The following is a 57,671-nucleotide window of genomic DNA, read 5'->3' on the forward strand; positions in this document are numbered from 1 at the left end:
GCCTCCAGGCAGTCATAGCCGGCCATTTCCAACGCAACGGCGATCATTTCGCGAATGGGCGCTTCGTCGTCGACGATCAGAATGCTCCTGCCAACCATGCCTTAATCCTCTTGTCATTTAACTGTCTTGCGCCGCATTAGATAACGGAATTATTGCAGTCGTGTGACAGTATTTTAGCTGTCCTGCGATTGGCGTGATCCTGAACTAAGCTCTAAGTCCGAATCCTGACAACCACAAAAGGAAGGTTTCCATGACATCGCACACTTTTTCCTTCAAAACCCTGATGCTGACCACTGCCTTGATTTTTCCGACGATGGCTTTCGCCGCCGAACCGGCGATGATGAAAGGCGACATGATGGTCGACCACAAGGGTATGACCGTTTACACGTTCGACAAGGACACCGGCGGCAAGTCGATGTGTAACGATGATTGTGCCAAGAACTGGCCACCGATGATGGCCCCGGCAGGCGCCAAGGCCGAAGGCAAATTTACGCCAATCAAACGGGATGACGGCACGATGCAATGGGCTTATGACGGTAAGCCGCTATATACGTTTATGAAGGACGAAAAACCTGGAGAAATGAAGGGTGACGGCATGAAAGATGTCTGGCACGCCATCACCAACTCCGGACCTAAGAAGTAAGCGAGTTCAGGAACCACAGCCTCGTTCCCTTAGGAGCGAGGCTTGCCCGCGAAGGCGTCAGTCGCTTCAGCGCTGCGCGTAATCCAGCACAATCCCGACAAAAATCGCCAACCCCGCCCAATGGTTATGCAAAAACGCCTGGAAGCAGCGCATCCGGTCCTTGCTGCGGGTGTACCAGAACTCCCACGCAAAACAACCCGCCGCCGCCAGTAGCCCGAGGTGGAACCAGCCGCCAAGCTGGAATTTCGAACCCGCCAGCAGCAGGCACCCCAATGCCAATCCTTGCAGGGTCAGAATGATCACCCTGTCCGCGTCGCCAAACAGAATCGCTGTGGATTTCACCCCGATCTTCAGGTCATCGTCGCGATCGGTCATGGCGTAATAGGTGTCGTAGCCCACGGTCCACAACAGGTTGGCGATCCACAACAACCAGGCCGCCGCCGGCAGTTCACCGGTTTCGGCGGTGAACGCCATCGGCATGCCCCAGGAGAACGCCGCGCCCAGCACCACTTGCGGGTAATAGGTGTAACGCTTCATGAATGGATAGGTGAATGCCAGGGCCAGGCCGCCCAGCGACAGCCACACAGTCGTCGCGTTAGTACACAGCACCAGCAGGAAACTCACGCCCATCAGCACCGCGAAGAACACCAAGGCTTCTTTCGAGCTGATCTTGCCGCTCACCAGTGGCCGCTGTTCGGTGCGTTTCACGTGGCCATCGACCTTACGGTCTGCCCAATCGTTGATCACACAACCGCCGGCACGGGTCAGTACCACGCCGAGCACGAAAATCACGATATTGGCCAATGAAGGCGAACCTTCACCGGCAATCCAGAGTGCCCACAGCGTCGGCCACAGCAGCAAATAAATGCCGATCGGCTTGTCCATGCGAGTCAGCTGAATAAAATCCCAGGCCCGAGGGTTCAAGCGGTTCAGGGACTTGAGCAGGCTCTGGTACATCAGCAATTCTCCGGATGGGCGCGGGTGGCGTTCCACAAGGTCGGCAGGAAGATCTCGGCCACCAGCACGCTCAAGGCGCCGCGATCGAAACGCGAGCGTCGACCCCACAGTTCAGGCGCCTGGGCATCGATCGGCAACCATGCTTGAGGATAGTGACAAACCTCAATGGCCCGGCGCTGGAATGCCTGATCACAAAACAGCAATTCGCCCAGAGAGCGGCTGCCCAATTCATCCATATGCAATCCGTCGCCCTGCAACGCACTACGCGCCGCCACGCTGCGAGCAAACACCCAGGCTTCACCATGGCCGCGCAGATACACCTCGCGCACCCAGCCTTCACTGCCTTCGGCCAGTTCCAGTGCAGCGCATTCGTCGGCGCGCAGCGATTGCCAGCCTTCGAACAGCGGCGTGACGCTGAAGCCATCATTCGACAGGCGGATCAAGCGCCGGGTCAGCGACCCTTCATCGAACAGCCAATCGAGCGTAGACGTGTCGGGGAGGGGCGTCAGTTGGCTTCGAGAGAGCCAAATCGGTGTCGCGGAGGGGGATTTTGAGTGCGGCACAGTGAGTCATTATTGGCAGCAAATGAGGCGGCGAGCTTACCATGTCAGGCACCGATATTGATTGATCCCGCCTGCCGTTACGCCGAACAGGCTTGCATCTGCCGGGCCCGATCAGTACAAAACGCCCCTGAGCCGGACGGCAACACTTTACCGATCGACCGTTCGCGCCGGCAAAAGCCTGAATCCTGAGGAAGTACCTGAATGAAAAAGTGGCAATGTGTGGTCTGCGGCCTGATTTATAACGAGGCCGAGGGCTGGCCGGACGACGGCATTGCGCCGGGCACGCTGTGGCAGGACGTGCCGGAAGACTGGCTGTGCCCGGACTGCGGCGTGGGCAAGATGGATTTCGAAATGATCGAAATCAACTAAGAATCCAAGGAGTAAGGGAATGAACGCACCTGTCGTGATCGTCGGCACTGGGCTGGCTGGCTACAACCTGGCCCGGGAGTTTCGCAAACTCGATGGCGAAACCCCGCTGCTGTTGATTACTGCAGATGACGGACGCTCCTACTCCAAGCCGATGCTCTCCACCGGCTTCGGCAAGAATAAAGACGCCGATGGCCTGAGCATGGCCGAACCGGGCGCCATGGCCGAGCAATTGAAAGCCGAAGTGCGCACCCACACGCGCATCAGCGGTATCGATCCGGGCCATAAACGCCTGTGGATCGGCGAAGAAGCGGTGATCTACCGCGACCTGATCCTGGCGTGGGGCGCGGAAACGGTGCGGGTGACGATCGAAGGCGACGCGGCGGATGCCGTTTTCCCGATCAATGATCTTGAAGACTACGCACGCTTTCGCGCGGCTGCGGCCGGCAAGCGTCGGGTATTGCTGCTGGGCGCCGGTTTGATCGGCTGCGAATTCGCCAACGATCTCATCCTCGGTGGTTACGAGGTGCAACTGGTTGCACCGTGCGAACAGGTCATGCCGACCTTGCTGCACCCAGCGGCGGCCGCTGCGGTCCAGGCCGGCCTGGAAAGCCTGGGCGCGCGCTTCCACCTCGGGCCGGTGCTCAATCGCCTGCAACGAGTGGCTGATGGCCTGGAAGCGCATCTGTCCGATGGCCAGGTCATCCCGTGCGATGTGGTGGTGTCGGCCATTGGTCTGCGTCCGCGCATCGACCTGGCGGCCGCTGCCGGGCTGCAGGTCAACCGTGGCGTGGTGGTCGACCGTCAGCTGAAAACCTCTCACGCCAACATTTATGCCTTGGGCGACTGCGCCGAGGTCGATGGGCTGAATCTGTTGTACGTCATGCCCCTCATGAGCTGTGCGAGAGCGCTGGCCCAAACCCTCGCCGGCAACCCTACAGCAGTGAGTTATGGCCCGATGCCAATCACCGTGAAAACCCCGGTCTGCCCATTGGTGGTTTCGCCGCCGCCACGGGGCGCGGAGGGCGTCTGGACGGTCGAAGGGCAGGGCGCGGACATCAAGGTGTTGTGCCGCGACAGCGCCGGCAAATTGCTGGGCTATGCCCTGACAGGCGCGGCGGTGATGGAAAAACTCGCTCTGAACAAAGAGCTTCCGGCCTTGCTGGCGTAAATAGCGGTCGTTCTGTCGGAATCACCCCGCTTTTGCTCCCACAAAGGTCGCGGGGAGACTGGCGCCGCTCTAAAGCGCGTGCCATTCTCACTCCCGTCTGCCGCAGAGTAGAGCACCTGCGGCGCCTTAGGCGCTGTTCCAACGAGAACAGCACGGACATAACAACAAAAAACCGTCAAAGGGGCTTCACTAATGCGTAAACCAGAACTCGCCGCTGCAATCGCGGAAAAAGCAGACCTCACCAAAGAACAGGCCAACCGCGTTCTCAACGCCGTTCTCGAAGAAATCACCGGCGCTCTGCACCGCAAAGACAGCGTCACGCTGGTGGGCTTCGGGACCTTCCTGCAACGCCATCGCGGTGCACGTACGGGCAAAAACCCGCAGACCGGTGAGCCAGTCAAAATCAAGGCCAGCAACACTGTTGCGTTCAAGCCAGGCAAGTCGTTGAAAGACAGCGTTAATCCGTAACACGCACCGACTTCCCGCATAGCGGGTTAGCGGGATAAAAAATGGGCACGCCAACGAGGTTGGGTGCCCATTTTTTTTGGTTCTTCACGGCCTTGTGCTGGGCTTTGCGCAGGATGCGCCGACTCAGTTGACTGATCCACCCAGGCCTGCTTTCGCCCGTTGCATCAGTGACGCGCCCCTCGACCGACCAGCGGTCAAAGCACCTCTTTTGCAAGCAACGTCGCCGAACTGGTCGAAAACAAACTTCTAGAAACCTCGCAAGCTGAAACGTATCAGCTTCAGAAAAATATCAAGTTATGCACAAATGCATTTTTTTCTTGACCCGGAAGATTGAGTCTCTTAAAGTTAATTCGCTGTATGCATATACAGTATTTTTTTGATCGAATATTTATTCGAATCCATTCATGGACGAGGTAATCCCTATGAAAAGCAACACTGAAAAATTCGGCAAAACGCCCGATCAATCCAGCCTCTGGACCCGCGCTGATGCGTTGAAAGTCCGTGCGGACGATCCCACCACCACTCAGCCGCTGGTCAGCGCGGAGTTCCCGGTATTGAGCAACGAAGTGTTCATCTGGGACACCATGCCGCTGCGCGACTTGGACGGTAACGTGACGTCCGTCGATGGCTGGTCGGTGATCTTCACCCTGACTGCCGATCGTCATCCAAACGACCCGGAGTACATCGACGAGAACGGCAACTACGACATCACCCGCGACTGGAACGACCGCCACGGTCGGGCAAAGATGTACTACTGGTTTTCTCGTACCGGCAAGGACTGGAAACTCGGCGGCCGTGTGATGGCTGAAGGGGTTTCGCCGACCGCTCGCGAATGGGCCGGTACGCCGATCCTGTTGAACGACCAGGGTGAGGTGGACCTGTATTACACCGCTGTCACCCCGGGCGCGACCATCGTCAAGGTGCGGGGCCGGGTGGTGACCACCGAACATGGCGTCAGCATGGTTGGCTTCGAGAAGGTCAAGCCGCTGTTCGAGGCCGACGGCAAGATGTACCAGACCGAAGCACAGAACTCCTTTTGGGGCTTCCGTGATCCATGGCCATTCCGCGACCCGAAGGACGGCAAGCTGTATATGCTGTTCGAGGGCAACGTGGCCGGCGAGCGCGGCTCGCACAAGGTGGGCGAAGCGGAAATTGGCGATGTGCCGCCGGGTTATGAGAACGTCGGCAACTCGCGCTTTCAGACTGCCTGTGTCGGCATCGCCGTGGCCCGTGACTCGGACGGCGACGACTGGGAAATGCTACCGCCGCTGCTGACCGCTGTGGGGGTCAACGACCAGACAGAACGTCCGCACTTCGTGTTCCAGGACGGCAAGTACTACCTGTTCACCATCAGCCATACGTTCACCTATGCCGACGGTGTGACCGGGCCGGACGGGGTGTACGGTTTTGTCGCGGATTCGCTGTTCGGCCCTTACGTGCCGTTGAACGGTTCCGGCCTGGTGCTGGGCAACCCGTCCTCTCAGCCGTTCCAGACCTACTCGCACTATGTGATGCCCAACGGCCTGGTGACCTCCTTTATCGACAGCGTACCGACCGATGCAACCGGCACGCAGATTCGTATCGGCGGCACTGAGGCACCGACGGTGGGCATGAAGATAAAAGGGCAGCAGACGTTCGTGGTGGCCGAGTACGACTACGGCTATATCCCGCCGATGCTAGACGTCACGCTCAAATAATAGCGATACATGGCTTTCAGGCAGCGGGTTTGAGGTCGATGAAAAAACCGTTGTGGATATGATCGAGATATCCCGCCTGATTCACTGCGACGTTGATCGCAAGCCCCATTGAATAATGTGTAGTAACAGCCCTTCGTTACTGGCTGCAAGGATGCAGCCAGTAACTGGTATCTTCCCTCCGCTACCGTCTCCTGTTCGTCAGGCCAGCATTTTGTCTTGCGTTTCCTTCAGATTCGCAGTCTCCCGCGACACCCTTGCCTCTGGCTAACACCCCCTCCTGCGGGGTGTGTAAAGGGCTTCTACCTCCAAGTCATCCAACTCACCACCACAGTGAGCCAAACAGCGCCAGTCACGGCGCTATTCGCCATGCCTGGTGCGCCAATAAAAAGGTTCTTCACGGTTTTCCGGGAAGAACCATTTTTTATGGGGGCGGAGTACTTTCTTTCCTGGTGGATCAACTGACTCGGCTTTGTTTCCTGGCGAGAATCGCCGCCATCTCCGGCTCATCCAGATGATCCAGCGCTCGTTCTACCAACAAATGCGCGCCATCGGCCATGCGGCTGAGCGCTAGGGCTACAGAACGGTGTGGGCCGTTGCCTTTGTTAGCAATCAGCTTGTGCGCCACATAATAGTAGTCTGAAGTCATGTGAGGCTCCAGATCTCTAAGTGAGTTGAGTGCTTGAATGAAATCGCCTGAAAGTGTTGGCTGTAACATCAGTGAATAGATAGTTTCTCTGCTTTCATTCGGACCTAATTCAATTTTTTTAAGTTTTTCCAGTTGATAGTTGTTTTTCATGCTGGCTCGGTTAGCTCGAGTCTGATCTCATCAATCATTCCTCAGGATAAATTTTCAGTTTGCTATTGTCCGTAAGTATTTCAAAAATGGTTAGGGAGTCATCGGTGTGATTGACCTCATAAAATCTTTCCGTGAAGGTGTTTCGCCATATCTTTTCAGTGATCGAAGTGATTTTATCGGCATTGTATTTGTAAGTGGTTTCGAAGTATTCTCCCGTGTTGTTCAAACAGTAATACCCTATAGCTTTGTTATTCAGAAACTTAATAAGGGAAACCGAGTCAAGGTTGGCCTCTAGGTTGCCGTTGAGCTCACTGCCGAATGTAAGCTCAAGGATTTGATCGGCCTCATGCAAAAAAAACTTTCTATAAACAATCCATTGCTTTTTAATTGTTACGTATTTCGCAAATTTTAACTCACCTATTATTTTGTTGTCTTCATTTAAGAAATAACATTGCCTATTTTTGGCTGGCTCGGAATCTTTTTTTAGAAAACGTCCAGGCTTACATCCCTGGAGTTCCGACATATAGGGGGCCGGCGAATAGGAAGGCATGATCCCCATGCCCCAGATTGTCGTTTTGTAGTTTTTCTCCATAGACGATATAAGCTCTGAATATTTATCCTTATATTCATTGAGTCGTGCATATAAAAAGTCCTTCATGGAGTATCTCCTACTTTGCTAATGGGAAAACCTTTCCACTGTTGAGCTCCAAGTTGAGTTTATTTAAACCCGACTCGAATCCAGATTTTGTGTTCGCCCCTTTCAGGGTTTCCCATACGTGTTGTTTATACGCATTGCCATGTACTCCTTCCCCGGCATGAGCGGTTGCTGTTGTATTTGGTAAACGGGACTGTGGGTTCACAGGCAGCCATACACCATTTTCTTTCTGATTTATGTCAATGCCAAGTCTGTCCATACGTCTTCTCAACCAGCGCATACGCACATCCTTCGAATTGGACATTACTATATGGTGGGCTCGATAGTTTGAGTTTGGCGCTTTACCCAAACGGCTTCCAAGAACTTTAGCATCGCTCGAGCAACTTAGGCCCAGAGCGTCTATCCAAGTGAATGGGTTAGGTGAGTATTGATAAAGATTGATTCCCCCCGCCAACCCAATCGGATCCGGCGTCGTAAACCGCCCCACATCCGGATCATAAAACCTGAACGTATTGAAATGCAGCCCCGTCTCCCGGTCCAGGTATTGCCCCTGAAACCGCAGGTTCTGCTCCTCAATGTAGTACGGCTCGCGCACCTCTTCTAACGTGTTACCCCATACCCGATAAGTCGCCTGCCAGACGTTATGGCCGTCCGCCTCGGTGAGCTGTTCCGGCAGGCCGTTGAGGTCGTTGTGGTAATAGCGGATTTTTTGCAGCGGGCCGGTGCCGTCGACGCGGGCCAGGGGTTCGTAACCTTCGTCTTCGTAGAGGTAAAGGCTGGTCTGTTGATGGCGATGCTCCTGCAACAGACGCAGGCCGTCCCAGGTGAAGCGGGTTTCGCCGAGTGGGTAGCCGTTGGTGTCGTGCTCGGTTTTTTCGATGCGCCGACCCAGTGGGTCGTAGGTCATCCTGAGCACGCTGCCGTTTTCATTGCGCACTTCAATCAATCGGCTTTCGGCGTCGTAACGGAAGCGTTGCAGGCCCCGTTTAGCGCTGCGTTTTTCGATCATCCGGCCAAACGCGTCGTAGCGGTAACGCTTGTCCTGATAGGTCAGCAGTTTGTTGTGCACCACCAGTCCGGCGCCGGGTTGCGGGCCGTCCAGCAGGTTGGCGGCGTCGTCGTAGGCGAAGGTTTCGCGCTGGCCGTGCAGGCTGTCCTGGCTGGCGATGATGCGGCCGGTGGCGTCGTAGTGCAGCAGTTGGCGATGTTGCGCGGCGGGTTGTTGGTCGAGTTTGCCGATCAGGTTGTCGGCGGGGTCGTACTCGAAATGTTTCTGCACGGCGGCCGGCATCAGCGATGGCTGGCTGGTGTGTCGGCGTTGGCGTGAGCGCAAGCGCCCGCTGCGGTCGTATTCGCTGCGGGTGCTGATCTGGCCTTGGGTGCGCAGCACTTCGCGGTGCAGGCGATCGCGTTCGAAGTCGCTGATGACCTGGCCGTCGAGGTTGATCTGATGCAGGTGGCCGCTGCCGTAGTACAGACGATTGATCCAGCGGCCGTCGGGCAGTTGGGTCTGGATCAGGTTGCCGAGTTCGTCGTAGTGATAGTGCAGGCTGCCGGTCGTGCTTTGTTCTTCGAGCAATTGACCGAGGGCATCGTAGGCGAAGCTCAGGGTTTGTGCGTTGCCGTGAAGGTCGGTGAAGGTGACGGCAGTGAGCTGGTCCAATGGGTCGTAGGTGTAGTCGGTGTGGCCATCGTCGGTGAGTTTGGCGATCAGCCGGCCGACAGCGTCGCGTTTCAGTCGATGAACGATGGGGGCCAGGGGCGTCTCGGGGACGATGGCCAAGCCGTTGCCGTAAGGCGCCGGCACAGCCGTTATCGTCGCGACGTTATCCAGCAGGTCATAGGTGTAGCGCTTGGCGCTGCCATCCAGATCCTGTTGTTCGGTCAGCCGATCGCCGGCATCCCAGGCAAACCGATAACTTTCGCCGTTTTCATTGGTCAGCGCTTGCAGCCGCCCGTAGCTGTCATACCCGAACTGCACCTGTCGGCCATGGGCGTCGGTACGCTGGCGCACCTGGCCGCGACGGTTGTGTTGATAGAGCGTGGTGTGCCCGGCCGGGTCGGTATAACCGGTCAACTGGCCGCTGACGTCGCGCTGATACTGCTCGGTGCGCCCGTCCGGCAATTGGCTGCTGAGCAACCGCCCCTGGGCGTCGTAGCTGAATTGGGTGCGTTCGCCGAGGGCATCGGTGATGGTTTGCAGATAGCCCCGGTTGTCGTAGCTGAACCGCGTCGGATAACCCGAGCAATCAATGTGTTCGATCAATTGGCCGAACGGGTTCCAGCGCAGCTTTTTGCTTTTGCCGGTGGCGTCGATGATCTCGATGACCTGACCGTGGGTGTCGTAGCGGTATCGCGTGATGTGGCCCAGCGGATCGGTTTCGGCGATGCAGTTGCCGCGCTGATCGTAGCGATACTGCCAGCTGTTGCCGGCGGCGTCGGTGTCCACCAGCGGCAAGGCCCAGAGCTCCAGCCACAAGGTCGAGTCACTGCGGCCCAGCGGGTCGGTTTCGCCGATCAGGTTGCCGGCATCGTCGTAGCTGTATTCGTAGCGACCGCCCTGTGGGTCGGTGGCGCTGAGCAATTGGCGTTCGTCGTTCCACTCGAACTGCCAGGTCTGGTCGAGGTTGTCGGTGTACTCGGTGATCTGGTGCTGAGTGTTCCACCGCCGCGTACTGACGCGCTGCAAGCCATCGGTGATGCGCGTGACACCGGCGCCGAGGTCATAGTCGAACTGGTAGGCGTCACCTTCGTCGGTCCAGTGCCGGACCACGCGCCATTCCTTTTCCTCGATGCAAGCCCACTGATAAAAACAGCGAAGGCCTGTGGGCAACTGATGCTCAGTCATCCGCCGCTCACTGTCGTAAATGAAACGGCGCTGTACCTGACCTGCGGTATCGCGAACTTCTGTCAGGTTGCCTGATGGATCGTAGCCATAACTCACCAACACTTCGCGGTGCTGGTCCGGGTAGACCCGCTCCACCTGACTGACTCGTATCTGAAGGTAGGTCAATTCCACCTGAACCAAGTCAAAGGTGTCGCGCAGTTTTACAAGGCGTCCGGCGGCGTCATAGTCGAGGTAAACCCGGTTGTCGTTGCGATCGCCCAATTGATCAAGGCGCAGCAGCGCTGTATTGCCCGGCGTTGGATTGAACAAGCGGTACACACCGTCATCGCTTTCAATCAGCAACTGCCCATTAACGTGGCGTCGAACACTCAGCCCTTCACCCGCGCTGAACACCGCGCCGCCCAAGGGGATCGAACCCATGTCGATGCGCCGACCCTGTTCATCGGTGTAGACCAGCGTTTCACCGCCCTCGGGGTGAGGCAGGATTTCAACCCGCACCTCGTAGGACACACTCCAACCCGCCCCGAACAACCCATCGCGACGCTCGTCGCGGCTGTTGTAGAAGCGCTGCCAATCCATCGGCAAGATGCCAGGCAACACGAAATCCAGCTCTTCATCGCCACCCAGCACCTTGGCTCCGGTGGCGGCATGCACCGGGTTCGACGAGCCCATGGCGGCGTTGGCCATCGCCCCCATCGCGCTGCTGACGGCCATCGACGTCGCGCCACCGATCAGCATGCACGGCAGGTTACTCAGGAATTTTCCCTTGCCGCCCTTGAGCATCAGCAACGCGGTGACCGCCAGCCCCACGCCCGGGGTTTTGCCGCTGCGGATCTCGCGTACCACCACCGAACCGCCGCCAATGGTCACGTTGGGGGAGATCAGCCCGGAGCCCACCACCTTGGCGTCGCAGGTGCTGCGGTCGCCGCTGCGCACGGCGGGCTGGCCGTTGATGGTGACCTTGTCCGAGCCCTCGGCCAGAAACTGCGGCGGCATCGGCGGATGCTTCATGCAGACGAGCAGGTCCAGCGGCTTGGGCACCGCGCCGGGCGCCGGGGTGGCGACGGTGGGGCGCCACATCTGGGAGAAGAAGCTTTCGGCCATGTCGAGGTAACTGGCTTCTGCTTCGGGCTCGGGTATTTCCAGCTCGGTACCGGCCGGCGCGACATGGGACGGGATCGCCCCGGCGGCCCGGGCGGCAGGAATGTTATTGGTGAGGGTGTTGGTGGAGCCGGTGAGAATGTTCGCCTGCACCGTGGGCGGGAAGAGGGCGTTGCTGAAACTCTCGCATAAATTGCTCAGGCCTTTGTCGGCTCCGGTCTTGCTCATGGCGAGGCCGACGATCGTGCCCACCACCAAGCCGAGCACGACGCAACCCAACCCCCCGGTGACGACCGTGATGCCCGTGGCCGCGACCACGGCAGCCGTCGCCACCGCGGTGATCGCAATATTCGCCGCCACCTCCAGCACGCCGCCAAGAATGTCAGCCATCATCGAGGTGTGGTTGAGTGCATCGCCCAGCCGGGCGGCCCAGAGCGCGTCAGACATGCGGGATTTTCATCCAGCATAAGCGTCTGACGACTGCGTAATCGTTGCGCTTGTGGCGCAATTCGATGCCTTCCATTGCACGTTTTTCCCTTGTCGGTTACGGCATGCGCATCAGCGCAGTCCTCAGTCGTATGATCAGCTTCGGATCCTTGAGGCAATCGGCTGGCCGTATGTTATCCAAGGCTGGCACCTGCTGTTCGACCCACCACAACCCTTCCTTGAGCCCTCTTTTACCGTTGAGGACGACCGCCATATCCAGGTTGCCATCCAACGCTTTCGCCAGCGTGCGGGCGTCGTCGTCGAGATAGACTTTGTTATACAAATCCACGAATTACTGCCAGTCGGAATCACCGGGATATTCGTCTTCCAATTGTTCCATCTTCTGCGCTCATTGGCCGGGTCAGATCCATGACCTGAAGATTAACCCCTGAATCACTCCTCGACGAAGTCGGGCGGGCTGATAAACGTAGAGAGGATCAGGTCAAAGAACGACGTGAAATCAGGCGCCAGGAAAAACAGATTTCCACAGCCGTCGCGTTCAGCGATATCAAAATCATTTTTGTCGTCACTTTCGTGCAAGTGAGTCCTGTCCCAGTAGTACAGGCCTTCCTTGCCAGCTTCTGCGATCCATACAAATGGATTTCCGCCACCGTCTTCACCGATAGCGATGCTGTTGTCCAGGAAGGAAAGCTCGTCGATAAACTCTTCGTTGAACGCCAGCAGATCATTGCTTTCTTCGTCGGGTATCAGGCCGAAAAGGCGGTCGAAGGCGATGCTGCCTTCATCGACCTTATCGAGTGGCAGACTTACATAATCGGGAGCCGTCGCATAAAAGCCGTTTCTTTTTTTCAGGAAATCCTTGTAATCCGAAGGCAGTTTTTTTTGCAAACGCTGCTCAAGTCCCTGTATGTCCGCATCTGACAGGCCGGGTTTATATAAAAAAGGCATGGTTGCGCTCCTTGTTAAAGGCAGGATTTGAGGTTTTTGACGCCGCCAGAATGAGTAAACCGGTTGTGAATTTTTTTCGGTACCTCTTGCATGGTCACCATATTTTGGTGGTGGTGCCAGGTGTTGTTCTTGTAGTCAGCCATGCCGTTGGGCGCCCGTGCATCAGCTTTACCAAAATCGCCGCCCGGAGTTTTTCCGTGATTGCCTTTAAGGTCGGGGACGTCGGTTCTCTGTATCTCATACGGGGTGAAGTCCGGATGTCCGCCGGGGTACCTGACGGTGTTTCCTTCCCAGTCGGTATACACCCACACTTTTCCATCTATTTCCATATGGACCGAGCCGCCCTTGTCGAGCCACTTGGCAAGATCGGGCGAGTTCGGTGGCTTGGCTGACCAACCCCATGGATCAATCCAGCCAATCGGGTTGGATGCATATTGGTAAAGGTTGATTCCTCCGATCAGGCCAATAGGGTCGGGCGTCGTGAAACGACCTACATCGGGATCGTAGAATCTGAATGTGTTGTAGTGCAATCCGGTTTCGCGATCCAGGTACTGTCCCTGGAATCGAAGGTTTTGCTCTTCGATGTAGTACGGCTCACGGACTTCTTCAACGGTGTTACCCCATACCCGATATCTCGCTTGCCACACCGTTTTGCCGTCTTCCTCGGTGAGTTGCTCAGGCAGGCCGTTCAGGTCGTTGTGGTAGTAACGGACCTGGGCGTGTTCATGGTGGCCATCGACCCGCGCCAAGGGCTCATAACTGCCGTTCAGATAAAGGTACAGGCTGCGCTGCTGGTGCCGATGTTCTTCAAGCAGACGCAGTCCATCCCAGGTAAATCGGGTCTGCCCCAAGAGAACGCCGTTGCTGTCGTGCTCGTTTTTTTCGATGCGTCGACCGCAGGGATCATAGGTCATGCGGACCGTGGTTTCGCGAGCGTTGATTTGGCTGCGTACTTCAACCAAGCGATGCTCGGCGTCGTAGCAGAAACGCTGTACGCCATGACGGGTACTGCGTTTTTCGATCATTCGACCGAAGGCGTCGTAGCGGTAGCGTTTGTCCTGATAGGTCAGCAGTTTGTTGTGTACCACCAGCCCGCCGCCTTGTTGCGGACCGTCAAGGAGATTGGCGGCGGCGTCGTAGGCGAAGGTTTCGCTCTGGCCTTGAATGTTGTCCTGGCTGGCGATGATGCGGCCGGTGGCGTCGTAGTGCAGCAATTGCCGATGCTGGCCGGTGGGTTGTTGATCCAGGCGACCGATCAGGTTGTTGTTGGGGTCGTAATCGAAATGTTTCTGCACGGCGGCTGGCAGCAGCGAGGGCTGACGGGTGTGTCGGCGTTGGCGTGAGCGCAAGCGGCCGCTGCGGTCGTATTCGCTGCGGGTGCTGATCTGGCCTTGGGTGCGCAGCACTTCGCGGTGCAGGCGATCGCGCTCGAAGTCGCTGATGACCCGGCCGTCGAGGTTGATCTGGTGCAGGTGGCCGCTGCCGTAGTACAGGCGATTGAGCCAGCGGCCATCGGGCAGTTGGGTCTGGATCAGGTTGCCGAGTTCGTCGTAATGGTGCTGCAGACTGCCAGAAGCGCTTTGTTCTCCCAGCAATTGGCCTAGAGCATCGTAGGCAAAGCCGAGCATCTGCTTGTTACCGGTATTGTCGGTAAAAGTAACCTCAGTCAACTGATCCAGCGGGTTGTAAGCGTATTCGGTTCGACCGTCATTGGTGGTTTTGACGCGCAAGCGCCCAACCTTATCGCGTTCCAGTCGATGCACGATGGGCGATACCGGAAGCTGGGGCAGCAGCGCCAGACCAGTCCCGTAAGGCGCAGGAACATATTCAACGCTGCTGACCATATTGAGCAGGTCATAAGCGTAGCGGCGGGCACTGCCATCGAGGTCTTGCTGTTCGGTCAGCCGATCACCGGCGTCCCAGGCAAAACGGTAGCTTTCGCCGTTTTCGTTGGTCAGCGTTTGCAGGCGACCGTAATTGTCATAGTTGAAGGCTACCTGTCGACCGTGGGCATCAATACGTTGCCGGACTTGGCCTCGGCGATCCCGCACATAACGTGTGGTATGCCCGGCTGCATTGACGTAACCGGTCAGCCGCCCGCTGCTATCGCGCAGATACTGCTCTGTACGGCCGTCAGGCAACTGACAGTGCAGCAGACGTCCCTGCGCATCATGTTCGTAGACCGTACGCTCACCCAAGGCATCGGTGACAATCTGAAGATAGCCTCGGCTGTCGTAGCTCAAACGCGTTGGGTAGCCGGAGCAATCGATGTGAGCGCTGAGCAAGCCCAGGTCGTTCCATTGCAGCGTTCTGCTTTTTCCGGCAGCGTCGATGGTTTCTACGACTTGGCCGTGTACGTCGTAGCGATATTGAGTGGTATGACCGAGTGGATTGATTTCCTGGATGCAGTTCCCGCGTTGGTCATAACGATACTGCCAACTGTTGCCGGCACTGTCGGTTTCCACCAACGGCAACGACCAGTGCTCTAGCCATAACGTCGATCGGGCGCGTCCGAGTGGATCGAAGGTTTGGCTGAGATTGCCGGCTTCGTCGTAGCTGTACTGATAACTGCCACCTTGGGGATCAGTGGCGCTAAGCAATTGACGTTCGTCGTTCCACTCGAATTGCCAAGTCTGGCCGAGGTTGTCAGTGTATTCGGTGATTTGGTGTTGCAGGTTCCATTTGCGGGTGCTGAGGCGTTGCAGGCTGTCGGCGATGCGAGTGATGCCAGCGTTCAGGTCGTAGTCGAACAGGTACTCGTCACCTTCGTCGGTCCAGTGCCGAACCACTCGCCATTCTTCGTTGTTCAGATGTGCCCATTGGTAATAGCAGCGCAGCCCGGTCGGCAGTTGATGTTCCACCATTCGCCGGTTGGCGTCATAGGCAAATCGTCGTTGCACCTGGCCGCTGGCGTCACGAACTTCGGCCAGGTCGCCGCTCGCATCGTAGCCATAGCTCATCAGCACTTCGCGTCGCTGGTCGGGATATAGCCGCTCGATTTGACTGATCCGCTGCTCCCATTGCGTGGTATAGCTCAATTCAATCCGTACACGGTCAAATGTGTCCCGCAGCTGCAAGAGCCGTCCGGTCTCGTCATAGTCGAGATAGGTCCGATTGGCATTGCGATCGCCAAGCTGGCTAAGGCGCAGGTGCGAGGGGTTGGCCGAGGCCGGTTCGAACAGCCGGTAGAGCCCGTCGGCACTTTCGATCAGCAATTGACCATTAAGATGCCGCCGCACACTCAGCCTTGCGCCGGCACTGAACACCGCCCCGCCCAGTGCAATTGAGCCCATGTCGATGCGTCGCGCTTGCTCATCGATATAGATCAGTCGCTCGCCGCCATCGGGATGGCCTTCGATGAGCACGCAGACCTCGTAAGACACGCTCCAACCTGCACCGAACAAACCATTGCATCGCTTATCGCGGCTGTTGTAGAAACGCTGCCAATCAATGGGTCTGAGGCCCGGCAGAACAAAGTCCAGATCGTCTTCGCCGTCGAGAACTTTCGCCCCGGTTGCGCTATGTACCGGATTCGGAGAACCACTGACAGCGTGGCTTAGCGCGTCGATAGCTTTGCCGGTGATGTAGGAGTTGACCCCCCCCAACAACATGCACGGCAGATTGGCGACGAATTTGCCCTTGCTGCCCTTGAGCATCATCAAAACAGTGACGGCCAAGCCGACACCAGGCGTCTTGCCGCTGCGAATCTCGCGAACCACCACCGAACCGCCACCAATGGTCACGTTGGAGGAGATCAGCCCGGACGACACGACCTTGGCATCGCAGGTGGTGCGGTCGCCGCTGCGCACGGCAGGCTGGCCGTTGATGGTGACTTTTTCCGAACCTTCAGCGAGGAACTGTGGCGGCATCGGCGGGTGCTTCATGCACGTCACCAAATCCAGCGGCTTGGGGATCGCACCTGCTGCCGGGCTGGCGACGGTCGGGCGCCACATCTGGGAAAAGAACCCCTGGGCCATATCCAGATAGCCGGGTTCTTCTTGCGGCTCCTCGCTCTGCGGCGTGCCCGAGGGTTCGAGGTGGGAGGGTACCGAACCCGCAGCCCGCGCCGCCGGTATGGAGTTGATCAGGGTGTCGGTGGAACCGGTAAGAATGGTCGCTTGCACCGTGGGCGGAAACAGCGCGTTGCCGATGTCCTCGCAGATCTTGCTCAGGCCTTTGTCGGCCCCGGTCTTGCTCATGGCAATGCCAACGACAACCCCGATCACCGCAGCGAGCACACAGGCGCCAAGCCCCCCCGTTACGAGCGTTAAACCGGTAGCTGCGACCACGGCGGCCGTCGCCAGTGCCGTAATGGCCACGTTCGCCGCCACCTCCAGCACGCCGCCGAGGATGTCGGCCATCATCGAGGTGTGGTTGAGTGCATCGCCCAGCCGGGCGGCCCAGAGCGCGTCAGACATGCAAGGTGCTCATCAGGCCGGAACGTCGAACAACAGCGAACTCTTGATGGTCGCCCAATGCGCAGCTTCGGCATCGCCGAGTTTTTCGGCCTTCACGTAGCTCAGGGCGAGCATTTTGCGGGTGCCGGGCAACACCAGTGCCAACTGATATTGGAAGACTTTGTCGTTGCCCTTGTTGAACTGGCTGCGCAACTCGATGCCTTCCACTTCCTGGCTGGCGCCCAGACGCACGGCGACGCCCGGTTGAAAACGCAAGTCTTGCACTTGTTTTTCCAGACGTTTGAGCTGGTCGTCGAAGTTGCTTTGCAGGGTTTCGCCCTCGGCCAGCAAGCTGCGGCTGACAATCAGCGAAGTGCCCAGTTCAGGGAACTTGAGGATGTTGATCGACGCGTCTTGCAGTTCGCCTGCCGGCAGTTGGAACTGGAATTCATTGATTCGGTAAGTCATGGAGCACAGATCTCGTGATTAGCCCTTGGGCTTGGGAAACGCGGCATTGATGTTGGCGTCGATGCTGGCCTTGACGCCCTGGCCATCAGGCGTGGCGCCAGCGCCGCCGCCGTTGTTCAGGTGCAGCACGCCGCCGGTGTTGATCTCGGCATCACCGCTGGCATAGAAGCTGATTTGCACGCCGGTCAGGTTGATCTGGCCGCTGGCATTGAGCTCCAGGATGCTTTCACCACAGACCAGCCGCAGGTTCTCGCCCACTTCAATGACATAGCTCTGGCTGATGCTGTCGGTCTTGCGTTGACCCACCGAAAGAATGTCTTCCTGTTTGACGATACGCAGACGGTTGTTGCCGATGGTCACCGTCTCGTTATGCCCGATGCTCTTGTTGCGGTCGTGGCCCACCGAGTGGCTTTCATCCACCTCGACCACGATGTCCTGATTGCGCTCGGCATGGATGTACAGCTGCTCGGCGCCCTTCTTGTCTTCCATGCGGATTTCGTTGAAGTTCGCCGGTGTGCCGCCCTTGCTCGAACGGCTTTTCATGCCGCTTTGGGTGGCGTTTTCCGGCAAGTCGTAGGGCACGGTTTGTTCCGCGTTGTAGACGCGGCCGGTGATGATCGGCCGGTCCGGGTCGCCTTCGAGGAAGCTGACGATCACTTCCTGGCCGATCCGTGGGATCTGCATCGAGCCCCAGTTTTTACCGGCCCAGGATTGCGACACGCGAATCCAGCACGAACTGTTTTCGTTGGACTGGTCGTGGCGGTCCCAATAGAAATGCACTTTCACTCGGCCGAACTGGTCGGTCCAGATTTCCTCGCCCTTGGGGCCGACCACCAATGCGGTCTGCGGACCTTTGACGATGGGGCGGTGGGTGTTGGGCAGGGGGCGGTAGCTTTGTTGGGCGTCGATGCAGGTCAGGCTGCTTTCGAACTGCGCCGAAGCAGCAGCGCCGCCGGTTTCCCCGCTTTCCTGGGCGACATAGTAACGGGCGCCGACGATCAGGTATTCGCGGTTCTGGTCCTGGCGGCTGAAGCCCGTGAGGCTGAACAAATGACCCGACCCCAGGCCCCGGGCGTTGCCGGCGAACTCGACCTGTTCGTGCAGGGTCTGCAAGGCTTCGATGCGGGTGCGGGCGTAATGTTCGCCGTCTGCGCTTTGCACATAGGTGCCGGGATAGTCGTACAGCGGATAGTCGCCGGCGGTGTGCGGACGAGGCATGGCCGAGCGCACGTCAATTCGCGCGCTGGGGCGCTGAAAGTCATAGTCGTTGAGTTCCAGCGAACCCGGCTGGACTTCCTGGGCCAGGTGCCAATCATGGATGTGATCGCGTTCGCGCTGCTGTTCATTCTTGGGGTAGTAGGGCACCGAAGCGTAGCCGGGCACGCTGGTGTGGGCGCCGTAGGCATCGGCCAACACCAGCACGTGACGACCCTGTTCATGGCGGAAGAAGTAGTAGATCCCTTCCTGCTCCATCAGGCGGCTGACGAAATCGAAACTGGTTTCGCGATACTGCACGCAGTATTCCCACTCGCGATAGGGCCGGCTCAGGGCATCTTCGAAGTCGGAAAAACCCAGGTCGCGAAACACCTGCTTGATGATCTGCGGGATGGTCAGGTTCTGGAAAATCCGGCAATCGGAGGTGCGGGTCAGCAGCCATAGCCAGGGCCGCAGCGTGGCCTGGTAGCTGGCGAACTGGCCCTGGTCGACGTTCTGGCTGCAACGGGCAACGATGCCATGGAAATAGCGCTCGCCACCGCCGTCCAGTTGCAGGCTCAGGCACATGGGTTTGCCCAGCAACTGGTTGAGGTCGATGGCGTTGTCCAGCGAGTGCAATTGCAGCTCATAGTTGAACAGCCGCCCCAGCTCTTCGCCGCCGCCCATGTCCTTGAGCAACAGCACCTCCGGCCCCAGGGGGCTGGTGATTTTTGCCAGGCGTGAGAGTTGCTTGAATAGCATCGGTTAATCCGTAAGTGTTGTAGTCGCCGCGCCGCTTTTTCCAGCAGAAACCAGATCAAGTGTGGGAGCTGGCTTGCCTGCGATAGCGGTGTGACATTCAGCATTGATGCCGATTGATACACCGCTATCGCAGGCAAGCCAGCTCCCACACTGACCGCATTCCTCCAGAGGCTATGCGGCGTCGCTGAAGTCGTAGTGCAATTCGTTATCCCGGGCGCTGATCCGCACCCCTGCCAGCGCTTTGCCTTCGAGCATGCGGGTGAGGAACTCGCGGCTCATGTCCGGCAGCAGGCTGTTGGTCAGGATGGTGTCGATCATTCGCCCACCGCTTTCGGTTTCGGTGCAGCGGGAGACGATCAGGTCGATCACCGCGTCGTCGTAATCGAAGGCCACTTTATGGGTGTTCTCCACGCGCTTTTTGATGCGGTTGAGTTGCAGGCGGGTAATGGCCTTAAGCATCTCGTCGCTGAGCGGGTAGTACGGAATGGTCACCAAGCGGCCCAGCAATGCCGGTGGGAAAATCTCCAGCAGCGGCTGGCGCAGGGCCTTGGCGATCTCTTCGGGCTCGGGCACGTTTTGCGGGTCTTTGCAGACTTTGGCAATCAACTCGGTGCCAGCGTTGGTGGTCAGCAGGATCAAGGTGTTCTTGAAGTCGATCACCCGTCCTTCGCCGTCCTCCATCACGCCTTTGTCGAAGACCTGGAAGAAGATCTCATGCACGTCTGGGTGGGCTTTTTCCACCTCGTCCAGCAGCACCACGCTGTAGGGTTTGCGCCGCACGGCTTCGGTCAGCACGCCGCCTTCGCCATAGCCGATATAGCCCGGTGGCGCACCCTTGAGGGTGGACACGGTGTGAGCTTCCTGGAATTCGCTCATGTTGATGGTGATGACGTTCTGCTCACCGCCGTACATGGCTTCGGCCAGGGCCAAGGCCGTTTCGGTCTTGCCCACGCCGGAGGTGCCCGCGAGCATGAACACGCCAATCGGCTTGCTCGGGTTGTCGAGGCCGGCGCGGGAGGTCTGGATGCGCTTGGCGATCATCTGCAAGGCATGGTCCTGGCCGATGATACGTTTCTTCAAGTGCTGGTCGAGGTTGAGCACGGTTTCCAGTTCGTTACGGGCCATGCGGCCCACCGGAATACCCGTCCAGTCGGCGACCACCGAGGCCACGGCCTGGTAATCGACCGTCGGCAGAATCAGCGGGGTTTCCCCTTGCAGAGCACTGAGACGCTGTTGCAGGTCCACCAGTTTCTCGCGCAGGGCGTGGCTGTCGTCACTGCCAACGTCGCTGTCTACCACGCCGACGCTTTCGCGCAGGGTGGCGCGGGTGGCGAGCAGTTCGTCCACCAGGGTTTTCTCTTCGGCCCAGCGGCTTTCGAGTTCGGCCAGGCGTTCGCGCTCGGCGGCCAGCAGGTTTTCGCTGTTGCTCTGGCGGGCACCGATGACAATGCCGATGGCGTGCTCGCGGGCGATGATTTGCAGTTCGGTTTCCAGCGCCTCGATGCGACGACGGCTGTCGTCCACTTCGGCCGGCACGGCGTGCAGGCTGATGGCGACCCGGGCGCAAGCGGTGTCCAGCAGGCTCACGGATTTGTCCGGCAATTGGCGCGCCGGAATGTAGCGATGGGACAGCTTGACCGAGGCTTCCAGGGCTTCGTCAAGGATCTGCACCTGATGATGTTTTTCCATGGTCGAGGCCACGCCACGCATCATCAACAGCGCTTTGTCTTCGGATGGCTCGGCGACTTGCACCACCTGGAAGCGGCGGGTCAGGGCCGGGTCTTTCTCGATATGCTTTTTGTACTCGGCCCAGGTCGTGGCGGCCACGGTGCGCAGGGTGCCCCGGGCCAGGGCCGGTTTGAGCAGGTTGGCCGCGTCCCCGGTGCCGGCGGCGCCACCAGCACCTACCAGCGTGTGGGCTTCGTCGATAAACAGGATGATCGGTTTTGGCGAGGCCTGGACGTCTTCGATGACCTGGCGCAGGCGCTGTTCGAATTCACCTTTCATGCTCGCGCCGGCCTGCAACAGGCCGACGTCGAGGCTGCGCAGTTCCACGTCCTTGAGCGCTGGCGGCACGTCACCGGCGACGATGCGCAGGGCAAAGCCTTCGACCACAGCGGTTTTACCGACGCCGGCTTCACCGGTCAGAATCGGATTGTTCTGCCGGCGGCGCATGAGGATGTCCACCAGTTGGCGGATTTCCTCGTCACGCCCGACAATCGGATCAAGCTTGCCGCTGCGGGCCTGCTCGGTGAGGTCGACGGTAAAACGCTTGAGCGCTTCCTGCTTGCCCATGGCACTTGGGGCCATGGCGCCACTGGCTTCACCGGGCACGCTGCCTGCGTTGAAACCGTCGCTGGCGCTGAGCGCATTTTCCGGCGAGTCACCGACGTATTCGTCAAAACGCTCGCTCAGGGCCTCGACCTTGATCTTGTCGAACTCTGCCGACAGCCCCAATAGCCCATGGCGCAGGCTCGGCGTCTTGAGGATGCCCAGCACCAGGTAACCAGTACGCACCTGGCTTTCGCCGAACATCAGGCTGCCGTAGACCCAGCCACGTTCCACGGCTTCTTCCACATGGGAAGACAAGTCAGTGATTGAAGTCGAGCCGCGTGGCAAACGGTCCAGGGCTTCGGTCAAGTCACGGGCCAGGCGCGCCGGCTCGATATTGAACTGGCGGATGATGCGGTGCAGGTCCGAGTCCTGCAGTTGCAGCAACTGATGAAACCAGTGGGCCAGCTCCACATAAGGGTTACCGCGCAACTTGCAGAACACGGTGGCGGCTTCGATGGCTTTGTAGGCCACGCTGTTGAGTTTGCCGAATAACGCGGCGCGACTGATTTCACCCATGCTCATGGCTCCTTGAGATCTGTGAGGTGTTGGCCTGCTCGGCGTAGTGCCGGGCCAGTATTAAATCCTTGGCATCTTTTTCGGGCTGGCCCAGCCAGGTATTGAAACCCAGGCGGAACTGGCGATTGAGTTGCAGCGCTGGAACTTCGGGCTGTTTCAGAATCAGGTTCAGATCCCAGTCCAGTTCATGGCCCAGGTATTCGGCCACCCAGGCCACCAGCTCATTGAAGGGTTGGCTACCGGGCAGCATGCCCATGTAGTCATCCAGCTTGAGTGGCCCCAGGCGAATGCGGAATTTGTGCTGGCGATCCCAGACGTAACGGCCCAGGCAAAAATCCACGCCCAATTGATGGGCGCTGGCGCCCACGCGGCTGCGTTCCGGCAGCTCCAGCCATTGGCCGACGTACTCTTCTATCTCCACCGGCAGGCCGAAGTACTCGCTGAGAATGGCTTTCAAACCATCCGGGTAGCGGGTTTGTGCCGACAGATGACCGCTGTAATGCAACTTCGCCGTATCGGGAATCAGCCCTTGTTTGAGCAGGCTCGGCATACCCCGACCGCTCAGTGCCGCCAGGCGTGCCGACCAGTAGTCATCGTTCGGGCGGTCATGGCTGACCGTCGGCCGCGCTTCGGCCCAGGCCCGGTAAAACAGGCTCAGCAGGCGGTGATGGAACACATCCAGGAAGCGTTTACTGGTGCTGTCGGCGTTGTTGCGCTGGCGTTCGCGCACATATTCGGTGATGTGCAGCGGCAATGGGCCGTTAGGGCCGCCGAGGCCGAAAAAGAACTGCTCCAGGCGCGCCGGCGCACCGTCGACGCCCGGCTGTACCGACGCCAGGGTCGCCGGGGCGAAGGTGCAATCGGCCTGTTGCCCAAGGCGCAGCGGATCATCGGCCAGGCGCAACGAATGGCCTAGCCGTGGCAGTTCAGGCGATTCGCACTCGATGCGCCGCAACGCCTGGAAGAAGTCGTATTCCCAGGGCTCCTGGTGCATCGCGTCCAGGGTACTCACAGGGTCGGACGGCGTCCGGGCTTGGCTTTCCATCGCATGATCTCGCCGCGTTCGGTGGTACGGATCACCGTCTCGGTAAAACTGTTGATCGACACGTAGCGTGCCAGGAAGCGCTCGAACACCGCACCGAGCAAGAAGACTCCAGTGCCGCGAAACGCGTTTTCATCGAATTCCAGGGTGATCTCCAGGCCACGACCAAACACGATCGGGCCCGGCATTGGCAAGCGTCGGGTGCAGGCCTTGCTGCTGACGTCGCGCAGGCCTTCGATCTGCAATTGCAACGCCGCGTCGTTGCTGTCGCCGTACAGGCGCAGCAGTTCGCGCAGGGCGGCTGCGCCCTGGCCTTGCTCGCTGAGGGACAAGTAATTCAGCGAAAGCTGGCTGATCAACCGCCACGCCTTGGCGTCATGGGCATGGCTGGCGCGTGGGCGACTCGGTCCTGCCACGCAGCGCACCGCCGCTACCGGTGCGCTGTCGGCCAGGGTGAAATCAGTCTTGCTGTTGCCCACGCTCATGAACAGCGGCAGGTCGCGGTTGGTGCATAACGCCGTTACGCCCAGTTGGCGCAGGTCGTGGCGATAAGGCGCCTGCTGGCTGTCCACCAGGCTGACGAAGGTTTCGCTGCCGATGTAAGTCGAGCGCGGGCCGTTGCGCCGCTGGCCGCTGGACAGCACGCGGGGTTCGCGCCGCACCGTGTACCAGGCCTGATCACGGCCGTAGCGAGACGGATCACGTACCGCATAGAACGGCCAAAAAGGCTGCTCCGACCCGGTGCCGTGGCCGGTGAGGGTGGTCAGGGAATGAATCTCGAAATCCATCGGCCGGGTGCGGTCGGCGATCACATGGTGTTCATTGACCCGTTCCGACAAGTGGATGCGATCCAGGCGCTTGGGGAACAAGTTGATTGCCGGGGTGCAGAACGGCAGGAACTGCGCGGCTCCGACGCTGCCTTCCAGGCTCGGATCGTGACGGTCGAACAGCACGATCAATTCCAGTTCCTGGCCGTCGCAGCGTTTGACCGCCCGACTCAATTGGGTGAAGTCGACAAACAGAAAACGGTGGGGCAGGGCGAAATATTCCTGCAACAGGCGATAGCCCTGGAAGGCCCGCGAGACCACTGGCAGCGCGGCGTCGCTATCGTCGAATCCCTGGGAGCGCAGTGCGTCCTGCGGCAGGCGTTCCACCCAATCACCGCCGGGCTGACGGGCGAACACGGCGCAGACGTTGCCCAGTAGTTGTTCGTAGAGGCGGAAGGGCTGCTCGTCTGCGCCATTGAGGTACAGCGGCAGGTTGTCCAGGGCCAGACTGTTGAACGGTAGTTCGGCGCCGGTGCGCAGGGTCAGGCGCAGACCGGCCTTGGCCTTGGGTTCGCTGGCGGCCAGGCGTCCGAGCATGGCGGACGGGTTGCCGAAGTACTCGGCCTGGCTGACCTGCAACGGCCACAACGTCACCGCGTGGGCGGTGCGGTACTCGCAGCAGGTTTGGGTTTCGCGGCCCAGGGCGGCGCGCAGGACCGTGTCCCGGGGCAGCGGGAAGCCGCTACTCAGCGAGCCTTCATCGGGGTCGGCCTGCAATTGCACCACGGTCATCGACGGTGTCGGCGCCAGGTAATGGGGGTACGCGATTTCCAGCAGGTTATGAGTGAAGGTCGGGTATTCGGCATCGAGCTTGAGCTGTACCCGCGCCGTCAGGTAGGCGAACCCTTCGAGCAAGCGCTCGACGTACGGGTCGGCGCAGTCCATGCCGGACAACGTCAGCCGACTGGCGATTTTCGGGTATTCCTGAGCGAACTCCGCCGCGCTTTCGCGCACGTGGTGCAATTCCTGGTTGTACAGTTCCAGCAGGCGCGGGTTCATGAGCGTCTCCGCTGTTCGGCGTTGATCACTCGCACATGGCCGGATTCCAGGTCCAGGTCGGTTTGCAGCATCAGGCGCAGCGGCACTGGCTGGGCCCAGAGATCGCCTTCGATCTCGAAACTCAGGGCGTTGTGGTTCATCTCGGCGGATGCCCGGGCCCGCACGCGCAAAGTGTTGCGCAGAATCCGCGGTTCGAACGTGGCGATGGCCTGGTGGATCAGCGCTTCAAGCGCCGCGATATCGACGTTCGACGCACTGTTGCCGGCCAGGGCTGGCAGCCCGAAGTTGACCACCGACGTGCCGGCCGGGGTGTGCAATGTCGCATCGGCGCTGAGCAACGACGTGGTGTTGAGCAGCCACGCCAAGTCACGCAGCACCGAGGCTTTCAGTTGGGTCAGGGAGAGCACGCGCTTGTCGGCGCTTTCCTTGAGGTTGCTCGGATCGTCGTCGGTCAACCGGTCCAGCAGGGACGGTTGCAGGCGATCGCGGGTGGCGATTTCGGTTACCACGAAAACAGGGCCACAAAATTTTTCTGGTCAACAGCGCCGGCCAAGCAACGACCGCCATCACCCACAATTGACGCCTCCAGACGGCCTTCGATTTGTCTAATGGCTTGGTATTGGGAGCGACACTCAGTGCTTGGCGCAGGTTCTGGTTCGAAGTGCTGCACAATAATGATCAATGCGTTGTTGAAGCTTTCAACGCGGGGTAAGCCTTTGCGGTCGACACTTAACTGACAGGGCCATGGCATGTTCAGCGTGAGTAAAGTCTGGTCCGGTTTACGCAGGGCGCAGCGTTGGTCGTGGTTTTCCAAGGTCAGGATTTGACCGGCAAGACTGACCCGGTTGTTTGGCGTGGCAGGTGCGTCGGTCTGTTCGGCGCAGGCGTTCAGACTTAAGAAAAGACAGCCCGACAGCGCCGATAACACAATTCGTTTGATCATTTCAGTTCCCAGAACCAGACCTGTTTTGAACGATGCGCCTGGTCGGCGAAGTCGCCTGTGACCCTGCCACGATTCCATAGGTCGATATGGTCGCCGCTACGCGCTTCCTGGGATTGGCCCAGTCGTGCAAAGCAGTCCTTGAAAAAGATGATCCCAGTCTTTTGGTAAAGCGTGCGTCGGTCCTCGGCGCTTCCCGTGAGAATGATCGGACGGCCTAGATGATGACGCCAAAGCCAGTTGGCCAGCGACTCGGCGCCCCGAGCATGTTCGTGCGCACACTTGGGTTCGCTATAAGTGGACTTGTTGACCTTGATTGTCTGTTCCGCATTGAGCGTGACGCTCATACGGATGGCGCACTGATTATCCCAAGGCCCATCACAGGGCGTTGACGTAGTGGGATAGCTGTTCCACAAATTAATAAACGAAGGCTTGGCCATGACTCAGACACCGGGGGGAAAGGATTGGATTCGAGCAAGCACCAAACACCCCCGGCGTATAACGCCGGGGGCATGTTCGATTACACCTTGACGTTCTGACGGATGTTCCAGCCGAACTTGACCGGCCCGCCTTCCTTGGTGCCGTCGGCTTTCTGCGGCTGGTAGTCCACCAGCACCTTGGCGAAGTTCAGGGTGAGGTTTTCGGTCAGGCGATCATCGCTACCCGAGCCACCGGTGCTCAGGGAAGTGACCAGCACTTCTTCCAGGTTGATGATCATGTACTCGACCTGGCTTTCGCCGCCGGCCTTGCGCACGGTCAGCTTGACCTTGTCGATGTGCTTGCCGCTGGCGCAGTGCATCATCAGGTTCGGTGAGGCTTTGTCGACGTACTTGGTCAGCGACAGGTCCTGGATGTTCACCTTGCCTGCACCACCACCGCTGCCCACGTGCATATTGCCGGACTGAGACATGCCCCAGCTCCAGTTCAAGACGTCGATTTCGTCCTTGTGGGCCTTGTCCATGGACTCGCCCTTGATGTCGCCGATCTTGATGAAAATATCAACAGCCATGTTTTCTCCCTGTGTGGTCTCTACCACATTGTTTGGTTAACGCCGACCTTGCGAAATCTGTTCTGCTGAACGGGTTCAAGGTGATCTCCAACCTGATGAAGACCCCTGTGGGAGCGAGCCTGCTCGCGATGGCGGAGTGTCAGGCAACACTGGTAGCGACTGATCCACCGCTATCGCGAGCAGGCTCGCTCCCACTTTTTACCGCGTCCGTTCAGCAGGTTTTTATGCGCCTTTGGCCGAAGGCAGCTTGGATACCAGGCGCAGCGACACGGTCAGACCTTCGAGCTGATAGTGCGGGCGCAGGTAGAACCTGGAGTTGTAGTACCCCGGGTTACCTTCCACGTCCTCGACGATCACTTCGGCCGCAGCCAATGGGTGCTGGGCCTTGGTGGTTTCGGTGGAGTGCGCCGGGTCACCGTCGACGTAGTTGAGGATCCAGTCCTGCAACCAACGCTGCATTTCGTCCTTCTCTTTGAAGGAGCCGATCTTGTCGCGCACGATGCACTTCAAGTAATGGGCGAAACGGCAGGTGGCGAACAGATACGGCAGGCGCGCGGCGAGGTTGGCGTTGGCGGTGGCGTCCGGGTCGTCGTACTCGGCCGGTTTCTGCAACGACTGGGCGCCGATGAACGCGGCGAAGTCAGTGTTTTTCTTGTGCAGCAGCGGCATGAAACCGTTCTTCGCCAGTTCCGCTTCGCGGCGGTCCGAAATGGCGATTTCGGTCGGACATTTCATGTCCACGCCACCATCGTCAGTCGGGAAGGTGTGCGCCGGCAGGTTTTCCACTTCACCGCCAGACTCCACGCCACGAATGCGCGAGCACCAGCCGAAGTGTTTGAACGAACGGTTGATGTTCACCGCCATGGCGTAAGCGGCGTTGGCCCACGTGTACTTGGAGCTGTCGGCACCGTCGGTGCTTTCTTCGAAGGCGAAGGCCTCCACCGGATCGGTCTTGGCGCCATACGGCAGACGCGCGAGGAAGCGCGGCATGGTCAGGCCGATGTAGCGCGAGTCTTCCGATTCGCGCAGCGAGCGCCAGCCAGCGTATTCCGGGGTGGTGAAGATTTTGGTCAGGTCGCGCGGGTTCGACAATTCCTGCCACGAGCCCATGCCCATCACGGTCGGCGATGCGGCTGCAATGAACGGCGAGTGCATGGCGGCGCAGACTTTCGACAACTCGCCCAGCAACTCGACATCCGGCGGCGACTGGTCGAAGTAGTAATCGCCCACGAGGCAACCGTAAGGTTCGCCGCCGAACTGGCCGTATTCTTCTTCGTACATCTTCTTGAAGATCGGGCTCTGGTCCCACGCGGTGCCCTTGAATTTCTTCAGGGTCTTGTGCAGGTCGGTCTTGGAGATATTGAGCACGCGAATCTTCAGTTGCTCATCGCTCTCGGTGTTGTTGACCAGGTAGTGCAGGCCACGCCAGGCGCTTTCCAGTTGCTGGAAATCGGGGTGGTGGATGACCTGGTTGACCTGGGCGGTGAGCTTGGCGTCGATGGCGGCGATGATTGATTCGATCGACTTGATGGCGTCGTTGGACACCAGGTCGGTCTGCGCCAGGGCCTGTTCGGCCAAGGTGCGCACGGCGGTTTCGACGGCTTCGCGAGCGCGTTCGGTCTTGGGTTTGAATTCTTGCAGCAGCAGGGAGGCGAACTCGCTGGCTTCTTCGGTGGTGCCCAGTGTCTGAGCGTCTGCACGTACTGAATCGGTCATGATCATTCGTCCTGATTAAGCCTGAGGCTCGGCTGGCTTCGGCGCACTGGCAAGCGCCTGGAGCAGCGCCGGATCCTTGATGGCCTTCATGATGATTTCTTCGGCCCCGGTCTTGCCGTCCATGTAGGTCAGCAGGTTGGCCAGTTGGGTGCGCGCTTCGAGCAACTTGTTCAGCGAGTCGACCTTGCGCGCCACGGCGGCCGGGCTGAAGTCGTCCATGCTTTCAAAGGTGATGTCCAGGCTCAGGTTGCCTTCGCCGGTCAGCTCGTTGGGCACGTGGAACGCGACGCGTGGCTGCATGGCCTTGAGGCGCGAGTCGAAGTTGTCGACATCCACCTCGAGGAACTTGCGATCGGCCACAGGTGCCAGAGGCTCGGCGGGCTTGCCGGCGAGGTCCGCCATGACGCCCATGACGAAGGGCAACTGGACCTTTTTCTCGGCGCCGTAGAGCTCGACGTCGTACTCGATCTGCACTCGAGGCGCACGGTTGCGCGCGATGAATTTCTGAGAACTTTGCTTCGCCACGTTGCTGCTCCTGGTCGCTCAAGCGACGGTGTTGGCGTCATCGGTGGTACCGGTGACGTGACTGCGTGATCCGTTCGCTTTTATTCGCTGTCTGGTCCGCGCAGGTTTTCAAATTGGCTCATGCCGTCGGGAATCAGGTTGCGCACGATGGCTGCAAAGTCGGCGTGCACCAGATTCTTCGCCCGGTTCAACAGCACCGGCAGCGGGCTGGAGGGCTCATGACGGGTGTAGTACGCAAGAATCCGGTCCAGGCTGCGCAGCACGTCGTCGCGGTTGTTGATTTCGCCAGTGCTGCGCGGTGTGCTCGGCGCGGTGGAGTGTTCAACCGGCGCGGCACTGTCGTCGCTGATGGCATCGGGCAGGGGGGTGTCGCCGCTCTGCGGGGCGAACTGGCCGAGAATCTGCAGGGCCATTTTTAGCGGTTGCTTCAACGGGCCAAGGTCAACGCCCTGGGCGGAACCGATTTGTTCGCTGATCTGTTGCTCGATGGCCTCGGCGACGCTGCGGGCCTCGTGCAAAGCTGCTCGGGTGATTTCCAACTGTTCGGGATCGCTGTCGAGGAACGCCCCGGCGAGCTGTTCGGCGCCGAGGTTTTCGTCAGGGAAGCTTTGCAGGCCGCTGGCATTGGCGGCGGCGCGCAGGCTGACAGCACCAAAGGTTCGCGAACGGGCCAGGATGCTTTCGCGCAGCAGACGAATGGTTGCATCGGACGTCAGGCCGGCGAGGGCATTGATGCGCACAGTGGGGTCGTTGTTGTCTTCGGCATCCAGGCGCGGATGCAGGTCGGCCCAGTACTGCTTGAGCAACTCGCTGATCAGCGTCAGAACGCGGGCCAGGCCGGCGACGCCTTCGAGGGCAAGGGAACTTTGCAAAAGGAAGTGGGTGATACGCAGGTCTTTGCTGCGTTGCAACAAATCCAGACTTTGCTGCTGGATGCTGCGCCATTCAGGGGGGGCGGCAGGCAATATCGAATCGCCCATGCTGCGCTCGGGCTGGCCCAGGGAATCGCGTTCCAGGCGCAAAAAATCCGCGTCATATTCCAAATCTTCACCACAAGGCGAAGTCGCAGAAACGGCGGCGAGCAACAAAGGCACTTCCACTGAATTTGATCTCCCTATCGCCCGACTGACAGTCGGGCTGTTCACACGTTAGTTCCAGGTGGAACTTCACATGTTTCCTTGAGTGTAATGGCCCTTTGGATACGCAGTGATCTTAAAGTGCCATCATTGATATTCAAGAAGTTGTGCATTTTTGGTGTAGTACTTATGGCTTGTCAAGGTAAGCTATTTCCTCTGTGTGACAGATGTGAGGTGCTTAACAACCCGCGCGACCGATTGGTCGAAGCAGGCGCTGATGCAGGTTTTTTGTCACGCAAGCCGGTTAAGATCAGCAATCATGCTGTCAAAAAGCGGTTTTCGAGGTTGTTTGCAAGGTTGTCGGACCGAGTTTGGCGGGAGTGAATCCCGATTCGTCCGCGCGCAAAGTGTTCAGCAAGGAGGCAAGATGTCGCTGTGTTTGACTATTACTAGTTATCACAAAATTACCCCTGGCCAGTGCCCTGAGAAATCCATGAATCAGGGTGTGATGGCGATAGGTCGAAACTCTGATAATGACTGGGTATTGCCCGACCCTGAGCGCTTGGTTTCCGGCAAACATTGCGTTATTCAATATAAAGATGGCCGGTATTATTTAACCGATAACAGCACTAACGGTGTGGAGTTGGTCAAGGCCGGTATTCGTCTGCGCAAAGGAAACAGCGAGCCGTTGCAAGATGGCGAAGTTATCCGCATCGGTGATTATGAAATCCAGGCGCGTATCGATTTCAGTCTGCCGGTGACCGACGGCAATCCTTTCGCTGATTCGTCCAGCAGCTTTGAGGCCCTGATGGGGCGTCAGGGCGCCGTCGTGAATACGCCGACGTCGTTGCCCGTGACGCCACCTGCACATTTTCAGGGCGTATCGGCCATGGACACGATGCCGGACCTGTTCGACTTTCTGACACCGACCAGCGTCCCGCCGGCCACCCAGCCTGACCATGTCCCGGCCGAGCAGCACGACTTCCGCCCGCCGACCCCGATCCCCGACCCAACGCCCGTGGCCGGGCCTGCACCGCTGGCGTCGGCCCCAGTGATTCCGGAAGATTGGGACCTGCTCAGCGACAAGCCTGCGCCGGTGGCTGTCGCCCCCCTGCCTGTTGCAGAGGTTGCGCCGCCACCCGTACCTCACATCAGCGTACCGATCGAACCGGCACCCCTTTGCGAACCACCCGTGGCCGTCGTCGAGCGCCTGGTCGATCCGGTCAGCCCGGCCGACAATTCTCAACCCGACCTGTTGCAAGCCTTTCTGCGCGGTGCCGGGCTGGATCAAGTGCGCCTGGACAAGGCCCAGGCCGAAGCGCAAATGGAAAGCATCGGGCGCAGTTATCGGCTGATGGTCGAAGGCCTGATCGATGTCTTGCGCGCCCGTAGCAGCCTCAAGGGCGAGTTCCGCATTCAGCAGACGATGATTCAACCGGTGGAAAACAACCCGCTGAAATTCGCTCCCAACGTCGATGAAGCATTGCTGTTGCTGTTGCGCCACAGCAATCAGGCATTCATGGCGCCGGACCTGGCTGTGCGCGACAGCTTCGATGACTTGCGTGCCCACCAATTGGCGGTGATGGCCGGCGTGGAAGCTGCGATCAAGCACCTGCTGGCGCGCTTCGAGCCGGCGCAACTTGAGGAGCGCATGGGCAAGCCCGGTGGCCTGTCGAGCATTTTCAGTGGCTCGCGACAGGCCCAGTACTGGCAGCAGTTCACCGAGCTCTACAGCAATATTTCCCGCGAGGCCCAAGAGGATTTCCAGGACCTGTTCGGTCGGGAGTTCAGTCGCGCCTACGAAGAACACAGTACAAGGCAGCGCCACGGCTGAGCATCGCCATCGCATAGCGCCATTGATAGCAAAGAACGGAACAACGGATAGCTGAAACGTCATTGAGGACGCAGGATGATTCCCAGGTTTTTACTCGCAGTCGCCACCGCGCTTCTGCTGACCGCATGTGCCAAGGATGCGGCCAAACCCCAGCCCGAAGAGGCTGAGGCCGAGGCCGACACGGCCGCCGTCGAGTTGCACTTTCACGCCATTGCCGGGCTCAACCCCGGCGCCACTGGCCAGCCAGCCCCGGTCCGGGTGCGTATTTTCGAACTGAAAAATGCCGCCACCTTCGGCCGTTCCGATTATTTCGCACTGGCCGAACGGGCCCAGGCGACCCTCGGCGCCGATCTGATCGATCAGGACGAAGTGCTGATCCAGCCCGGCCAGCAGTTGAGCCTGCAGCGCGACCTCGACCCGGCCACCCGCCATATCGGCGTACTGGTGGGGTATCGCGAGCTGGATCAGTCGTTGTGGCGCGCAGTGATGAATGTCCCGCCGCGCCAATACACCGAATACCAGATCAGCCTCGACGTGCGAGCCGTGCGCAGCGCCGTCGTGGTTTCCCCATCCAGCCCTGCCCAATAAGCAATCGGAGCCCCCCATGTCCTGGAACAATCGTGTGGTCTGGTCGGAAGGCATGTTCATTGGAACGCAGCACTTCCAGCAGCATGACCGTTACCTGGAGAACCTCATCGACGCCCGGAGCCGCCCGTTGTCGGCCGGCGCCTGGGGTTTCTCCGAATTGCTGATCGACCAGGGCCTGCTGGCCCAGGGCAAACTGGCGATTATCTCGGCGCGGGGCCTGTTGCCGGACGGCACGCCATTCAACATTCCCCAGGATGACCTGGCACCGAGCCCGCTGAATGTCGATGACAACCTGCGCGATGGTTTGGTGTACCTGGCCTTGCCGCTCAAGCGCGCCGGTGCGCGTGATACGGTCGACGAAGGCGAAGCCTTGGGCGCTGCGCGCTACGTGAGCCAGGTGCGCGAAGTACGGGACGACAACGCGCCGTTCGAAAACCAGGCGCCGGTGGCCTTGGGGTCGAGGGCGCTGCGATTATTGGTAGCCCAGGATGGCATCAGCGACTACGCCGCCATCGGCCTGGTACGAATCAAGGAGAAACGCGCCGACCGAGCCTTGGTGCTCGACGACACTTACATCCCGCCGCTGCTGGATGTGGTTGCTTCCAACCCACTGGCCGCATTTCGCAACGAACTGCTGGGCCTGCTGCATCAGCGCGGCGAAGCTCTCGCCGGGCGAGTGGTGGCATCCGGTGCCGGCGGTGCCTCGGAAATTGCCGATTTCATGCTGCTGCAACTGGTCAACCGTGCCCAGCCGCTGATCCAGCACTTGAGCCAGTTGAGCCCGTTGCACCCCGAGCGGTTCTACAGCGAGCTGGTGAGTCTGGCCGGCGAGTTCTCGACCTTTACCGCTTCCGGGCGACGACCACAGGAATACCCGCAGTACCAGCACGATGACTTGGCGTTGAGTTTCGCGCCGGTGATGCAAGCCTTGCGTGAGGCGCTATCGATGCTGATCGACAGCAAGGCCACGCCGATTCCGATCGTCGAAAAAGCCTACGGCGTCCATGTGGCGATGCTGGCCGACAAGGCTCTGCTCGACAGCGCCAGCTTCATCCTGGTGGTGCGCGCCGACGTGCCCGCCGAAACCCTGCGCAGCCACTTCGGCCAACAGAGCAAGGTCGGCTCGGTGGAGCACATCCGCAACCTGGTCAACCTGCAATTACCGGGCATTGGCTTGCTGCCGCTGCCGGTGGCGCCACGACAAATCCCGTATCACGCCGGCTCCACTTATTACGAACTGGACCGGGGCAGCGAGCATTGGCAGCAACTGGCCAACTCCGGCGGTTTTGCGTTCTACATCGCGGGGCAATTCCCGGGGCTGAACCTGGCTTTCTGGGCGATCCGAGGATAAACCGCAATGAGCAACGATGATCGTACCCAATTCATGCCGACACCCGGTGGCCGTGGCGCCGACCCGGTCCGCCCGGAGGCTGGTCGCGCCCAGGCCGCGCCACTTTCGATGCCGGCCGCGCCGCTTTTGATCGGCACGGCCGAAGGTCTCAACCCCCTGGAAAGCGCCGCTGGCCCGTTGCTGGCTTTGCTGACCCGCTTGCGCAACACCATTGCTCACCCGGCGCCGGCGAGCCTGCGGGCGCAATTGCTGGCCTACCTGCGCCAGTTCGAGGAACGCGCCGAGGCTGCCGGCGTGGTGCGCAACGATGTGTTGCTGGCCCGCTACGCCTTGTGCACCGCCCTGGATGAAGCGGTGTTGAGTACGCCGTGGGGTGGTGCCAGCGACTGGGGCAAACAGAGCCTGCTGATCACTGTGCACAACGAAGCCTGGGGCGGCGAGAAGGTGTTCCAGCTGTTGGAACATTGCCTGCAAAGCCCCCGCGAACGTTTGTATCTGCTGGAACTGTTGTACCTGTGCATGTGCCTGGGTTTCGAAGGGCGTTATCGGGTCGTGAACGACGGTCGCAGCCAACTGGAAGCCTTGCGAGAACGCACCAGTGCGGTCATCCGTAGCGCCCGTGGCGATTATGAGCGTGAACTGTCGCCCCATTGGCGCGGCGTCACCGTGGCCCGCGACCGGCTGGCGCAATTCATGCCGCCTTGGATCGCCGTGGCCATCGGCGTGGCGTTGCTGCTGGCACTGCTGTTCGGCCTGCGATTGAAACTGGCCGCCGATGCCGAGCCGGTGTTTAAAAATATCCATGCGCTGGGCGAGATCCCGGTGCAGGCCATCGACCGTCCGGTGGTGCAACCGAAACTGATCGAGCGTCCCCGCCTGGCGGGCTTCCTCGCCGATGAAATCAAGGCCGGTCGGGTAGCGGTGGAAGATGCCGTTGACCGTTCAGTGGTGACCATCCGTGGCGATGAGCTGTTCGCCTCGGGCAGCGCCAGTATCGTCGACAATTTCCAGCCGCTGATGCTGCGCATCGCCGATGCCATTCGCAAGGTCAAGGGCCAGGTCCGGGTGACCGGCCACAGTGACAATCGCCCGATTGCCACCTTGCGGTTTCCATCGAATTGGGCCTTGTCCGAGGCGCGTGCCAATTCGGTGCTGCAAATCCTTTCGGCCAAAACCGGCCAGCCCGAACGCTTCAGCGCCGAAGGCCGCAGCGACACCGAACCGTTGGCCTCGAACGCAACAACAGAGGGCCGCGCACGCAATCGTCGGGTCGAAATCACAGTGTTGGCGGAGGGGGTCGAGTGAAGGCGTTTTTCAGTTTTATCATCCGCTGGATCATCCCGGTGCTGGGCCTGATCGCCCTGAGCCTGATCATCTGGTTCGTTGGGCCGCTGTGGGAATTTCTGGTGCCCGAAGGCCGGCGCTGGGCGCTGATCATTCTGGTGTTCGCGGTGTGGACCGCCTACCGGGCGTTCCTCATCATCCAGGCCCGCCGCAAGGCCGCCGAAGTGATGCGCAGCCTGGCGGCGCAAACCCCGCCGGACCCCACCAGTATCGCCACCGCCGAGGAACTCGAAACCCTGCGCCAGCGCATGGACGAAGCCTTGGCGCTGCTCAAGAAAGCCAAGCTGGGTGGCGACGAGCGACGCAACCTCTACGAACTGCCGTGGTACGTGATCATCGGCCCGCCGGGTTCGGGCAAGACCACCGCGCTGGTCAATTCTGGGCTGCACTTTCCCCTGGCCGCGCAGCTCGGCGCCGGGGCCGTGCGCGGGGTTGGCGGTACGCGCAATTGCGATTGGTGGTTTACCGACCAGGCGGTGCTGCTTGACACCGCCGGACGCTACACCACCCAGGACAGCGACGCGACCGTTGATAAAGCCGCGTGGCTGGGCTTTCTTGGCCTGCTGAAAAAGCAACGGGCCCGTCGCCCGATTGACGGTGCGTTCATCGCCATCAGCCTGTCCGACCTGCTGCTGGGCAGCGACGCCGAGCGCGCTGCCCATGCCGCCGCGATCCGCCTGCGGATCCAGGAGCTGTACACGCAACTCGGGGTGCGCTTTCCGATCTACCTGATGCTGACCAAGCTCGATCTGGTGCCAGGGTTCATGGAGTATTTCGATACCCTGAGCAAGGAAGAACGGGCCCAGGTCTGGGGTATGACCTTTGCCCTGGACGACGGCAAAAACAATGACAGCCCACTGGCCCATCTGCAAAGCGAATTCACCGGCCTGGAACAGCGCCTCAACGATCGTTTGGTGGAGCGTTTGCAACAGGAACGCGACCCGGCGCGGCGCGATCTGATCTACGGCTTCCCGCAACAGTTCGGCGCGTTGAAGGATTGCCTGCAAAGCTTCCTTGAGGGCGTATTCAAACCCAACGCCTTTGAAGAGCGGGTGCTGTTGCGCGGGGTGTATTTCACCAGCGGCACCCAGGAAGGCAGCCCGATTGACCGGCTGATCGGTTCCATGGCCCAGAGCATGAACCTGGACCGCCAGCACCTGGCGCGCCAGAACGGCACCGGGCGCAGTTACTTCATCGAAAAACTCTTCAGCGCCGTGGCCTTTGCCGAGCGTGGGCTGGTGGGGGTCAACCCGAAAGTCGAACGTCGGCGCAAGTGGATCGCCCGGGGCGTACTGGCCTCGACCGTGGCCCTGGTGCTGGTGGTCGGGACCTTGTGGTGGGTCAGTTACCGCGCCAACCAGGCGTATATCGCGCAAGTCGATCAGAAAGTCGCGCCCCTGGGCCAGGCCGTGCAGAACCTCAGCCCGGCACAACGGGACGTGCTCGCGGTGATGCCCTTGCTCAACGCGGTAAAGCACTTGGCCGACGACGCGCCGAGCTGGGCCGAAGGCCTGGGCCTGTATCAGGGCAACATGCTTGAAGCCGAGTCTGGCAGCGTCTATCGCAAGCTGTTGATCGCAGTCTTCGCGCCACGCTTGCTCACGCGCATCGAAGAGCAACTGCACGGCGGCGGCAATTCGGACTTCCTTTACGAAGGCTTGAAGGCCTACCTGATGCTCGCCGACAGCGAGCATTACGATGCCGACTTCATCAAGGCGTGGATCGCCCTGGACTGGGATCGCAGCCTGCCGCGCGACTTGCCGGCCGAGCAGCGCCTGGCCCTGGAGGAGCACTTGCAGGCACTGTTCGAGCGCCATCCGCCCACCGCACGTCTGGACCCGCGCCTGATCGACGATCTGCGTCGGCAGTTGCAGCAGCTGCCAGTGGCCCAGCGCGTCTATGACCGGGTCAAGCGGCAGAAACTGCCGGACGGCATCCCGGACTTTCGTATCAACGAAGCGGCCGGGCGTGATGCCGCGCTGGTGTTCAGCCGCAAGAGCGGTAAGCCGCTGGGCGAACCCTTGAGCGGCTTCTTCACGGCCAAGGGTTACCGCCAAGGTTTTTTGCTGACCAGTCTGAACCAGACCGGCACCCTGGCCGAGGAGCAGTGGGTGCTCGGTCGCGACCAGGCAGAACAACAGAACGTCGTCAGCCTGGCCGCCGACGTTCGCCGCCTGTATTTCCAGGATTACCAGCGCCAGTGGGACGCCTTGCTGGCTGATATCGACTTCGTGCCGATCACCAGCGTGGCCCAGGCCGCCGATGTGTTGCGGGTGATTTCCGGCCCGACCTCGCCGTTGAAAAAACTGCTGGTAGCAGTGGCGAAGGAAACCGACCTGCAGCAGGAAGAACGCCTGCTGGCCGCCAAGGGCGCGCCGGTGGAGGGTGGGGTCGACAAGCTTAAGGAGCGCTTGGGCAGCTTGCTCGGCCAGGAGCAGGCGACGCAAAACACACCGGATGCCAGTGAAGATCCAATCACCGCGCATTTTGCCGAACTCAACAGCATCGTCAGCAAAAACGAAGGCGAGCCGGCGGCCATCGACGGCCTGCTGGCCGACATGAACGCCCTGTATGTGCAGGTCAGCGCCATGGTCGGCGCCAGCGGCGACGCCTTGCTCGGCGAAGCCAAGAACCAGGCCGCAGCGGCCGCGACACGGGTCAGCCTCAACGCCGAACGTCAGCCGCCGCTGGTGCAGGGCCTGGTCAAGTCGGTGGTCAACTCCACCACCAACAGCATGATGGGCGGGGTGCGCAATCAACTGAACGCGGCCTGGACCAGCGAAGTGGTGAACATCTATCGCCAGTCCCTGGCCGGGCGTTACCCGATGTCGCCGGGCAGTGCGCGAGACGCGACCCTGGACGACTTCGGCCAGTTCTTCGGCGTGGGCGGGGTGATGGACAACTACTTCCGCAAATACCTGCAGCCGTACGTGGATACCTCGACCCAGGCCTGGCGCTGGCAACCGGGCGCCGCACAGAAGCTCGGCATCGCCCCGGGCGTGCTGCAAACCTTCCAGCGGGCAGCGACCATCCGGGATGCGTTTTTCCGTTCCGGCGGCACCCAGCCGATGGTGCGCTTCGAACTCAAACCAGTGGCGATGGACGCCACCATCACCCAGTTCTTGCTCGACCTCGATGGCCAGCAATTGAGCTATGACCACGGTCCGAGCCGTCCCACCTCCATGCAATGGCCCAACCCCGGCAGCATCGGTGTGGTGCGGATCTCGATCATGCCGCCTTCAGCCAGCGGTCGTTCAGGCATCACTTTGGACGGGCCTTGGGCCTGGTTCCGTCTGCTGGAGCAGTCGGACCTGACTGCTGGCAACTCGCCGGATCGTTTCAATCTGCGGCTGCGGGTCGATGGCGCCAGCGTCTCTTATGAGCTGCGGGCCAACAGCGCCTTCAACCCGTTCAAGAGCCGTGTGCTCAGTGGTTTCAGCCTGCCGGAGCGTTTATGAGCACGCCGGGCTTCTATGGAAAGCTGGCCAGTCGCGGGGACTTTGTCAGTCGTGGCTTGCCGCAGAGTTTTATCGGCCCCTGGGATTCGTGGCTGGCGGCGGGCCTGCTTGCCAGCCAGAGCCTCGGGGACCGTTGGCTGGATGCCTATCTGGTCAGTCCGCTGTGGCGTTTTATGCTCGGGCCCGGTGTATGTGGGCCACAGGCCGCCGTTGGGGTGGTGATGCCGAGCATCGATCGGGTTGGCCGGTATTTTCCGCTGACCGTCGCGGTGCTGCTGGATCACGACGCTGATCCGGCGTCGGTGGTGGGCGGCGCGGATGCCTGGTTTGAGCAAGTTGAGCAATTGCTGTTGAGCACGTTGAGCGTGGAGGCGAGCTTCGAAGCCTTCGGTGCAGGGCTGGAAATGCTGGGCGGCCCGGCGTACCTGCCACGCGCTCCAAGCAGCCGTTTTGCCGGCCTGCATCGCTTTGATGCCACCGACCCGAAGGCGCGAATGACCGTGCTTGCCGAACTGGCCTGCGAAGGCGCAAGCCTGTGGTGGGGCCAGGGTTCGGAGCGTATCGCTCCAGCTTTATTGCGGTGCCAGGGCTTGCCGGCGGCCGCTGATTTTGCGCAATTTTTGCTCGGCCAAGAAGGTGTTGTGTAGATGTGTCCAAGCGTTGGAAAGACGTTCAAGTCTGCAAGCAAGAGCCATGTCGGTATGGTCCGCCAGGTTAACGAAGATGCTTGCCTGGATCAGCCGGAAAACGGCCTGTGGGTGGTCGCCGATGGCATGGGCGGGCATGCGGCGGGCGATTACGTCAGCAGTCTGATCGTCGACAGTCTGCGTAGCATTGCCGTGGGCCGTTCGCTGGATGAATACGTCGCGGCGCTGAAAACCGACCTGCTGCGGGTCAACGCCGCCGTGCGTGAAGAAACCGCCAACCGCGGCGTGACCATGATGGGCAGCACTGTGGTGGTGCTGGCGGCGCGCGGCTTGCGCGGGGTGTGCCTGTGGGCGGGTGACAGCCGCTTGTATCGCCTGCGTGACGGTCTGCTCGAAAGCATCTCGCGGGACCACAGTTACGTTCAGGATCTGCAGGACAGCGGCCTGCTCAGCGAAGCTGAAGCCCGGGTGCATCCACGGTCCAATATTGTCACCCGCGCCATCGGGGTCGAGGCGCAACTGAACCTGGCGATAGTCGAGCTGCTGTTGATGCCCGGCGACAGTTACCTGTTGTGCAGCGACGGGCTGACCAAAACGGTTGAAGATCATGAGATCCGCGAGGTGCTGAGTCACGACGAGCCCGGTGAAATCGCGAGCAGCCTGGTGTCCCTGGGCCTGATGCGCGGCGCTCCGGACAACATCACCGTGATTGTCGTGAAGGTGCCGTCATGAATTCCGCCCTGCACATTCTGATCCCCGGCTATGACATAGACGGCGAGATCGGCGAAGGCGCCATGGCCAACGTTTACCTGGCGACCCAGCGCTCGCTGGAGCGCAAGGTGGCGCTGAAGGTCATGGCTGCCGCACTGGCGGCGGACCCGAGTTTCTGCGAGCGTTTCCTGCGCGAAGGTAAAACCCTGGCGCGCCTGTCTCACCCGCATACGGTCACCATCCATGACATCGGCCATGTCGGTGAGCTGTATTACATGGCCATGGAATTCCTGCCCAACGGCACGCTCAAGGAGCGCATCGCCGCCGGCCTGACGCCGGAGCAGGGCCTGATCTATATCCGTCAGATCGCCTCGGCCCTGGGCTATGCCCATGGGCTGGGGCTGGTTCATCGCGACGTCAAACCGGCGAACATTTTGTTCCGTGCCGATGGCACGGCAGTGCTCTCAGACTTCGGCATCGCCAAGTCCATGGATGACCGCACCCAGTTCACCCAGGCCGGTTTCGCCGTCGGTACTCCCAGCTACATGAGCCCGGAACAGGCGCGCGGCCAGGATATTGATGGCCGGGCCGATCTTTATGCCTTGGGCGTGGTGCTCTACGAAATCCTCGTCGGCAAACTGCCGTATACCGGCAACGACGCACTCTCCACGGCCCTGGCGCATTTGACAGAACCGTTGCCGGAGCTGCCAGTGCACCACGGTCGCTATCAAGAAGTGCTGCGCAAGCTGTTGGCCAAGGATCCGGCCGACCGTTTCCCGGATGCAGCGGCGCTGTTGCAGGCGCTGGATAATCTGCCTCGGGAATCGGTTGAAGCGACCACCATCCGGCCATTGCCAATTCCGGTATCGCCGATTGCGGTGAGCAATGACCTGGCGGGACTGACGCCGGTGTCCATCGATATACCGACCGGCCCCGCTCAGCCACAACCTCGGCCCAATCCTGTTCCGCCGACTGTGAAGCCGACACCGTCGTCCACGGTCTCGGAACAGCGAAAGGGGCCGGTGTTTGCACTCGCCGTCGTCGCGGTAGCCGTGGCGCTGGCCTTGGGCGGCGCGGGTTATTGGTGGCTGTCCGGTGACGTCGACGCCGACGCCAAGGTGCCGGTGGTTTCAGCACCGCCGGCCAGTGCGCCGCCGACTGTGGCGCCACCCGTAAAGCCCCCCGTGGCAACGGAGGTCGATGGCGGTCAGCGTCCGCTGCTGATGGCCGGCAAAAAAACCTTGTTCCAGCGAGTACTCAGCAAGCCGGGGGCGAAACTCGCCAGCGACCCGGGGGCCACACCCGACAAGGCCTTGCCGGCGTTCTCGGTGCTTTACGTCTATCAGCGCAAAGAGGTTGATGGCAGCCCGTGGCTGCGTGTCGGCGCCGCCACCGACGGGCGCAGTGACGGCTGGTTGCCGGCCCCGCAAGTCAGCGACTGGAAGCAAAGCCTGGTACTTAAGTTCACCGAACGCTCCGGCCGTGCGCCGGTGATGTTCCTGCGTCAGCCCGGTGACGTGGAGAAGCTGCTGGCAGATCCGTCGACGGCAAAAAACCTCCTGCTCAAGGCCCAGCAGAATCGCGAAGACAACCAGCAGGTCCTGGCCCTGGAACCGGCCGCCAGTGCGGTGCCGCAGAATCAGTTTTACCTGTTGCCGATTTTCGATTCGCGCGAGAGCTTCGATGAGAACGGCCAGTCGGTGCAGTTGCTGAACGTGGCGTCCATCGACCCCGGTGATGCGCCGAAGGCCGCTGCCAACAACACGCCAATCACTACCGCTAATGCCGACGCGTTCCGCACCGCCGTGGTGTTGGTCGTTGACACCACCGTGTCCATGCAGCCCTACATCGATCAGGTCCGCGACGTAGTACATCAACTGCAAACCCGCATCGCCGAGCGGGGCGAGCAGGACAGTGTCAGCTTCGGCCTGGTGGGGTTTCGAAGCAGCACCCAGAAAACCCCGGGTCTGGAATACGTCGCCAAAACCTTGATCACCCTGGAACAGGGCCGCGACCCGCAGCGCTTCATGGACCTGGCGCGTCAGGTCAAGGCGTCCAAGGTCTCCAGCCATTCGTTCAACGAAGATGCGTTTGCCGGTGTGATGGAAGCGGTCGAGGGCATGGACTGGTCCGGCTATGGCGGGCGCTTGATCCTGTTGGTCACCGATGCCGGTGCCTTGCGCAAGAACGACCCGTATGCCGCCACGCAAATGAACGAAGCCGAAGTGCGCCAAGCCGCGCTGGGCAAGCAGATCAAGATCTACGCCTTGCACTTGCTCAGCGATGCCGGCAAGAAAACCCATGGTGGTGCGCAAAGCCAATATCGCACCCTGACCGCCGACGCCAACCCGCAGATCGGCGATCTGTACATTCCGGTGCCGGGCGCCGATGTGCGCAAGTTCGGTGAGCGGGTGGACGAGATCGGTTCGGTGTTTGCCGACCTGGTGCATCAGGTGCGTGGCAACAAGCCGCAAACCGTGCCGCTGCTGAGCGCCGCGCCGAGCCTGACTGACAAATCGGCGGCCGTCGGTTACGCGATGCACATGGACTTCCTGGGGCGTAAAGCCGCCAGCCAGGCGCCGCAACTGGTCAGCGCCTGGACCGCCGACCGCGACCTGACCAACCCGGCGCTGCCGGCGTTCCAGGTGTGCGTGATGCTGACCAAGTTGCAGCTCAACGACTTGCAGCAATCGCTGAAACTGATCGTCGATGCCGCCCGCAAAACCCAGACCTCGCCGAAGAATTTCTTCCAGGAAATCGCCAGCGCCAGTGCCTATATGAGCCGCGATCCCTCGGCCTTGCGCAAGGGTGGCAACCTGGCCGATGGCGGGGTTCTGGGTGAGTACCTGGAAGGGCTGCCATACCGCAGCAAGTCGCTAAACATGACCCAGGATTTGTGGCTTTCGCTGAGCGTAGCCGAGCAGGAGGACTTTATCGACGAGCTGGATTCGAAGATCCGCCTCTACGAAACCTTCCACAACGACCTGGCTAACTGGGTGCGTTTCGGCGATGCCGAACCGGGTGATGCCTTGTACCGCGTTCCATTGTCGACGCTGCCGTGATGCTGAACATGAACGCAGTGCACAAACACCGGGGCGTCGGCAGCCAGCGATACAGCCTGGTGATTCCACGGCTGCAGCTGCATGCCGGTGAACAGTTGGCGGTGGTCGGTCCCAGTGGCTGCGGCAAAAGCACGTTGCTCGATTTGCTGGCGCTGGTGCTGGCTCCGGATCAGGCCGGGCAGTTTGATTTTGCCCCCGGCCAAACCAGGACGGACATTACCGGGCTGTGGCGCGCAGATGCGCAAAGTGCCTTGGCGGACCTGCGCCGCCGGCACTTGGGCTACGTGCTGCAAACCGGTGGCCTGCTGGATTTTCTGGACGTGCGCGGCAACATCGACCTGTCGCGCAAACTGCTCGGCTTGAAAGACGACGGCAGCGTGGATCGTCTGGCCGGGGCGTTGGATATCGCCGATCAACTGGGCAAAAAGCCGGGTGATTTGTCCGTCGGCCAACGGCAACGGGTGAGTTGCGCTCGCGCCCTGGCCCATGGGCCGCATCTGCTGCTGGCCGATGAACCGACCGCCGCCCTCGATCCGCTGAACGCGGAACGAGTGATGCAGTTGCTGGTGACCCAGGCCCGCGAACATGGTGTGTGCTGCGTCGTTGCCACCCACGATGAATCACTGGCCCGCGCCAGTGGTTTGCAGGTGCGGCGCATCAGTTGTCATCGCGACGTCGATGGCGGTGTCACCGCCATCCTCGGGGAGGCCTGCTGATGCGCAGCGCGCTAGTGGCTTCCCTGGCTTGGCAGGATTACCGCAACGATGCGTGGCTGTCGGCCTGTTCGGTACTGGCGCTGGTGGCGGTGGTCGCACCGCTGCTGGTGCTGTTCGGCTTGAAATTCGGCCTGGTCAGCAGTTTGACCGAGCGCTTGGAAAACGACCCGGCCACCCGGGAAATCATTCCCTTGGGTGGTGGTCGGTTCAGTGCCGCGTTTGTCGAACAATTGAGCCGGCGCAGCGACGTGGCTTTCGCCTTGCCGCGCACCCGGCAGATTGCTGCGACGGCGGATCTGACCGCTGGTGCTTCGACGGTGACCGTCGAAATGATCCCCACCGCCGCCAACGACCCCTTGCTCGGCAGTCTACCGGTGCCCCAAGGGCTGGATCAGGTGCTGCTCAGCCAGACCGTCGCCGAAAAACTCGGGGCCAAGGCCGGTGATTGGCTGGAGGCCAGTTTCGGTCGACAGGTGGCTGGTCGTGGCGAGGCGCAGCGCACTCGCGTCCAGGTGCTGCACGTTCTGCCGCTGGAAGCCTTCGCCCGGGACGGATTGTTCGCGTCATTGACGTTACTTGAAGCGGCTGAAGATTACCGGGACGGCCGCGCCGTGCCAGCGTTCGGTTGGCCAGGTGATGCGGTGGGCGTGACGGAGCAACGGGTGTATCCGGCGTTTCGCCTGTATGCCCGCAGCCTCAAGGATGTCGAGCCGCTGCGTCAGTACTTCGCTGCACAGAATCTGCTGGTCTCGACCCAGGCCCAGACCATCGCCCAGGTGCAATCGCTGAGCCGCAACCTGTCGATCGTGTTCTGGATCATCGCCGGATTGGCCTTGACGGGAGCGTTCGCGGCGATTTTTGCTGGCGCGTTGGCGGCGGTCGAGCGCAAGCGCCGAGAGTTGTCGGTGTTGCGCCTGCTGGGGTTTTCCACGGCGGCGTTGCTGTTGTTTGTGGTGGTGCAGGCGCTGTACAGCGCCGGCCTTGCCGCCCTGTTGAGTGCCGGGCTGTATGGCTTGGCGCAATCGGGTTTAAACCATTTATTTGCGCAGATGCCGGGTGAGTACGCCAGCCATCTGCTGGCGCGTCACTACGCGTTGGCCCTGGCGGCAGTGCTCGGCGTCAGCGCCGTGGCGGCAGTCTGTGGTGGCTGGCGAGTGGCGCGTATCCAGGCGTGTGAAGGAATCCGAGATGTATAAGTTATTGGGCGCCGCCATGGCGCTGAGTCTGGCCGGTATGGTCTGGGCCGATGAAAGCACCGACAAACTGGACAACCCCAAGCCGTTGCCCGACGACGTCAGCCTGCCGCTACCGTGCGAAGGGCAAATGGTGTTCCGTTACGTCTACATCCTGGCGCAGGGCACTCTGGACGACCGCGAGATCAGCCTCGGCTATCCATTCAGCGAGGGCGAGTCCGGTTATCAACAGTCGTTCATCTCCGGTTACCGCCGGGACTTTATCAACGGCCAGTTCACCCTCAAGGATCTGCCCAAGGATTGGGGCAAGACCATCACGCCGTTGATGCCCAAGACGGACGCCAAGACCCCGCTCAAACCGATGCTCTATTTCATCGGCAAATACGAAGTCACCGCCCGCCAATACGCCCAGGTCATGGCCCAGGCGCAATCGTTGGCCAGCGGCGAGCCGGCGCCGGCCTGCGAGGCATTGCAAGCCGAGGCCCCGCAAGGCATGGCCGGGCGTTTGCCCAAGGTGAAGTTGTCGCGATTCGAGGCCGAACGCTTCTCGGCGGTGTATAGCGCCTGGCTGATGAAATACCACAAGGACCTGCTACCGGTGAGCGGTCGTGGTACCTCGGCGGAAGAGGGCGGGCTGGGTTTTGTGCGCTTGCCGACCGAGGTCGAATGGGAATTTGCTGCCCGTGGCGGGCAGGCCATTAGCCGTCAGGACCTGGAAGGGCGTATGTTTCCCCGGCGTCTGGAGGGCAGCGAAAGCGACGGGCCACTGGCGGACTGGGCAGTCTTCAATCAGGTCGCCGGAGGCACCGGCCAGGCAGCGCGCCTGATGCCGATCGGTACCAAACTGCCAAACCCCATCGGCCTGTTCGACGTGATCGGCAACGCTGCCGAGATGGTCCAGGAGTCCTTCCAGCTCGTGCACGCCGGACGCCGCCAAGGCACCTATGGCGGCTTCGTGGTCAAGGGCGGCAATTACCTGGAAGGCGAGGGCACCTTGTTCACCGGGATGCGTCGCGAATACCCGCTGTTCGCCGCCGACGGCACCGAGCAAAGCAACGAAACCACCGGATTCCGGGTGGCGATTGGCGCGTTGTCGGCACCACGTTCGCGCTACAAGGAACTGTTTGCCCAATGGCAGAAAGAAGGTCGGCTGGCTTCGCTGACCGATGCCATCGACGACGCCCAGGACCCGACCAAACGCCTGGACAGCATCATTGCTGCCAGCGTCGATCCGCGCCTGCAAGCCGAGTTGGGGCTGGTCAACGAAGAGCTCAAGCGCAACGTCTCGCTCATCGCCCAGCAGCGCGAGGAAGCGGCCGGCAACCTGATCCAGTCGGCGGCCCTGGTGGCCGAGACCGTCAACAACTACAACATTCGCCTGACCAATTTGCAGAAGAGTCGCCAGCAGGCCTTGGACGCCAAGGACGAGGCCAGCGCCAAGTTGTTCGCTACCGCCATCGACAATGGCCGCAGCGCGCTGGACGGCGCGGTGGCGATCTACATCGACAACCTGGCGACCGGCACGCGCTACACCGATGCCGTGATCCAGGCGCAGTTTCAACGCATCAAGGAAGAGTTGGAGCGCAAGCCGGTACTGGGCAAGAGCCTGGTCACGCGCGCAACGTTATTCGTTCGCCATGTCGGTGATTATCGTCAGCAACGACGAGCCGACCCGGCGGCGATATTGAAGGAATTGCTCGCATCGAACGCTCAGCGGTCTTGATCGTTCGTTGTACAGCGAGCTTGGAAGGGACTCAGGCGGCGGTGGGCCGTGCTGAGCTGGTCAAACTTAAAAGAGAACACAACTATGCTTTCCTCCCGTAAACCTTTTGCTTCGCTTTCCAAGCGTCACTTGCTGCTGATGGCCGTTGGCTTCAGCACCGTACTGACCGGTTGCGCCACGTCGCCGACCTCCAAGGTCGCCTCGAGCACCAAGGTCGAGTACTACCCAAACTGCTACGAGCCGGTGCAGCACCTGCGTGCCACTGATTCGAACATGACTAAGTCGGTCGTCACCGGCGCGGCCGTCGGCGCTGTCGGTGGTGCACTGCTGGGCGCCCTGACCGACTCCGAGAACCGTGGCCGCAACGCCGCTATCGGTGCAGCGGGCGGTGCCCTGGCGGGCGGCGCGGCCGGTTACTACACCGAGCGCCAGAAGCAGATCGCCGATGACAACCAGCGCATCGCGTCCTACGCCTCCGACGTCAACAAAAGCGCCGCTGACATCGACCGCAGCACCGCGTACGCCAAGACTTCGCAGCAGTGCTACCAGAACGCGTTCACCAAACTGGTCGCCGACCGCAAGGCCAAGACCGTCAACGACACCGAAGGCCGCAAGCGCCTGGCAGAAATCGTCGCGGGTCTCAAAGAGTCCAACGACCTGATCGTCGCGGTTAACGGTAAAGCCAGCGAAGACCTGAACAACTACACCCAGGCCTATGAAAAAGACCTGCAGCAAGTAGGCGTGCAGCGCACTGACGTGGTCACTGTGGCAACCGCCGACACCACGCCAGTCGTGGCGCCGACCAAGAGCAAAAAAGCGGTGAAACCGGCGAAAAAACCGGTGCTGCCAACCGTGCCGAAAGAAGCGGTCACCACCGAGAAAACCCTGCAGACCGCACAAGCCAAACAGGCGGAAAGCAAGCAAGTCGCCAGCGCGGGCAACACTCAGGTCAACAGCATGTGCAAGAACCCGGACCTGGGTGACTGGGCACCGGTACCTTGCCCGAATGCTTGATTAAGTTTCTGTAGGTCTTTGATCATTCCCACGCTCTGCGTGGGAGTGATCTGTACTGGCTACACCTTGGCGCTATGCGCCGCCATCGTATTTACTCTCCTTGATTTGCGGCACCGTCAGATTCTGGAAAACCCGATGATCGTGACTGAATTGCAAGTAGTGCAGCACAGGCACCAGGGTCAAGTGATAACGGGTCAGGCGTATTCCAGATTCACTCGCGACCACGTTTTCTATTCGGCCATGAATACCTTCACCGTTAAGCCCGAATTGGAGGAACTTGGTTGTTCATCCATAGGAAGCTAATACCATGTGGGCAAACTCTTTCTTGCTTGGCTGAAGATCAGCGTGCTGCTCCAAGTGCGCGCGCCATGCAGATTCAAGCATGGGTCCATCAAGATCGCCGTCGGTAGCGAGATAGGCGGCGGCATCGTCTTTCACTGCCTGAATGTAGAGTTTGGAGAAGCCATCCTTGATGTCGTTCGTTGTCGTAATAAACGGTCCGACCGTTGTGATGAGCAACCCGTATCCAGTGAATGACGAGGGGGTATAAGTAGGCTCAGCCCGAACTGAGTCGCTACCTACGGGTATGATCATGGCCCCACATAAGCTCCCGAAGGCCAGAGTCCATTTTTTATTGCGCCGAGTAGTCATGATCTGGTTGAACTCCCTGTCTGTGGCCGCCCAAAGCGTGAGCGCGCTGCCATAAGCGACGTGCCGCACCGACTCAACATTGAGAGTGCTTGTGTTTAAGTGGCGGCAACGTTGGCACTTTTGTTGATTCGGGCAGGGGCTACACAATCGAATCAATATCTAAATGGAACGGCGTACCCACCACATAACCTCCCGTGATTGCTGCAATAGCCGCTTCATTGTCTTCGGGGGAGGATGGAATCATCGCCAGTTGTTCCCGGGCGATATTTTCCGGATGAGCGTTCCACCGAAGCAGACTGCCCTGCACCCACTCGGGTTGATCGGCGTAGCTGCCATAAACATCAGCCGCGGTGATCGTCCGCTTGTGCAGCGCCAGCAAGCGGGTCTTGGTTTGGTTGATCTGTTCGACTTCTTTTTCAAGATCCCTTATCGCTTGGGCATTTCGCTGGGGGTTGGCATGAGCACGGGAGAGCTTTTCGATTTTCGCTTTGAGTGCACGCAGTTGTCCTGAGACGTTTGTCAGGGTGTCGCTGACCCATTGGAATTCCGTCAAAGTCACCAGTGAGCGTCTTTTTTCCAGCGCTTCCTGCCAGCGGCGCAGGCTGGCCCAGCATCCGGGAATGTAACTGTCGACCATCGAGTGATGGCCGTTATCTATCACCTGCCGCAGAAATGAGTCGCGCTCGGGCAATCCATCAATCTGTCGCAGTGCTTCAGCGCAACCATGATCGTTGATCGTGCTGCAACCCGGTTCCCAGAGGATGGAGGAGCTGTGACCTTCGCCGAATACCACCGGCATGAAATGATGTAACTGGCCGTGATGCCCATACGGGTCACCCAGGAAATTCATGATCCCGCCTATAAAAAACGCCAAACCACCCACCGGGTGAAGGGCAAGTGCCGCCCCATGGGTGGCGTACATCGGAACGCGGTTGGACGGCGTGTTCATCCAGGTGGAAGGAACACTCGGTACGGGGTCGTTGTGGAAGACGATGCGATGGTGGTTCAGCGGTTTTGCAGCTTCGATAAAGGTTGAGTCGGCGGCGCGGGGAGCGCCGTAGGTGTAAAGCACGATGTCCGGTTGATACCGTTTATTACGTCGCAGCATCTCAGCCAGTAACAGCGCTACCGCACCGCCCAGGCTGTGCCCGGCGATTACCAGCTTTTGCCCGCTGTAGAATTTTTCCATGTAGTCCACAACAAATGTGTAGGCCACCTTCGCTGCCCGATAAAAACCGTTGTGCACTTTGCCATCCCCTTCCTCGAAGGGTACTTGGTGGGCATCCGCATCAAGCCAGGCGTCGGGTCCTATCTCACTGGTTCCCCTGACACTGATCAATATCAACTCGTCGTGATGGGTGATGAAGGCCTGTGTGTCCGAGCTTTCCTTGAGTTCGCGATCATCAAGAAAGTGCAGCTTGGCCGGGTGTTCCTGCTTATCACCCAACTCTGGATTGTTGACTTCGGGGTAGAGCAACGGGTCGAACGGCACCACTTCCAGCCGTTTCGAGTAAGGCACCTCTTCATACAGCGGGTAGTACTTCTTCGTCTGCGAGGGATCGACTTTCCACAACTCATCAAATTGCGGCAGGGCATGACCGAACCAGTTGCCACTGCTGGGCCGCAGTGGAAATGTCACACTATCCGTTTCGACGGGCTGGGTATTCGGGTCTTGGCCAAAGTCGGTGTAACTCAACGTCGACATCAGTGCCAGTTGATAGAGGTTGAGTGCGCAAAACTCGTTGCCTGTCGACAACATTGGTCGCAGCGCTCTCATCGGGCGGACTTCCAGCACATGATGTTTGTTCGGCAGTAAGGCGATGCCTTTTGGCTTGGGCGGCGGCGGGGCGAACCCAAGTTCGGACATGCCCATGTCTGCTGGGGTCATGACAGCGCCCATTCCACCACCAGGGGCCTCTTTATTCCGAAGTGTCAAAGCCCTGGTTTTGGCGGGCTGGCGGAACAGCGTGTGTAACACTGTGTTGGGTGGGGAGCTGCGCGAGGCCAAGGGCGGCAAATGCGCAACGTGCTTGACCAGTTCGCTCACTTCAACCTGGTAATAGGCATCGGGATCTGCGAGGTCCTTCGCTGGATTTGCCAGAGTGCGTACGCCTGATTTGTCGACAAAGCGGGTTTTTTCGGCGCGTACTTGGAGCTCGGTGATGGGGAGTGGGTAGTTCGGCCGCTCCTTTAGTCGGGCATATGTTTCCTCTTTCCCTTGATAAAACTGATTGAGTTTTAGAGTCACCGGGCCGCAGTAATGATCAACGACTTTGCCCGAGCCAGAAGCATCCAGTTTGCCCGTGTAGACAGTGTCTTCGTAATCAATGACTTCATAGGTCAATCCGGCATAGGGTTTGCCATCACCAAATTCATCCACTAACTGAAAACTCGTCGAATGGCCACGCAAAGGGCAGGCGTGGATGTTGCCTTGCATAAATGGCGCATCACTGGCAGCCAAAGGCTCAATACTCATGGGGTCTCGTCCTTGTTTTCCGTGCAGCCCGGGTAAATGGTGCAGATCCTTTCATCCACCATCCTGAAGGTGCTGAAGTCTTTGTAGTTGCCGAAACAGAACGCATCCTGATCTTCAAAGCCTTTCCCCATACAGCGTTTCCAGCCATCAGGCACTTCGACCCAAGTATCACCAAAGGCTGGTTTTTCCTCCTCGGCCAATTTGATCTTCAGCGTTACGGTTTTCCCCGGTAACTGAGTCAGCGTATACGCCGTGAAAGGACGACTCCGGGCGACATTTCCCTGTTCATCCATTTTTTTGCAGGTAAGTAGTTTTATCAGGTAGCGTTTGGGGCCGACTGTGCGAAAAGCCCACTGGCATTCACCAAAGAACTCACCTGCGCCGTCAGTGTTGAAAGTGCCCATTTGTCGCTCTAACAACTCTGGACGTACGGCAATTGCGGCATAGTCAGTGCTTCTATCACTTCGTTCCGGGCCAAAAATGCCTGTCACCTCGACCTCCACACGGTTCAACGCCAGCGGACAGCCGCTCACGGTTCTGTAAAGCGGGATCTCGGAAGTCGCTTCGTATTCCATGTAGACCTTGTTGAATCCAAGCTGAGTACCTTTCCCGCCCGGGACGGTGCACGTTTGCCCTTGGGCGGGCACGTATTTGGCTGTCAGTTCGTACTTGAAGTCAGGCGGAAAATCGGGAACGAAGGTGAAGCTGTCCGACTTGCCGAGCGCGGAACAACCCACTGTCAGGGAGAGGTAGCTGCCGAGAGTCAGGCTTTGAAAGATCCGTTTCATACAGGCGCATTTCCCTGCCAATAAAGCACTTGCTCATATACCCGCTCAAAATGCGCCGCGGGGTCCTCTTCCGGCTTCGGTTGCCATGTCTTGGGCGGCAGGTAACCCGGCGCCTTCAAGCACTGAGTCAGCAAAAAATGCACCTGCTTCGGTTGCTGCCAGCCCCACAAACGGGCCAATTGAATCAAGCCCCACAACCAGTCATCCACATCGAGCTCTGTGGCGAGGGCAGCCAAGGCTTCGGTGTGCTCACGGACGAGGTAGCGGCGAGTGTTATCGAACTGCACGTTCGCGCAGACAATCTCCGGCGTCGGGGTTTTCAGCCACGCCGGTTCGAGCGGTAGCGGGTGTTCGCCGGGGTCAGGGTTGTCTGTGACCGTCCATTGCTCCGCGTGCCAGTAACAGACGCTGGCGATCGGCCCAAGGTATTCGGCACGCTGCTCAGGTTGCAGATAGGTCAGGGCACGCCCCAGTACGCGGTTATCGTGGAAGCGATACACCGCTTGATTCGGCCGCTCACCGACTACCAGCCGGTCGCGCCAGTGAGTGACCAACGCATCAAGGTCAAAGTTGGTGGCGCTCGCCAGCCAGCCCCAATGACGCTCTGGAGTGTCGAGCAGTGCCTGGATGGGCGGATGTTTGACGGTGCCAATATGGAAAAGAACAGGGCCTGCTTGCGCCATTGAATTAGCTGCCGTGCCCACATACAAATTGCGGTACTGATCGGCTCCCAGTTCCTCGGCCAACGCCATGCGCTCGTCGAGCTGATCGTCAGTGTCGAGCATCAGATAGAGATCCCGCCCGGATCGCGATTGCTCGTGTAGCCATTGTTCGAGAGTATTCATGCGATTTCCCCAATACTGCATTGGCCAGCGAGACAAGCCTCACAAAGCGGGCAGTAGTCCGCCGCCTGCTGGCGGGCGCCGGTGACGATAGACAGTGGGCTGGCGATGACGGGATTCGGATTGCTGGGCACAGCCTGAAGCGCCTGTAGCGGCTGAATACCCGCCAGTGGCGCACCACCCTCGACAATGGCCACGCTGCTGAAAATCCCGCCGGCGTTGATGACGATGTGATGACCACCTGCCTTGAGCGTCAGGCTCATGCCGGCATCGATCACCACGTTGGCAGCGGTGACATGCGCCTGTTGCCCGGCCTGAATCACCAGCGAACCCGCGGAGGTCGTGCTGCTATTGCCGCTGATAGTGATCAGCTCATCACCGCCAATCACCGTGCTACGCACACCTTCGGTGGTGTGGAGTTCCTCGCCCTTGATCAGGCTGGTGCTGTTGTTGTCCACCTGCTCGAAGCGGTCGTTGCTGATCAAGCTGTGGCTGTCGTTGAGGATCAGTTGCTCGATGTCGCGTTGGGCGCGCAGGTAGATTTTTTCCTGCCCGGTACGGTCTTCAATCGACAGTTCGTTGTAGCCGCCATTGCGCGGCGAGCTTTGGCTGCGCAGGACCGTTCTGGTCTTATTCTCGGGCAATTGATGAGCGACAGGCGTGACCTTGTTGACCACGCAACCGGTGATCAACGGTTGATCCGGATCGCCCTCCTGAAATGTCACGATCACTTCCATGCCTACGCGCGGGATGGTCACTGTCCCAAAACCTTCGCCCGCCAAACTGGATGCAACCCTTAACCAGCAACTGCTTTTTTCACTGTTGAGTTCTGCCCGATCCCAAGGAAACTCGACACGAACCCTGCCGTACTCATCGCAAAAAATTTCTTCTCCGGGCGGTCCTGTGACACGCGCGGTCTGGCAGACCAGCACAGGTTTTCGGGGAGGCATCGGTGGCCGATAAAACACGTCCCAGGGAATCGCGCTGAAGCGGTTGCGGTAGCCCTGGGTAAAGCCGTCCGCAGGTTCGGCAGCGCTGGTGAGCGACTCTTCAAGCACCTGGGGTTGTTTTCCAGCGTGAGTGACACTGAGCAGCAGCCATAGATCGTTGTACGTTTCGCGTGGGTGTTGCGTCAGGCTGAAAAAATGACCGCTGCGCAGGGTCGACTGGTCGCTTTCGCCTTCGGCCAATTGGTAATCGGTACGGTGCCGTTCCAGCGTCTGCCGGGCGAGCTGTTTACCGCGTTTTTCGCTCTCGAAAAACAGCGGGTACCGATAGTCTTCAAGCTCAGGAGTGAACTCGGCGGTGAAGCGACTTTCCAGCAAAAGATTCGGGCGTTTCAGGTCGTAGTGTCGGCGGGTGGTCGTACTGGAACGGGTGCTGAAACGCAGGGAGAATTGGCTGACCACCGGGTGCTCCGCCACCAGGCCGGAGTCTTGCTGATAAGGGGTTTCGTCCAACTTGGGGAAGCAGGTCTGGTCGTCGGTGAACACCAGCAGATGGCCTTCCCGGGAATGCTGGTGGTGCCAGGCGATGCCATCCTCGGCGCACAGCCGCTGGACAAACTCGAAGTCATTTTCCGCGTATTGAGTGCAGTACTCGCGCTCGGGACTTGTTTCGACGTTGAAGGTGAAAGCATCGGCCTGAATGCCATGCCCCTTGAAGACCTGAGCGATGATTTGCGGCACCGTCAGGAACTGAAAAATCCGTTGGTTGTGGCTGAACTGCAAGTAGTGCAGCGCGGGCACCAAGGTCAGGTAATAACGGGTCAGGCGTCTACCAGCTTCACCTATGAGCACATCTTCGATACGGCCATGAATGCCTTCACCATTGTGGCCGAACTGGAGAAACGCTGGCTGGCTGAGCAAGCTCTCCAGATCGAAATCAGGGTATTCGCTAACCAGCTCAATCTGGATCGAATACAAGGTGCTGATGGCTTCAGTGCCGTCAAAGGCCAGCACTTTGAAATCGTTGCGAACCGTTGGGATCAACAACGTGAAGTGAGCAGCATTGGCCGGGGCGAACATACGCTTATCCTTTTGCTTTTCCGTGGCTCGTCCTTAAGCCGAAAGAGGAGACAAATTGCGGTGCACAAGCCATGCCCGGCGTGAGCAAACGCAAACTGTCCAGCACGCTAACAAGAGGGCAAAAGAATGAATGTCGGACGCGTCCAGAAAGTACGTCAGAGTTTTCCGCATTTCAAAATGTTGCGTCAGCAATGCACGAATGGCTTTCGATACTTTTGTAGGAAGTTTGAGGCGGACTGAGTACGTATTTGGAGGGATGGGTGAAATAAAAGGTGCGATCATTTTGGTGGCGCCTTTTATTTCTTATTGTCAGTTATTGCTACGTCCATGGATGACTGTAACTTTTCGGAAAGCTCCTACATTTTTTATGTTTTATTTTTGTCATGCTGGGTTCCGTTTCAGGGCGTGAATGTCCGGTGATTATTGGCGGGGTTGATTAACCGCTCTGGCTCAATGGTTGCGGGGGTGATTCGTCGAGGGAGGAGAGGTCAAAATCGGCATCAGGGAATCCCCTGTCCCCTATAGGGTGATCTCCTACAGCAACAAAAAAGACGCAGTTTTATTGTTTGATCGGGTGCTTGCAAATGGCCATCATTGTGATTAGGATGCGCGCCTTGAAAGAGCGCGAACTCAATTGGATGAGACTCATCGCAACTCTTTGATACTGTTCGGCGCCATTTCAACTCCAATGGCCGCATGACTGTAATTCTAATTAAAGGTCACGGATGTCCTACTCAAGCAAACTTTCCGCTCATTACCTTGAACTTGCAAAAGCCTCTGTTTCAAAAGAGAATTTCGCGGGCGAGGATGTTCGTTTTTCGAGCGAATATGAAGCGTTGGAAAGCGAGCTGGGCAAAGCCCAATCCATGCACGAAAGCGGTCAGATCGACTGGCTGAAAATCCGCGAAAACAGTGAAAACCTGCTGCGCACCCAATCCAAGGATTTGCGTGTTGGCGCGTGGCTAACCTGGGCGCTGTACCAGCGAGAATCCTTCCAGGGGCTGTTGGCCGGTCTCGGTTTGTTGCATCACCTCTGTGAAAACCACTGGGCCGAGGTTCATCCGAACAAGGCCCGCACTCGCTCCGCTGCCATCAGCTGGTTGGTGCCGCGTCTTGAGCAGGTGCTGAACGAAAACGTCGCGATCAAAGAGCAGCTGCCGCTGTTCCGCCGTCTGGTCGAGCATCTGGAAGGCCTCGACTCCGCGTGCACCGAGCATCTGGGCGATGACGCGCCGTTGCTGCTGCCGATTTCCCGTCGCTTGAAAAACATGGTCCAGCGCGCCGCCGACAACCAGCCGGAGCCCGGTGTGGTGGGCGCCGCGGTGGCGCAGGTCAAGCAGGCTGCGACCCAGCTGCTCACCCCCGGCGCACCAATCGACAACGAGAAAGAAGCCCACAAGGCTCTGCGTGCCCAGCAAGAAAACGCCCGTCCGTTGTGTGCCTGGTGGCTCAAGCAGAAAGCTACCGACCTGCGCGCCCTGCGCCTCAATCGCACGCTGTTGTGGTTGCCCATCGACGCGGTGCCTGAGCGCAACGCAGAGCAGATCACCGTTCTGCGTGGCTTGCCGGCGGACAAACTCAAGGCCTATCAGGACCGCTACGACCAAGGGAAATACGCTGATCTGCTGGTGGAGCTGGAGGCGAGCCTGGCGAAGGCGCCGTTCTGGTTCGATGGCCAGCGAATGGTCTGGGAATGCCTTCAAGGGCTGAACGCCGAGATGGCGATGCGCGAAGTGGAAATCCACTTCGCGCTTTTGGTTCAGCGCCTGCCCGGCATCATCGAATTGCGTTTCCATGACGGTGCGCCGTTCGCCGATCCGGCCACCCGCGCCTGGATCGGTGCCCACGTCATGCCACACCTGCAAAGCGCCAGTGCGCCGCGCAAGGTCGAAGTCGCCGATACCCAGCCGGCCTGGGAACTGGCCCTGGAAGAAGTCCTGCCGATTCTGCGCAAGGACGGCCTCAAGGCCGCGGTGCAGGTCCTCAAGCAGGGCCTGCAAAGTGCCCACGGCGGTCGGGTTCGATTCTTCTGGCAGTTCGCCCTCGCACGGCTGTGTTTCATGGCCAAGAAATACGAGCTGGCCAAGACCCAACTCGAAACCCTCGACCAAACATTACAGGACTCAGGCCTGCACGCCTGGGAGCCCGATCTTGCGCTGGAAGTGCTGCATTTGCTGCATAGCTGCTGCGAGTTGCTGCCGCAGAACCATGCAGTGCGTGAACGCAAGGAAGAGATTTATCGCAGGCTGTGCCACCTCGATCTCGAAGTGGTACTCGAATAGGCCCCCGGGCCACAACCGCAAGGAGAAAAGCCATGGCCAAAGAAGGCTCGGTAGCCCCCAAGGAACGCATCAACGTCACCTTCAAACCCGCCACCGGCGGTGCTCAGGAAGAGATTGAACTGCCGCTGAAACTACTGGCAATCGGTGACTACACCCACCGCAAGGACGAACGCAAAGTCGAAGATCGCAAGCCGATCAGCATCGACAAAATGACTTTCGACGAAGTGCTGGCCAAGCAAGAGCTGAGCCTGACGCTGAGCGTGCCGAACCGTCTTCAGGAAGAAAGCGACACTGAAGAACTGGCCGTGAAACTGCGCGTCAACTCGATGAAGGACTTCAACCCGGCCTCGCTGGTCGAGCAAGTGCCTGAGCTGAAAAAACTGATGGAACTGCGCGACGCGCTGGTGGCCCTCAAAGGCCCGCTGGGTAACGCACCTGCGTTCCGCAAAGCCATCGAAGGCGTGCTCGCCGACGACGAATCCCGCGGTCGCGTACTGGG

Annotated in this window: 45 protein-coding genes and 1 pseudogene (2 of these 46 cut by a window edge); 19 read left to right on the forward strand and 27 right to left on the reverse strand. The window is 59.7% G+C overall.

Going from position 1 to position 57,671, the window contains the following annotated elements:
* Positions 1 to 98, reverse strand: partial view of a phosphate regulon transcriptional regulator PhoB gene (gene phoB / locus KGB18_RS01070; protein ID WP_008007735.1) — the start only. The gene continues 592 nt to the left of window position 1, outside the view; the window shows 98 of its 690 coding nt (coding positions 1-98); its start codon is at positions 96 to 98; its stop codon lies off the left edge, out of view.
* A 152-nt stretch (positions 99 to 250) separates the two neighbouring features.
* Here phoB and KGB18_RS01075 point away from each other — a divergent pair, with 152 nt between their 5' ends.
* On the forward strand, positions 251 to 643 hold the full coding sequence (locus KGB18_RS01075; protein WP_223569257.1) for a hypothetical protein: 393 nt from the start codon (positions 251 to 253) through the stop codon (positions 641 to 643).
* Between the two features lie 66 nt (positions 644 to 709).
* On the opposite strand, the gene ubiA is transcribed toward KGB18_RS01075, so the two are convergent.
* Together ubiA and KGB18_RS01085 are read right to left on the reverse strand one after the other, a co-directional pair.
* Positions 710 to 1,600: a 4-hydroxybenzoate octaprenyltransferase gene (ubiA, locus tag KGB18_RS01080; RefSeq protein WP_201061152.1), complete on the reverse strand. Its 891-nt coding sequence runs from the start codon at positions 1,598 to 1,600 to the stop codon at positions 710 to 712.
* Positions 1,600 to 2,163: a chorismate--pyruvate lyase family protein gene (locus tag KGB18_RS01085; RefSeq protein WP_223569258.1), complete on the reverse strand. Its 564-nt coding sequence runs from the start codon at positions 2,161 to 2,163 to the stop codon at positions 1,600 to 1,602. The genes ubiA and KGB18_RS01085 overlap by 1 nt, the downstream gene beginning before the upstream one ends.
* A 201-nt stretch (positions 2,164 to 2,364) precedes the next feature.
* On the opposite strand from KGB18_RS01085, the gene KGB18_RS01090 reads away from it, so the two are divergent.
* The 4 genes from KGB18_RS01090 to KGB18_RS01105 all read left to right on the forward strand — a co-directional run bounded on the left by KGB18_RS01090 (position 2,365) and on the right by KGB18_RS01105 (position 5,865).
* Complete coding sequence (locus tag KGB18_RS01090; protein ID WP_186611382.1) at positions 2,365 to 2,532, forward strand: rubredoxin; 168 nt, start codon at positions 2,365 to 2,367, stop codon at positions 2,530 to 2,532.
* Between the two features lie 19 nt (positions 2,533 to 2,551).
* Entirely contained in the window at positions 2,552 to 3,700 is a 1,149-nt protein-coding gene (locus KGB18_RS01095; RefSeq protein ID WP_223569259.1) for an NAD(P)/FAD-dependent oxidoreductase, read from the forward strand.
* Positions 3,701 to 3,892: 192 nt separating this feature from the next.
* Positions 3,893 to 4,168, forward strand: a complete 276-nt coding sequence (locus KGB18_RS01100) for an HU family DNA-binding protein (protein ID WP_003213368.1) — start codon at positions 3,893 to 3,895, stop codon at positions 4,166 to 4,168.
* Positions 4,169 to 4,590: 422 nt separating this feature from the next.
* Positions 4,591 to 5,865 carry a glycoside hydrolase family 68 protein gene (locus tag KGB18_RS01105; RefSeq protein ID WP_223569260.1) on the forward strand — a complete coding sequence of 425 codons (1,275 nt, stop codon included), beginning with the start codon at positions 4,591 to 4,593 and terminating at the stop codon, positions 5,863 to 5,865.
* Between the two features lie 454 nt (positions 5,866 to 6,319).
* On the opposite strand, the gene KGB18_RS01110 is transcribed toward KGB18_RS01105, so the two are convergent.
* The 18 genes from KGB18_RS01110 to tssA (KGB18_RS01195) all read right to left on the reverse strand — a co-directional run bounded on the left by KGB18_RS01110 (position 6,320) and on the right by tssA (KGB18_RS01195) (position 30,489).
* A complete protein-coding gene (locus tag KGB18_RS01110) occupies positions 6,320 to 6,661 on the reverse strand; it encodes a DUF6124 family protein (protein ID WP_223569261.1) in 342 nt (113 codons plus the stop codon).
* 34 nt (positions 6,662 to 6,695) lie between these two features.
* On the reverse strand, positions 6,696 to 7,319 hold the full coding sequence (locus tag KGB18_RS01115; protein ID WP_223569262.1) for a hypothetical protein: 624 nt from the start codon (positions 7,317 to 7,319) through the stop codon (positions 6,696 to 6,698).
* A 10-nt stretch (positions 7,320 to 7,329) separates the two neighbouring features.
* On the reverse strand, positions 7,330 to 11,712 hold the full coding sequence (locus KGB18_RS01120) for an RHS repeat-associated core domain-containing protein (protein ID WP_223569263.1): 4,383 nt from the start codon (positions 11,710 to 11,712) through the stop codon (positions 7,330 to 7,332).
* Positions 11,713 to 11,809: 97 nt separating this feature from the next.
* Positions 11,810 to 12,040, reverse strand: coding sequence for a hypothetical protein (locus KGB18_RS01125; RefSeq protein ID WP_223569264.1), 231 nt, complete (start codon positions 12,038 to 12,040; stop codon positions 11,810 to 11,812).
* 104 nt (positions 12,041 to 12,144) lie between these two features.
* Positions 12,145 to 12,660, reverse strand: a complete 516-nt coding sequence (locus KGB18_RS01130; protein WP_123720165.1) for an SMI1/KNR4 family protein — start codon at positions 12,658 to 12,660, stop codon at positions 12,145 to 12,147.
* A 14-nt stretch (positions 12,661 to 12,674) separates the two neighbouring features.
* Positions 12,675 to 17,078 (reverse strand): RHS repeat-associated core domain-containing protein, encoded by a 4,404-nt coding sequence (locus tag KGB18_RS01135; RefSeq protein ID WP_223569265.1) that lies wholly within the window; start codon positions 17,076 to 17,078, stop codon positions 12,675 to 12,677.
* 12 nt (positions 17,079 to 17,090) lie between these two features.
* On the reverse strand, positions 17,091 to 17,525 hold the full coding sequence (locus KGB18_RS01140) for a DcrB-related protein (RefSeq protein ID WP_008007718.1): 435 nt from the start codon (positions 17,523 to 17,525) through the stop codon (positions 17,091 to 17,093).
* Between the two features lie 18 nt (positions 17,526 to 17,543).
* Positions 17,544 to 19,481: a type VI secretion system Vgr family protein gene (locus tag KGB18_RS01145; protein ID WP_123720167.1), complete on the reverse strand. Its 1,938-nt coding sequence runs from the start codon at positions 19,479 to 19,481 to the stop codon at positions 17,544 to 17,546.
* A gap of 171 nt (positions 19,482 to 19,652) precedes the next feature.
* The gene (gene tssH, locus KGB18_RS01150) at positions 19,653 to 22,331 is read right to left on the reverse strand and encodes a type VI secretion system ATPase TssH (protein WP_223569266.1); all 2,679 of its coding nucleotides are present in this window, start codon (positions 22,329 to 22,331) and stop codon (positions 19,653 to 19,655) included.
* On the reverse strand, positions 22,324 to 23,376 hold the full coding sequence (tssG, locus tag KGB18_RS01155; protein WP_223569267.1) for a type VI secretion system baseplate subunit TssG: 1,053 nt from the start codon (positions 23,374 to 23,376) through the stop codon (positions 22,324 to 22,326). Before tssG ends, tssH begins: the two co-directional genes overlap by 8 nt.
* Positions 23,340 to 25,199, reverse strand: a complete 1,860-nt coding sequence (tssF, locus tag KGB18_RS01160) for a type VI secretion system baseplate subunit TssF (RefSeq protein WP_223569268.1) — start codon at positions 25,197 to 25,199, stop codon at positions 23,340 to 23,342. Before tssF ends, tssG begins: the two co-directional genes overlap by 37 nt.
* Positions 25,196 to 25,708, reverse strand: a complete 513-nt coding sequence (gene tssE, locus KGB18_RS01165) for a type VI secretion system baseplate subunit TssE (protein WP_007894480.1) — start codon at positions 25,706 to 25,708, stop codon at positions 25,196 to 25,198. The genes tssF and tssE overlap by 4 nt, the downstream gene beginning before the upstream one ends.
* Entirely contained in the window at positions 25,702 to 26,142 is a 441-nt protein-coding gene (locus KGB18_RS01170; RefSeq protein WP_123720171.1) for a hypothetical protein, read from the reverse strand. The genes tssE and KGB18_RS01170 overlap by 7 nt, the downstream gene beginning before the upstream one ends.
* Positions 26,139 to 26,579, reverse strand: a complete 441-nt coding sequence (locus tag KGB18_RS01175; protein ID WP_123720172.1) for a type VI secretion system amidase effector protein Tae4 — start codon at positions 26,577 to 26,579, stop codon at positions 26,139 to 26,141. Before KGB18_RS01175 ends, KGB18_RS01170 begins: the two co-directional genes overlap by 4 nt.
* A gap of 80 nt (positions 26,580 to 26,659) precedes the next feature.
* Positions 26,660 to 27,148: an Hcp family type VI secretion system effector gene (locus KGB18_RS01180; protein ID WP_007894494.1), complete on the reverse strand. Its 489-nt coding sequence runs from the start codon at positions 27,146 to 27,148 to the stop codon at positions 26,660 to 26,662.
* A 222-nt stretch (positions 27,149 to 27,370) separates the two neighbouring features.
* Positions 27,371 to 28,864, reverse strand: coding sequence for a type VI secretion system contractile sheath large subunit (gene tssC, locus KGB18_RS01185; RefSeq protein WP_052967842.1), 1,494 nt, complete (start codon positions 28,862 to 28,864; stop codon positions 27,371 to 27,373).
* Between the two features lie 15 nt (positions 28,865 to 28,879).
* On the reverse strand, positions 28,880 to 29,389 hold the full coding sequence (tssB, locus tag KGB18_RS01190; protein WP_007894500.1) for a type VI secretion system contractile sheath small subunit: 510 nt from the start codon (positions 29,387 to 29,389) through the stop codon (positions 28,880 to 28,882).
* A gap of 80 nt (positions 29,390 to 29,469) precedes the next feature.
* Entirely contained in the window at positions 29,470 to 30,489 is a 1,020-nt protein-coding gene (gene tssA, locus KGB18_RS01195) for a type VI secretion system protein TssA (protein ID WP_123720173.1), read from the reverse strand.
* Positions 30,490 to 30,892: 403 nt separating this feature from the next.
* On the opposite strand from tssA (KGB18_RS01195), the gene tagH reads away from it, so the two are divergent.
* From tagH to tagQ, 12 genes are all read left to right on the forward strand, one after another.
* Complete coding sequence (gene tagH / locus KGB18_RS01200; RefSeq protein WP_223569269.1) at positions 30,893 to 32,299, forward strand: type VI secretion system-associated FHA domain protein TagH; 1,407 nt, start codon at positions 30,893 to 30,895, stop codon at positions 32,297 to 32,299.
* Positions 32,300 to 32,374: 75 nt separating this feature from the next.
* The gene (gene tssJ / locus KGB18_RS01205) at positions 32,375 to 32,887 is read left to right on the forward strand and encodes a type VI secretion system lipoprotein TssJ (protein WP_007894506.1); all 513 of its coding nucleotides are present in this window, start codon (positions 32,375 to 32,377) and stop codon (positions 32,885 to 32,887) included.
* Positions 32,888 to 32,903: 16 nt separating this feature from the next.
* Entirely contained in the window at positions 32,904 to 34,238 is a 1,335-nt protein-coding gene (gene tssK, locus KGB18_RS01210) for a type VI secretion system baseplate subunit TssK (protein ID WP_223569270.1), read from the forward strand.
* 6 nt (positions 34,239 to 34,244) lie between these two features.
* Positions 34,245 to 35,543, forward strand: a complete 1,299-nt coding sequence (locus KGB18_RS01215; protein ID WP_123720176.1) for a DotU family type VI secretion system protein — start codon at positions 34,245 to 34,247, stop codon at positions 35,541 to 35,543.
* Positions 35,540 to 39,040 carry a type VI secretion system membrane subunit TssM gene (gene tssM / locus KGB18_RS01220; RefSeq protein WP_201061172.1) on the forward strand — a complete coding sequence of 1,167 codons (3,501 nt, stop codon included), beginning with the start codon at positions 35,540 to 35,542 and terminating at the stop codon, positions 39,038 to 39,040. Before KGB18_RS01215 ends, tssM begins: the two co-directional genes overlap by 4 nt.
* Positions 39,037 to 39,687, forward strand: a complete 651-nt coding sequence (gene tagF, locus KGB18_RS01225) for a type VI secretion system-associated protein TagF (RefSeq protein WP_223569271.1) — start codon at positions 39,037 to 39,039, stop codon at positions 39,685 to 39,687. The genes tssM and tagF overlap by 4 nt, the downstream gene beginning before the upstream one ends.
* On the forward strand, positions 39,688 to 40,419 hold the full coding sequence (locus tag KGB18_RS01230) for a PP2C family protein-serine/threonine phosphatase (RefSeq protein WP_223569272.1): 732 nt from the start codon (positions 39,688 to 39,690) through the stop codon (positions 40,417 to 40,419).
* Entirely contained in the window at positions 40,416 to 43,460 is a 3,045-nt protein-coding gene (locus tag KGB18_RS01235) for a serine/threonine-protein kinase (protein WP_317850968.1), read from the forward strand. Before KGB18_RS01230 ends, KGB18_RS01235 begins: the two co-directional genes overlap by 4 nt.
* Positions 43,460 to 44,176: an ABC transporter ATP-binding protein gene (locus KGB18_RS01240; RefSeq protein ID WP_123357181.1), complete on the forward strand. Its 717-nt coding sequence runs from the start codon at positions 43,460 to 43,462 to the stop codon at positions 44,174 to 44,176. The genes KGB18_RS01235 and KGB18_RS01240 overlap by 1 nt, the downstream gene beginning before the upstream one ends.
* Positions 44,176 to 45,372, forward strand: a complete 1,197-nt coding sequence (locus KGB18_RS01245) for an ABC transporter permease (RefSeq protein ID WP_223569273.1) — start codon at positions 44,176 to 44,178, stop codon at positions 45,370 to 45,372. Before KGB18_RS01240 ends, KGB18_RS01245 begins: the two co-directional genes overlap by 1 nt.
* Positions 45,365 to 47,092, forward strand: a complete 1,728-nt coding sequence (locus KGB18_RS01250) for a formylglycine-generating enzyme family protein (RefSeq protein ID WP_411736809.1) — start codon at positions 45,365 to 45,367, stop codon at positions 47,090 to 47,092. Before KGB18_RS01245 ends, KGB18_RS01250 begins: the two co-directional genes overlap by 8 nt.
* Positions 47,093 to 47,176: 84 nt before the next feature.
* Positions 47,177 to 48,106 (forward strand): type VI secretion system-associated lipoprotein TagQ, encoded by a 930-nt coding sequence (gene tagQ, locus KGB18_RS01255; protein WP_123720183.1) that lies wholly within the window; start codon positions 47,177 to 47,179, stop codon positions 48,104 to 48,106.
* Between the two features lie 102 nt (positions 48,107 to 48,208).
* On the opposite strand, the pseudogene KGB18_RS01260 reads toward tagQ, so the two are convergent.
* The 6 genes and pseudogenes from KGB18_RS01260 to KGB18_RS01285 all read right to left on the reverse strand — a co-directional run.
* Positions 48,209 to 48,382: pseudogene (locus KGB18_RS01260) on the reverse strand (contractile injection system protein, VgrG/Pvc8 family); the annotation flags it as partial.
* Positions 48,383 to 48,391: 9 nt separating this feature from the next.
* Complete coding sequence (locus KGB18_RS01265; RefSeq protein ID WP_201061188.1) at positions 48,392 to 48,625, reverse strand: DUF2388 domain-containing protein; 234 nt, start codon at positions 48,623 to 48,625, stop codon at positions 48,392 to 48,394.
* Positions 48,626 to 48,896: 271 nt separating this feature from the next.
* Positions 48,897 to 51,233 (reverse strand): lipase family protein, encoded by a 2,337-nt coding sequence (locus KGB18_RS01270; protein ID WP_223569274.1) that lies wholly within the window; start codon positions 51,231 to 51,233, stop codon positions 48,897 to 48,899.
* Positions 51,230 to 52,021, reverse strand: a complete 792-nt coding sequence (locus KGB18_RS01275; RefSeq protein ID WP_223569275.1) for a hypothetical protein — start codon at positions 52,019 to 52,021, stop codon at positions 51,230 to 51,232. Before KGB18_RS01275 ends, KGB18_RS01270 begins: the two co-directional genes overlap by 4 nt.
* Complete coding sequence (locus tag KGB18_RS01280; protein ID WP_223569276.1) at positions 52,018 to 52,866, reverse strand: DUF4123 domain-containing protein; 849 nt, start codon at positions 52,864 to 52,866, stop codon at positions 52,018 to 52,020. Before KGB18_RS01280 ends, KGB18_RS01275 begins: the two co-directional genes overlap by 4 nt.
* Positions 52,863 to 54,890 (reverse strand): type VI secretion system tip protein VgrG, encoded by a 2,028-nt coding sequence (locus KGB18_RS01285; RefSeq protein WP_223569277.1) that lies wholly within the window; start codon positions 54,888 to 54,890, stop codon positions 52,863 to 52,865. The genes KGB18_RS01280 and KGB18_RS01285 overlap by 4 nt, the downstream gene beginning before the upstream one ends.
* 725 nt (positions 54,891 to 55,615) lie before the next feature.
* Between KGB18_RS01285 and tssA (KGB18_RS01290) the strand changes: the two genes are divergently transcribed.
* A complete protein-coding gene (gene tssA / locus KGB18_RS01290; protein WP_223569278.1) occupies positions 55,616 to 57,172 on the forward strand; it encodes a type VI secretion system protein TssA in 1,557 nt (518 codons plus the stop codon).
* A 32-nt stretch (positions 57,173 to 57,204) separates the two neighbouring features.
* Positions 57,205 to 57,671 carry the 5' portion of a type VI secretion system contractile sheath small subunit gene (gene tssB, locus KGB18_RS01295; RefSeq protein WP_027926311.1) on the forward strand. It continues 37 nt past the right edge of the window, so only the first 467 of its 504 coding nucleotides appear in the window; it begins with the start codon at positions 57,205 to 57,207; the stop codon falls past the right edge of the window.

It is taken from the genome of Pseudomonas sp. BF-R-26, assembly GCF_019947395.1.
GTDB lineage: Bacteria > Pseudomonadota > Gammaproteobacteria > Pseudomonadales > Pseudomonadaceae > Aquipseudomonas > Aquipseudomonas farris.

Coding starts and splice junctions, on each gene's coding strand:
- KGB18_RS01075 (WP_223569257.1), top strand. CDS start 251: ATGACATCGCACACTTTTTCCTTCAAAACCCTGATGCTGACCACTGCC.
- ubiA (WP_201061152.1), bottom strand. CDS start 1,600: ATGTACCAGAGCCTGCTCAAGTCCCTGAACCGCTTGAACCCTCGGGCC.
- KGB18_RS01090 (WP_186611382.1), top strand. CDS start 2,365: ATGAAAAAGTGGCAATGTGTGGTCTGCGGCCTGATTTATAACGAGGCC.
- KGB18_RS01095 (WP_223569259.1), top strand. CDS start 2,552: ATGAACGCACCTGTCGTGATCGTCGGCACTGGGCTGGCTGGCTACAAC.
- KGB18_RS01100 (WP_003213368.1), top strand. CDS start 3,893: ATGCGTAAACCAGAACTCGCCGCTGCAATCGCGGAAAAAGCAGACCTC.
- KGB18_RS01105 (WP_223569260.1), top strand. CDS start 4,591: ATGAAAAGCAACACTGAAAAATTCGGCAAAACGCCCGATCAATCCAGC.
- KGB18_RS01110 (WP_223569261.1), bottom strand. CDS start 6,661: ATGAAAAACAACTATCAACTGGAAAAACTTAAAAAAATTGAATTAGGT.
- KGB18_RS01115 (WP_223569262.1), bottom strand. CDS start 7,319: ATGAAGGACTTTTTATATGCACGACTCAATGAATATAAGGATAAATAT.
- KGB18_RS01120 (WP_223569263.1), bottom strand. CDS start 11,712: ATGTCTGACGCGCTCTGGGCCGCCCGGCTGGGCGATGCACTCAACCAC.
- KGB18_RS01130 (WP_123720165.1), bottom strand. CDS start 12,660: ATGCCTTTTTTATATAAACCCGGCCTGTCAGATGCGGACATACAGGGA.
- KGB18_RS01135 (WP_223569265.1), bottom strand. CDS start 17,078: ATGTCTGACGCGCTCTGGGCCGCCCGGCTGGGCGATGCACTCAACCAC.
- KGB18_RS01140 (WP_008007718.1), bottom strand. CDS start 17,525: ATGACTTACCGAATCAATGAATTCCAGTTCCAACTGCCGGCAGGCGAA.
- KGB18_RS01145 (WP_123720167.1), bottom strand. CDS start 19,481: ATGCTATTCAAGCAACTCTCACGCCTGGCAAAAATCACCAGCCCCCTG.
- tssH (WP_223569266.1), bottom strand. CDS start 22,331: ATGGGTGAAATCAGTCGCGCCGCGTTATTCGGCAAACTCAACAGCGTG.
- tssG (WP_223569267.1), bottom strand. CDS start 23,376: ATGGAAAGCCAAGCCCGGACGCCGTCCGACCCTGTGAGTACCCTGGAC.
- tssF (WP_223569268.1), bottom strand. CDS start 25,199: ATGAACCCGCGCCTGCTGGAACTGTACAACCAGGAATTGCACCACGTG.
- KGB18_RS01170 (WP_123720171.1), bottom strand. CDS start 26,142: ATGATCAAACGAATTGTGTTATCGGCGCTGTCGGGCTGTCTTTTCTTA.
- KGB18_RS01175 (WP_123720172.1), bottom strand. CDS start 26,579: ATGGCCAAGCCTTCGTTTATTAATTTGTGGAACAGCTATCCCACTACG.
- KGB18_RS01180 (WP_007894494.1), bottom strand. CDS start 27,148: ATGGCTGTTGATATTTTCATCAAGATCGGCGACATCAAGGGCGAGTCC.
- tssC (WP_052967842.1), bottom strand. CDS start 28,864: ATGACCGATTCAGTACGTGCAGACGCTCAGACACTGGGCACCACCGAA.
- tagH (WP_223569269.1), top strand. CDS start 30,893: ATGTCGCTGTGTTTGACTATTACTAGTTATCACAAAATTACCCCTGGC.
- tssJ (WP_007894506.1), top strand. CDS start 32,375: ATGATTCCCAGGTTTTTACTCGCAGTCGCCACCGCGCTTCTGCTGACC.
- tssK (WP_223569270.1), top strand. CDS start 32,904: ATGTCCTGGAACAATCGTGTGGTCTGGTCGGAAGGCATGTTCATTGGA.
- KGB18_RS01215 (WP_123720176.1), top strand. CDS start 34,245: ATGAGCAACGATGATCGTACCCAATTCATGCCGACACCCGGTGGCCGT.
- tagF (WP_223569271.1), top strand. CDS start 39,037: ATGAGCACGCCGGGCTTCTATGGAAAGCTGGCCAGTCGCGGGGACTTT.
- KGB18_RS01230 (WP_223569272.1), top strand. CDS start 39,688: ATGTGTCCAAGCGTTGGAAAGACGTTCAAGTCTGCAAGCAAGAGCCAT.
- KGB18_RS01235 (WP_317850968.1), top strand. CDS start 40,416: ATGAATTCCGCCCTGCACATTCTGATCCCCGGCTATGACATAGACGGC.
- KGB18_RS01240 (WP_123357181.1), top strand. CDS start 43,460: ATGCTGAACATGAACGCAGTGCACAAACACCGGGGCGTCGGCAGCCAG.
- KGB18_RS01245 (WP_223569273.1), top strand. CDS start 44,176: ATGCGCAGCGCGCTAGTGGCTTCCCTGGCTTGGCAGGATTACCGCAAC.
- KGB18_RS01250 (WP_411736809.1), top strand. CDS start 45,365: ATGTATAAGTTATTGGGCGCCGCCATGGCGCTGAGTCTGGCCGGTATG.
- tagQ (WP_123720183.1), top strand. CDS start 47,177: ATGCTTTCCTCCCGTAAACCTTTTGCTTCGCTTTCCAAGCGTCACTTG.
- KGB18_RS01270 (WP_223569274.1), bottom strand. CDS start 51,233: ATGAGTATTGAGCCTTTGGCTGCCAGTGATGCGCCATTTATGCAAGGC.
- KGB18_RS01275 (WP_223569275.1), bottom strand. CDS start 52,021: ATGAAACGGATCTTTCAAAGCCTGACTCTCGGCAGCTACCTCTCCCTG.
- KGB18_RS01280 (WP_223569276.1), bottom strand. CDS start 52,866: ATGAATACTCTCGAACAATGGCTACACGAGCAATCGCGATCCGGGCGG.
- KGB18_RS01285 (WP_223569277.1), bottom strand. CDS start 54,890: ATGTTCGCCCCGGCCAATGCTGCTCACTTCACGTTGTTGATCCCAACG.
- tssA (WP_223569278.1), top strand. CDS start 55,616: ATGTCCTACTCAAGCAAACTTTCCGCTCATTACCTTGAACTTGCAAAA.